The organism is Roseomonas marmotae, from assembly GCF_017654485.1.
Lineage (GTDB): Bacteria > Pseudomonadota > Alphaproteobacteria > Acetobacterales > Acetobacteraceae > Pseudoroseomonas > Pseudoroseomonas marmotae.
This window is the reverse complement of sequence record NZ_CP061091.1, coordinates 2671778-2727624: the sequence shown is the minus strand read 5'-3', so window position 1 is coordinate 2727624 and position 55847 is coordinate 2671778. Positions and strand designations below refer to the sequence as shown.

Annotated in this window: 51 protein-coding genes and 1 tRNA gene (2 of these 52 running past the window's edge); 27 read left to right on the top strand and 25 right to left on the bottom strand. The window is 69.4% G+C overall.

Features of this window, described 5'->3' with window-relative positions; genetic code table 11:
* The 4 genes from IAI58_RS12855 to IAI58_RS12840 all read right to left on the bottom strand — a co-directional run.
* Positions 1 to 3075 carry the 5' portion of an error-prone DNA polymerase gene (locus IAI58_RS12855; RefSeq protein WP_207445407.1) on the bottom strand. Its footprint begins 69 nt before the window's first position, so 3075 of the gene's 3144 nt are visible here — the first part of the coding sequence; its start codon is at positions 3073 to 3075; its stop codon lies off the left edge, out of view.
* Entirely contained in the window at positions 3072 to 4640 is a 1569-nt protein-coding gene (locus IAI58_RS12850; RefSeq protein WP_207445408.1) for a Y-family DNA polymerase, read from the bottom strand. The genes IAI58_RS12855 and IAI58_RS12850 overlap by 4 nt, the downstream gene beginning before the upstream one ends.
* A complete protein-coding gene (locus IAI58_RS12845) occupies positions 4637 to 5344 on the bottom strand; it encodes an ImuA family protein (protein ID WP_207445409.1) in 708 nt (235 codons plus the stop codon). Before IAI58_RS12845 ends, IAI58_RS12850 begins: the two co-directional genes overlap by 4 nt.
* Before the next feature lie 158 nt (positions 5345 to 5502).
* Positions 5503 to 5757: a hypothetical protein gene (locus IAI58_RS12840; protein ID WP_207445410.1), complete on the bottom strand. Its 255-nt coding sequence runs from the start codon at positions 5755 to 5757 to the stop codon at positions 5503 to 5505.
* Positions 5758 to 6074: 317 nt separating this feature from the next.
* Between IAI58_RS12840 and IAI58_RS12835 the strand changes: the two genes are divergently transcribed.
* Genes IAI58_RS12835 through IAI58_RS12825 form a run of 3 tightly spaced genes read left to right on the top strand, consistent with a single transcriptional unit; the run spans position 6075 to position 9308 of the window.
* Positions 6075 to 7058, top strand: coding sequence for a Bug family tripartite tricarboxylate transporter substrate binding protein (locus IAI58_RS12835; protein WP_207445411.1), 984 nt, complete (start codon positions 6075 to 6077; stop codon positions 7056 to 7058).
* A gap of 12 nt (positions 7059 to 7070) precedes the next feature.
* Positions 7071 to 8228, top strand: coding sequence for an acyl-CoA dehydrogenase family protein (locus IAI58_RS12830; RefSeq protein WP_207445412.1), 1158 nt, complete (start codon positions 7071 to 7073; stop codon positions 8226 to 8228).
* A 3-nt stretch (positions 8229 to 8231) separates the two neighbouring features.
* Positions 8232 to 9308 (top strand): acyl-CoA dehydrogenase family protein, encoded by a 1077-nt coding sequence (locus tag IAI58_RS12825; RefSeq protein ID WP_207445413.1) that lies wholly within the window; start codon positions 8232 to 8234, stop codon positions 9306 to 9308.
* A 4-nt stretch (positions 9309 to 9312) separates the two neighbouring features.
* Here IAI58_RS12825 and IAI58_RS12820 read toward each other — a convergent pair whose 3' ends face one another.
* On the bottom strand, positions 9313 to 10218 hold the full coding sequence (locus tag IAI58_RS12820) for a LysR family transcriptional regulator (RefSeq protein ID WP_207445414.1): 906 nt from the start codon (positions 10216 to 10218) through the stop codon (positions 9313 to 9315).
* A gap of 123 nt (positions 10219 to 10341) precedes the next feature.
* Between IAI58_RS12820 and IAI58_RS12815 the strand changes: the two genes are divergently transcribed.
* Positions 10342 to 11505 (top strand): mandelate racemase/muconate lactonizing enzyme family protein, encoded by a 1164-nt coding sequence (locus IAI58_RS12815; RefSeq protein WP_207445415.1) that lies wholly within the window; start codon positions 10342 to 10344, stop codon positions 11503 to 11505.
* A 44-nt stretch (positions 11506 to 11549) separates the two neighbouring features.
* Here IAI58_RS12815 and IAI58_RS12810 read toward each other — a convergent pair whose 3' ends face one another.
* Positions 11550 to 12314 carry a class II aldolase/adducin family protein gene (locus IAI58_RS12810; RefSeq protein ID WP_207445416.1) on the bottom strand — a complete coding sequence of 255 codons (765 nt, stop codon included), beginning with the start codon at positions 12312 to 12314 and terminating at the stop codon, positions 11550 to 11552.
* 60 nt (positions 12315 to 12374) lie between these two features.
* Positions 12375 to 13373, bottom strand: a complete 999-nt coding sequence (locus IAI58_RS12805) for a succinylglutamate desuccinylase/aspartoacylase family protein (protein ID WP_207445417.1) — start codon at positions 13371 to 13373, stop codon at positions 12375 to 12377.
* Between the two features lie 57 nt (positions 13374 to 13430).
* On the opposite strand from IAI58_RS12805, the gene IAI58_RS12800 reads away from it, so the two are divergent.
* Genes IAI58_RS12800 through IAI58_RS12780 form a run of 5 tightly spaced genes read left to right on the top strand, consistent with a single transcriptional unit; the run spans position 13431 to position 18760 of the window.
* Positions 13431 to 15002 carry an ABC transporter substrate-binding protein gene (locus IAI58_RS12800; RefSeq protein ID WP_237182201.1) on the top strand — a complete coding sequence of 524 codons (1572 nt, stop codon included), beginning with the start codon at positions 13431 to 13433 and terminating at the stop codon, positions 15000 to 15002.
* Between the two features lie 6 nt (positions 15003 to 15008).
* Positions 15009 to 15959 carry an ABC transporter permease gene (locus tag IAI58_RS12795; protein WP_207445418.1) on the top strand — a complete coding sequence of 317 codons (951 nt, stop codon included), beginning with the start codon at positions 15009 to 15011 and terminating at the stop codon, positions 15957 to 15959.
* The gene (locus tag IAI58_RS12790) at positions 15946 to 16800 is read left to right on the top strand and encodes an ABC transporter permease (RefSeq protein ID WP_207445419.1); all 855 of its coding nucleotides are present in this window, start codon (positions 15946 to 15948) and stop codon (positions 16798 to 16800) included. The genes IAI58_RS12795 and IAI58_RS12790 overlap by 14 nt, the downstream gene beginning before the upstream one ends.
* Positions 16797 to 17762: an ABC transporter ATP-binding protein gene (locus tag IAI58_RS12785; protein WP_207445420.1), complete on the top strand. Its 966-nt coding sequence runs from the start codon at positions 16797 to 16799 to the stop codon at positions 17760 to 17762. Before IAI58_RS12790 ends, IAI58_RS12785 begins: the two co-directional genes overlap by 4 nt.
* Positions 17759 to 18760: an ABC transporter ATP-binding protein gene (locus IAI58_RS12780; protein ID WP_237182851.1), complete on the top strand. Its 1002-nt coding sequence runs from the start codon at positions 17759 to 17761 to the stop codon at positions 18758 to 18760. The genes IAI58_RS12785 and IAI58_RS12780 overlap by 4 nt, the downstream gene beginning before the upstream one ends.
* A 97-nt stretch (positions 18761 to 18857) precedes the next feature.
* On the opposite strand, the gene IAI58_RS12775 is transcribed toward IAI58_RS12780, so the two are convergent.
* Positions 18858 to 18948: transfer RNA gene (locus IAI58_RS12775), tRNA-Ser, on the bottom strand.
* A 369-nt stretch (positions 18949 to 19317) separates the two neighbouring features.
* Between IAI58_RS12775 and speD the strand changes: the two genes are divergently transcribed.
* Both speD and speE read left to right on the top strand, forming a co-directional pair.
* Positions 19318 to 19767 carry an adenosylmethionine decarboxylase gene (gene speD / locus IAI58_RS12770; RefSeq protein ID WP_207445422.1) on the top strand — a complete coding sequence of 150 codons (450 nt, stop codon included), beginning with the start codon at positions 19318 to 19320 and terminating at the stop codon, positions 19765 to 19767.
* 82 nt (positions 19768 to 19849) lie between these two features.
* On the top strand, positions 19850 to 20722 hold the full coding sequence (speE, locus tag IAI58_RS12765) for a polyamine aminopropyltransferase (protein ID WP_207445423.1): 873 nt from the start codon (positions 19850 to 19852) through the stop codon (positions 20720 to 20722).
* Between the two features lie 33 nt (positions 20723 to 20755).
* On the opposite strand, the gene IAI58_RS12760 is transcribed toward speE, so the two are convergent.
* On the bottom strand, positions 20756 to 20998 hold the full coding sequence (locus IAI58_RS12760; RefSeq protein WP_207445424.1) for a hypothetical protein: 243 nt from the start codon (positions 20996 to 20998) through the stop codon (positions 20756 to 20758).
* Positions 20999 to 21126: 128 nt separating this feature from the next.
* Between IAI58_RS12760 and IAI58_RS12755 the strand changes: the two genes are divergently transcribed.
* From IAI58_RS12755 to recA, 3 genes are all read left to right on the top strand, one after another.
* The gene (locus tag IAI58_RS12755) at positions 21127 to 21345 is read left to right on the top strand and encodes a hypothetical protein (RefSeq protein WP_207445425.1); all 219 of its coding nucleotides are present in this window, start codon (positions 21127 to 21129) and stop codon (positions 21343 to 21345) included.
* 92 nt (positions 21346 to 21437) lie between these two features.
* Positions 21438 to 22913: an ATP-binding protein gene (locus IAI58_RS12750; RefSeq protein ID WP_237182850.1), complete on the top strand. Its 1476-nt coding sequence runs from the start codon at positions 21438 to 21440 to the stop codon at positions 22911 to 22913.
* Between the two features lie 203 nt (positions 22914 to 23116).
* Complete coding sequence (gene recA / locus IAI58_RS12745; protein WP_207445427.1) at positions 23117 to 24163, top strand: recombinase RecA; 1047 nt, start codon at positions 23117 to 23119, stop codon at positions 24161 to 24163.
* 59 nt (positions 24164 to 24222) lie between these two features.
* Here the strand turns inward: recA and IAI58_RS12740 are convergent, their stop codons facing one another.
* Together IAI58_RS12740 and IAI58_RS12735 are read right to left on the bottom strand one after the other, a co-directional pair.
* The gene (locus tag IAI58_RS12740; protein ID WP_207445428.1) at positions 24223 to 26793 is read right to left on the bottom strand and encodes an AsmA family protein; all 2571 of its coding nucleotides are present in this window, start codon (positions 26791 to 26793) and stop codon (positions 24223 to 24225) included.
* 4 nt (positions 26794 to 26797) lie between these two features.
* The gene (locus IAI58_RS12735; RefSeq protein ID WP_207445429.1) at positions 26798 to 27778 is read right to left on the bottom strand and encodes an RluA family pseudouridine synthase; all 981 of its coding nucleotides are present in this window, start codon (positions 27776 to 27778) and stop codon (positions 26798 to 26800) included.
* A 147-nt stretch (positions 27779 to 27925) separates the two neighbouring features.
* Here IAI58_RS12735 and IAI58_RS12730 point away from each other — a divergent pair, with 147 nt between their 5' ends.
* From IAI58_RS12730 to IAI58_RS12720, 3 genes are all read left to right on the top strand, one after another.
* Positions 27926 to 28078 carry a hypothetical protein gene (locus IAI58_RS12730; RefSeq protein WP_207445430.1) on the top strand — a complete coding sequence of 51 codons (153 nt, stop codon included), beginning with the start codon at positions 27926 to 27928 and terminating at the stop codon, positions 28076 to 28078.
* Between the two features lie 188 nt (positions 28079 to 28266).
* Entirely contained in the window at positions 28267 to 28881 is a 615-nt protein-coding gene (locus IAI58_RS12725) for a hypothetical protein (RefSeq protein ID WP_207445431.1), read from the top strand.
* Positions 28882 to 28940: 59 nt separating this feature from the next.
* Positions 28941 to 29564: an FMN-binding negative transcriptional regulator gene (locus tag IAI58_RS12720; protein ID WP_207445432.1), complete on the top strand. Its 624-nt coding sequence runs from the start codon at positions 28941 to 28943 to the stop codon at positions 29562 to 29564.
* Between the two features lie 4 nt (positions 29565 to 29568).
* Here the strand turns inward: IAI58_RS12720 and IAI58_RS12715 are convergent, their stop codons facing one another.
* Positions 29569 to 29958: a fluoride efflux transporter FluC gene (locus tag IAI58_RS12715; protein ID WP_207445433.1), complete on the bottom strand. Its 390-nt coding sequence runs from the start codon at positions 29956 to 29958 to the stop codon at positions 29569 to 29571.
* Between the two features lie 158 nt (positions 29959 to 30116).
* On the opposite strand from IAI58_RS12715, the gene IAI58_RS12710 reads away from it, so the two are divergent.
* Positions 30117 to 31646, top strand: coding sequence for an FAD-dependent monooxygenase (locus IAI58_RS12710; RefSeq protein ID WP_207445434.1), 1530 nt, complete (start codon positions 30117 to 30119; stop codon positions 31644 to 31646).
* A gap of 27 nt (positions 31647 to 31673) precedes the next feature.
* On the opposite strand, the gene IAI58_RS12705 is transcribed toward IAI58_RS12710, so the two are convergent.
* Positions 31674 to 32987 (bottom strand): replication-associated recombination protein A, encoded by a 1314-nt coding sequence (locus tag IAI58_RS12705; protein ID WP_207445435.1) that lies wholly within the window; start codon positions 32985 to 32987, stop codon positions 31674 to 31676.
* A 114-nt stretch (positions 32988 to 33101) separates the two neighbouring features.
* On the opposite strand from IAI58_RS12705, the gene alaS reads away from it, so the two are divergent.
* The 4 genes from alaS to IAI58_RS12685 all read left to right on the top strand — a co-directional run bounded on the left by alaS (position 33102) and on the right by IAI58_RS12685 (position 39379).
* Positions 33102 to 35750 carry an alanine--tRNA ligase gene (gene alaS, locus IAI58_RS12700; RefSeq protein ID WP_207445436.1) on the top strand — a complete coding sequence of 883 codons (2649 nt, stop codon included), beginning with the start codon at positions 33102 to 33104 and terminating at the stop codon, positions 35748 to 35750.
* A complete protein-coding gene (locus IAI58_RS12695) occupies positions 35747 to 36823 on the top strand; it encodes a DmpA family aminopeptidase (RefSeq protein WP_207445437.1) in 1077 nt (358 codons plus the stop codon). Before alaS ends, IAI58_RS12695 begins: the two co-directional genes overlap by 4 nt.
* An 82-nt stretch (positions 36824 to 36905) precedes the next feature.
* Positions 36906 to 38798: a P-loop NTPase family protein gene (locus tag IAI58_RS12690; protein ID WP_207445438.1), complete on the top strand. Its 1893-nt coding sequence runs from the start codon at positions 36906 to 36908 to the stop codon at positions 38796 to 38798.
* Positions 38795 to 39379, top strand: coding sequence for a hypothetical protein (locus IAI58_RS12685; protein ID WP_207445439.1), 585 nt, complete (start codon positions 38795 to 38797; stop codon positions 39377 to 39379). Before IAI58_RS12690 ends, IAI58_RS12685 begins: the two co-directional genes overlap by 4 nt.
* 12 nt (positions 39380 to 39391) lie before the next feature.
* Here IAI58_RS12685 and IAI58_RS12680 read toward each other — a convergent pair whose 3' ends face one another.
* The gene (locus IAI58_RS12680) at positions 39392 to 40216 is read right to left on the bottom strand and encodes an SDR family NAD(P)-dependent oxidoreductase (protein ID WP_208775953.1); all 825 of its coding nucleotides are present in this window, start codon (positions 40214 to 40216) and stop codon (positions 39392 to 39394) included.
* Positions 40217 to 40296: 80 nt separating this feature from the next.
* On the opposite strand from IAI58_RS12680, the gene IAI58_RS12675 reads away from it, so the two are divergent.
* Together IAI58_RS12675 and IAI58_RS12670 are read left to right on the top strand one after the other, a co-directional pair.
* Positions 40297 to 40983, top strand: coding sequence for a GntR family transcriptional regulator (locus IAI58_RS12675; RefSeq protein WP_207445441.1), 687 nt, complete (start codon positions 40297 to 40299; stop codon positions 40981 to 40983).
* 230 nt (positions 40984 to 41213) lie between these two features.
* Positions 41214 to 42449 carry an FAD-dependent oxidoreductase gene (locus IAI58_RS12670; protein WP_237182849.1) on the top strand — a complete coding sequence of 412 codons (1236 nt, stop codon included), beginning with the start codon at positions 41214 to 41216 and terminating at the stop codon, positions 42447 to 42449.
* A 90-nt stretch (positions 42450 to 42539) separates the two neighbouring features.
* On the opposite strand, the gene IAI58_RS12665 is transcribed toward IAI58_RS12670, so the two are convergent.
* On the bottom strand, positions 42540 to 43556 hold the full coding sequence (locus IAI58_RS12665) for a Bug family tripartite tricarboxylate transporter substrate binding protein (protein WP_207445442.1): 1017 nt from the start codon (positions 43554 to 43556) through the stop codon (positions 42540 to 42542).
* Between the two features lie 90 nt (positions 43557 to 43646).
* On the opposite strand from IAI58_RS12665, the gene IAI58_RS12660 reads away from it, so the two are divergent.
* A complete protein-coding gene (locus IAI58_RS12660; protein ID WP_207445443.1) occupies positions 43647 to 44393 on the top strand; it encodes a maleate cis-trans isomerase family protein in 747 nt (248 codons plus the stop codon).
* 40 nt (positions 44394 to 44433) lie between these two features.
* Entirely contained in the window at positions 44434 to 45045 is a 612-nt protein-coding gene (locus IAI58_RS12655; RefSeq protein ID WP_207445444.1) for an isochorismatase family protein, read from the top strand.
* Between the two features lie 65 nt (positions 45046 to 45110).
* Here IAI58_RS12655 and IAI58_RS12650 read toward each other — a convergent pair whose 3' ends face one another.
* From IAI58_RS12650 to hemN, 6 genes are all read right to left on the bottom strand, one after another.
* The gene (locus tag IAI58_RS12650) at positions 45111 to 45980 is read right to left on the bottom strand and encodes a glycine betaine ABC transporter substrate-binding protein (RefSeq protein ID WP_207445445.1); all 870 of its coding nucleotides are present in this window, start codon (positions 45978 to 45980) and stop codon (positions 45111 to 45113) included.
* A 190-nt stretch (positions 45981 to 46170) separates the two neighbouring features.
* Positions 46171 to 47046, bottom strand: a complete 876-nt coding sequence (locus IAI58_RS12645; RefSeq protein ID WP_207445446.1) for a glycine betaine ABC transporter substrate-binding protein — start codon at positions 47044 to 47046, stop codon at positions 46171 to 46173.
* Between the two features lie 44 nt (positions 47047 to 47090).
* Positions 47091 to 47978, bottom strand: a complete 888-nt coding sequence (locus IAI58_RS12640) for an ABC transporter permease (protein WP_207445447.1) — start codon at positions 47976 to 47978, stop codon at positions 47091 to 47093.
* 14 nt (positions 47979 to 47992) lie between these two features.
* Positions 47993 to 49279 (bottom strand): glycine betaine/L-proline ABC transporter ATP-binding protein ProV, encoded by a 1287-nt coding sequence (gene proV / locus IAI58_RS12635; RefSeq protein WP_207445448.1) that lies wholly within the window; start codon positions 49277 to 49279, stop codon positions 47993 to 47995.
* Between the two features lie 470 nt (positions 49280 to 49749).
* Positions 49750 to 50409, bottom strand: a complete 660-nt coding sequence (locus IAI58_RS12630) for an OmpW/AlkL family protein (protein WP_207445449.1) — start codon at positions 50407 to 50409, stop codon at positions 49750 to 49752.
* Between the two features lie 83 nt (positions 50410 to 50492).
* Positions 50493 to 51923: an oxygen-independent coproporphyrinogen III oxidase gene (hemN, locus tag IAI58_RS12625; protein ID WP_237182202.1), complete on the bottom strand. Its 1431-nt coding sequence runs from the start codon at positions 51921 to 51923 to the stop codon at positions 50493 to 50495.
* Between the two features lie 67 nt (positions 51924 to 51990).
* Between hemN and IAI58_RS12620 the strand changes: the two genes are divergently transcribed.
* Entirely contained in the window at positions 51991 to 52542 is a 552-nt protein-coding gene (locus tag IAI58_RS12620; RefSeq protein WP_207445450.1) for a hemerythrin domain-containing protein, read from the top strand.
* A gap of 18 nt (positions 52543 to 52560) precedes the next feature.
* Here IAI58_RS12620 and IAI58_RS12615 read toward each other — a convergent pair whose 3' ends face one another.
* The 4 genes from IAI58_RS12615 to IAI58_RS12600 all read right to left on the bottom strand — a co-directional run.
* A complete protein-coding gene (locus IAI58_RS12615) occupies positions 52561 to 53268 on the bottom strand; it encodes a Crp/Fnr family transcriptional regulator (RefSeq protein WP_207445451.1) in 708 nt (235 codons plus the stop codon).
* 121 nt (positions 53269 to 53389) lie between these two features.
* On the bottom strand, positions 53390 to 53512 hold the full coding sequence (gene cydX, locus IAI58_RS12610) for a cytochrome bd-I oxidase subunit CydX (RefSeq protein ID WP_207445452.1): 123 nt from the start codon (positions 53510 to 53512) through the stop codon (positions 53390 to 53392).
* Positions 53513 to 53524: 12 nt separating this feature from the next.
* The gene (gene cydB / locus IAI58_RS12605) at positions 53525 to 54673 is read right to left on the bottom strand and encodes a cytochrome d ubiquinol oxidase subunit II (protein WP_207445453.1); all 1149 of its coding nucleotides are present in this window, start codon (positions 54671 to 54673) and stop codon (positions 53525 to 53527) included.
* 13 nt (positions 54674 to 54686) lie between these two features.
* Positions 54687 to 55847, bottom strand: partial view of a cytochrome ubiquinol oxidase subunit I gene (locus IAI58_RS12600; protein WP_207445454.1) — the 3' portion only. The gene runs 408 nt beyond the window's last position; only the last 1161 of its 1569 coding nucleotides appear in the window; the start codon falls outside the window, past its right edge; the stop codon is at positions 54687 to 54689.

Genomic DNA, 55847 nt, shown 5'->3' with positions numbered 1-55847 from the left:
GGAGCGGTCGGCCAGCCGGCGCGCGATCAGGTGCAGAATGGGCACTTCCGCGTCATCCTGCCGCTCCAGCCGCCCTTCCACCAGCATCAGCCGGGCGCCCAGCACGGCAGCGCGGCAGGTCTCGGTCACGGCGGGGTAGAGCACCAGGTTCACCGTGCCGAATTCATCCTCCAGCGTGAAGAAGACCACGCCCTTGGCGCTGCCGGGCCTTTGCCGCACCAGCACCAGCCCGGCCAGCCGCACCCGCTGCCCCTGGCCCATGGCGGACAGGGCGCGGCTGTCGGCGCAGCCCAGCGCCGCCAGCCGTGGGCGCAGCAGGGCCAGCGGGTGGTCGCGCAGGGTCAGGCCGGTGGCGCCGAAATCCAGGATCGTTTCCTCCCCGGCCGTGGCGGCGGGCAGGCTGGGCCGCGCCTCGGCGGCGGCGAAGAGGGGCAGGGGCAGGGGCGGTGGCGGCGCGCGGTCCAGCCCGGCGGCGGCCCAGAGCGCCTGGCGCCGGTTCAGGCCCATGCCGCGAAAGGCATCGGCAGCGGCCAGGGCCTCGACCGCGCGGCGGTCCAGCCGCGCCCGGCGGATCAGGCCCGCGAAGTCCGGGCAGGGGCGGGCTTCCAGCAGCGCCCTGGCGGCCCCGGCATCCAGGCCGGAGACCAGCCGCAGGCCGAGGCGCAGCGCCAGCCGCCCTTTATCCTGCTCCAGCGTGCAGTCCCATTCGCTGGCCAGCACGTCGATGGGGTGGATGGGCACGCCATTCTCCGCAGCGTCCCGCACGATTTGCGCCGGGGCATAGAAGCCCATGGGCTGGCTGTTCAGCAGCGCGCAGGCGAAGACCGCCGGATGGTGCCGCTTGATCCAGGCAGAGGTATAGACGAGCTGCGCGAAGGAGGCCGCATGGCTTTCCGGAAAGCCGTAGCTGCCGAAGCCCTCGATCTGCCTGAAGCAGCGTTCGGCGAAGTCGCGTGAATAGCCGTTGCGCTCCATGCCCCGCAGAAAGGGTTCCTTGAAGGCCGGCACGTCGCCAGTGTGGCGGAAGGTGGCCATGGCGCGGCGCAGCGCATCGGCCTGGGAATTGCTGAAGCCGGCGCCGACGATGGCGATCTGCATCGCCTGTTCCTGGAACAGCGGCACGCCCAGGGTGCGCTTCAGCACGCTCTCCAGTTCTGGGCTTTCATAGGTGACGAGCGACGGGTCGTCCCGCCGCCGCAGATAGGGATGCACCATGTCGCCCTGGATCGGCCCCGGCCGCACGATGGCGACTTCGATGACCAGATCGTAGAACCGGCGCGGGCGCAGGCGCGGCAGCATGTTCATCTGCGCGCGGCTTTCCACCTGGAAGACGCCCAGGCTCTCCCCGCGCGAGAGCATGAGGTAGGTGGCCTCGTCATCCTGCGGAATGTCGCGCAGCCCATGGCGCGGCCCGCCATGCCGCGCGATCAGCGCCAGCCCGCGCCGCAGGCAGCTCAGCATGCCCAGGCCCAGCACATCGACCTTCAGCATCCGCAGCGCCTCGATATCGTCCTTGTCCCATTCCAGCGTGTGGCGGTCCTGCATCGCCGCCTTCGTCACTACCGCCAGCTCCGTCAGCGGGCCGCGCGTGATGACGAAGCCGCCAACATGCGTGGCCAGATGCCGTGGGAAACCTTGCAATTCCTCCGCCAGGTCCATCGCCATGCCCAGCCGCGCATCGCCCTCGGGGTCCAGCCCCTGTTCCCGCGCCAGGTCCCGCAGGCTGCCGTCACGGTTCCAGGTGCCCTGGGCCAGCCGCGCGGTGATATCCTCCGACAGCCCCATCGCCTTGCCCACCTCGCGGATGGCGCTGCGGCCGCGATAGCGGATCAGCGTGGCGCAGATGGCGGCGCGGTCGCGGCCATAGCGGTCGTAGATGTGCTGGATCACCTCCTCCCGCCGCTCATGCTCGAAATCGACATCGATATCCGGCGGCTCGTCGCGCGCCTCGCTGATGAAGCGCTCGAACAGCAGGTCATGCTTGTCCGGCGGCACGGCGGTGATGCCGAGCACATAGCAGATGGCCGAATTGGCCGCCGAGCCGCGCCCCTGGCAAAGGATCTCGCGGGACTGGGCGAAGCGCACGATCTCATGCACCGTCAGGAAATAGGGCGCGTAGCCCAGCTTCCCCACCAGCCGCAGCTCATGCGCGATCTGCCGTGCCACCTTCTCCGGCACGCCATCAGGCCAGTGCCGCGCGGCGGCGGCCTGCACGCGGTATTCCAAAGCCTCCTGCGCCGAAAGGCCAGGTTCCAGAATCTCTTCCGGATATTCGTAGCGCAGTTCCCGCAGGCTGAAGCGGCAGGCGGCGAGGATGTCGGTGCTGGCTTCCACCGCATCCTCCAGCCCGGCGAAGAGGCGGCGCATCTCGGCCTCGGGCTTCAGATGCGCCTCGGCATTCTGCGTGGCCTCCAGGCCCAGCGCGTCGATCGTGGTGCCCAGGCGGATGGCCGCCAGCACATCCGCCAGCCGCCGTCGCTCCGGCTGGTGGAAGCGCACCCCGCCCGCCGCCAGCAGGCGCGACCGCGCCGCCCCGGCCATCTCCGCCAGCCGCCGCAGCCGCAGCCGGTCATCGCCGCCGAAGCGATGTGCGGCGGCGCAGAACAGCGGCATGGCGAGGCCGCGTCGCATCGCCGCGGCATCCTGCCGCAGCCGCGAGGCGAAAGCCTCGTCCGGCACCTCCGGGGCGAGCAGCGCCATCACCTGCCCCTCGGCGGCGGCCAGCAGGGCCTCGCGGGCGATGCGTTCCTCGCCCTTTTCCGCCACCATCCGCGCTTCGGAGAGCAGGCGCGTCAGCCGGCCATAGGCGGCGCGGCCGGTGGGCCAGACGAGGTATTCCCGCCCATCCTCCAGCGCCACGCGGCAGCCGACCACGAAGGGCAGGCGGATATCCTTGTGTTCCGCCGCCACCATGGCGCGCACCACGCCCGCCAGGGAATTGCGGTCGGCGATGCCGATGGCCGCATGCCCCAGCAGCTTCGCCGTCAGCACCAGCTCATGCGGATGCGAGGCGCCTTCGAGGAAGGTGAAGTTGGACATCGCGCCCAGTTCGGCGAACCCATGGCCGCGCCTCATGCAAAGATGCCGTGCAGGAACCAGCGCGGCGAGGCTTCCGGCAGTCCCGCGCGGCAGACCCAGAGCCGCGTGCCGTCCATGCATTCCACGCGGTAATAGTCGCGCACCGGCCGGTCCGGACGGTCGCGCCACCATTCCGGCTCGAACCGCTCCGGTCCCTCGGCGGCGCGGATATCGATCCAGCCTCCGCGCCAGTGGATGCAGCGTGGCGGTGCATCCGGCAGCACGGCGATCACCTGGATCTGCTCCGGCTTCCGCAGCAGGCGCAGGGGACGGGGGCGGGCAGCCCAGCCTTCCGGTGTGGTGAAAGTGGCGAAGGGGTCCACTTTCATGACTGCGCGCTCCGGCCAGTGGCTGGCGCGTGGGGCCAGGCGCCAGACCGGCAGGCGCTGGCCCAGCCGGTCGATCAGCTGCGCCAGCGCGGCGGCATCGGCGGCGGGCACGGCGCCGGCTGACATCCCCGCCTGCAACGCCGCCAGCGGTTCCGTCGCCTCGGCCAGCAGTTCCAGCCGCTCGAAGCCTAAGCGGGGTTCCAGCGCGTCCAGCCTGCCTTCCAGCAGCTTCGCCAGATGCCCCGGGTCGCGGCTGGGCTGACCCAGGCCCAGCACGATCTCCTGCATCGTGGCGTCGCCACGATGGGCGCGCAGCACCAGCCGGCGCAGCCCGCGCCCGGCCTCCCGCAACCGGCGGCAGAGGCGCGGCAGCAGGCGCGACAGCACGGCGTCGATACCGGCGCGGGTGACCAAAGGTTCCAGCATCTCCCGCGAGAGATGGAAATCCGGCGGCGGGCGCAGGCTGGGGAAGGGGGCGGCGACCTGGCCTAGCATGCGGTCGAGCGCCAGGATCAGCGCCGGGCCGACGCGGCGGGCCAGTGGCGCGCGGGGCTGCGCCAGCAGGTCGCCCAGACATTCCAGCCCCAGCCGGCGCAGTGCCGCCAGCAGCGGTGCTTCCAGCCGCAGGGCGGCCAGGGGCAGCGGTGCCAGGGCCGCTTCCTCCTGCCCGGTGGCGGCGATGCTGCCGGGGGCGGCGCGTGCCAGGGCGGCAGCCAGCGGCGCGGTTCCGGCGATGCCCGCCTGCGCGGCATGGCCCAACTGCGCCAGCCCCGCCAGGGCACGGTCGCGCAGCGCCGCCTCGGAGCCGAAGACCCGCTCCATGCCCGTGATGTCCAGCAGCAGGCCCTGCGGCGGGTCCAACGCCACCAGCGGCGTGAAGCGCAGCGTCCAGAGGCCCAGTGTCTCCAGCCGCCGCGCCTCGGCGGCGGGGTCCTCCGGCCGAGGCTGCACGGCGGGGGCAATGGCGCGGGCATCGGCCAGATTCTGCCGGGGCGCGATGCCCAGCGCCGCGGCCCGCGCATCCACCGCCACCACCTGCCGGCGCGGCCCCTCGGCGCGCCAAACCAGCACGGGTCCATCGGCCGGCCCCGTGGCCTCGACCGGCAGCAGGGGCAGGTGCAGCGCCAGGAAGCGGCGTCCTTCCACTGGCCCCATGGCCACCTGGGGTAGCGGTGCCGGTGCCTCAGGTTCCGGCGGTGTCAGGCGCGGCGGGTGGCAAAAGCGGCGCCTCATCCGGCCCGCCGGCGGCCTGGCAGCGTGGCGGGGGGAGCCGCTTCCTCCAGCAGCCGGGCCTCTTCGCGCCAGCGCAGCGCCCAGTCGCCACCGGCGCCACCCCGGCTCCGCAGCAACTCCACCCGCCAATGCGGCTCGTCCTGCACCAGGGCGGGAAGCGGGGCGATCCGCCAGCGCGTCAGCGCCACGGTGGGGCCCGGGGCGGCGCTGTCCGACCGCAGCAGGATGCCCATCGCCCCACCGGCCTCCGCCGCCAGCATCAGCCGCCGCCCGGCGGTCAGGCCGATCCGGGGCGCGATCAGCAGCGCGGCCGAGACGGCGCGGCAGCGCAGCGCCTCCTCCATGGCCCAGAGGGCCTCGGCCTGCCGTGCCGCGCGCACCAGCAGCAGGCGGCACGGGTCCAGCCCGAAGCGCAACAGCCCCGGCGGCCAGGCCTCGGGCTCCGGCGCGATCCAGAGCACGGTGCCGCCGCTGCGCGCCAGGGCTAGCGCCGCGAAGCCCAGCGCGGCACCGCCCACCCCATCCGCCGCCAGCACCTCATGCAGCGCGGCGCGCGCCAGCCCGCCCGCCGGCAGCGCCCCGTCCAGCGCGGCGCAGAGCGGCACCGCACCCGCCTGTCGGCCGACTTGTTCCAGTCCGCCGAGCTTGCGGCGCAGCTCAGCCAGCAGGGCCGAGCGGTCAGGGGAGGGGGGCGGGATATCCATAGTTCACTATTTGTTCTCACACTTGCCCGGCCTAGCACAAGCCTGATCCATCACTTGGCCATGCCGTACGCCGGAATGATCGTGGAAAAGGGCTGTGCCGGTCCTCCCCATGGGGAAAAGGGCCGGCACGGCACGCCTTTTTGCCGGGGTGCGGCGCCTCAGCGGCGGCGGGCAACCGCCATGAGGGCGCCGCCCAGCGCCGCGAATGCCAGGGACATGAAGGGGCGCTCCCGAATCGCTCCCGCCACGGCGCTGCCGGCGCGGCTGATGTTATCGAGGCCCTGATGCACATAGCCCTCGGCGCGTTCCGCGCCCGCATCGATACGGCCGGCGGCATCCTCAGCCAGGCGGTGGGCGGTTTCCTCAAAGCGGCTGTAACCGTCCTGCATGCTGCTCTGGGTCTCGGTCTCCATGTCAGATGACCTGATACCGGATGCGGGGGTGTCGGAGGCAGCGGCCCCGGATGCGGTGGTGCCGGATGAGGATGTTCCGGATGGGCCCGTCTCGGAATGACTCATGAACGAACTCCCTGGAAGCTGATACGTGGGAATGAACCTACGGAAAGAGGCGGAGTTGCGGTGGCATACGGATGCATGACGGCGGCAGCACAGCAGTTGTGCCATGGGTGGCATTGTCTGCCCCCCTGCCGATACGATAGCGGGCGAGAAGAGAACGCCGGTCTCGCAACCGGCGCCATTTCTGCGCCGCTCAGGCGTGGTGAGGGAGAGACATGGTGATGAATCGCCGGCAGGTTCTAACGGGTTTGGGCGTCGCGGCACTGGGCATGGCGGCGGCGGGCAAGGCGCGGGCGCAGGCATGGCCCAGCCGCCCCATCAAGCTGGTGATCCCCTTCGCCCCTGGCGGCGGCGCCGATACCACCGGCCGCATCGTGGCCGAGGCGCTGGGCAAGGAACTGGGCCAGACCATCGTGGTCGAGAACCGCGGCGGCGCCGGCGGCAATGTGGGCGCGGCCGCCGTGGCCAATGCGCCGGCCGATGGCTACACGCTGCTCTACGGCACGCCAGGGCCGCTCATCACCAATCCGATCCTGATGTCGGACATGCCCTATGACGCGCAGAAGGATTTCGCGCCGGTCAGCCTGCTAACGCGCGGCACCTATCTGCTGGCCGCCAATGCCAGCCTGCCGGTGAAAAACCTCGCCGACCTCATCAGGCTGGGCAAGGAAAAGCCGGGCAGCCTGACCTTCTCCTCCTCCGGCATCGGTGCCGGCAGCCATCTGGCGGGGGAGCTGCTGGCGGTGCAGGCCGGGCTGCAGTTGGTGCATGTGCCCTATCGCGGCAGCGGGCCTTCCATCCAGGACGTGGCGGCGGGCCGCGTCTCCTTCACCATCGACACGCCCGCGATCATGGTGCCGCTGATCGATGCCGGAAAGCTGCGTCCCATCGCCGTCAGCGCCGCGGCGCGGACGAAGGAGATGCCGGACATCCCGACGATCGGCGAGACGGTGCCGGGCTTCGATGTGACGGTCGTCAACTACGTCGTCGCCCGGGCAGGCACGCCGCAGCCGATCATCGACCGGCTGAATGCCGCCATCAATACGGTGCTGCGCAACCCGGAGGTGATGCGCCGCGTCGCCCAGGCCGGCGCCGGCGATGCGTCCGGCAGCACTCCGGAGGAACTGGGCCAGATCCTGAAGTCTGAATCCGACAAGTGGCGCGCGGTGATCCAGCGCGCGAATATCCGTATCGATTGAGGTGGCGCTGCCATGGATGACGAAGCCTTCCGCGCGGAAGTCCGCGAATTCTGCCTGACGCGCTGCCCGCCGGAGATCCGCGCGCTGATGGCGCGCGGCGGCAAGCTCGGCCGCAAGGAATGGAGCACCTGGCAGCGTATCCTCTTCGAGCGCGGCTGGGGCGCGCCGAACTGGCCGGTGGAATATGGCGGCACCGGCTGGACCATGCGCCAGCGCCATATCTTCGATGAGGTGCTGGCCGAGTGCGACTGCCCGCCGCAGTATCACCACGGGCTGCGCCACCTGGCCCCCGTGCTGATCGCCTACGGGTCGGAGGAGCAGAAGGCGAAATATCTGCCGGGCATCCTGGATGGCAGCGTCTGGTGGTGCCAGGGCTATTCGGAGCCCGATGCCGGCTCCGACCTCGCCTCCCTCAAGACCCGCGCGGTCCGGGACGGCGACGACTACATCGTGGATGGCACCAAGATCTGGACCAGCCACGCGCAGGAAGCGGACATGATGTATACGCTCGTCCGCACCTCGCAGGAGCCGAAGAAGCAGCAGGGCATCTCGCTGCTGCTCATCCCGCTGGACAGCCCGGGCATCAGCATCACGCCCATCCGCACCATCGACAACTGGCACCATGTCAACCAGGTCTTCCTGGACGGCGTGCGCGTGCCTGTCTCCGCCCGCGTGGGCGAGGAAGGGCAGGGCTGGGGCTACGGCAAGTTCCTGCTGCAGCATGAGCGCCTGGGCGTCGCCAATACCGAGCCGGTGGTGCGCCTGCTGGCCCGCACCCGCAAGCTGGTGGAGGAGATGCCGGCCACCGACCCGCGCCGGGCGGAGCTGCGTCAGCGCCTGCTGCGCGCCGAGGCCGAGGTGATGGCCATGCGCGACCTGGGCCGCCGCGCGCTGGAGGACATCATGCATGGCCGCCCGCTGGGCAATGTCTCCTCCGTCATGAAGCTCATCGGCTCCAACCTCATGCAGGCGCTGGAGGAAATCGCGCTGGACGCCACCGGGCGCCGGCTGGCCTTCGGCTTCCGCGATCTCGAGGCCGAGGGCGGCAAGAGCGCCCGGCCCGGCATCGAGTGGCTGCAGAATTTCCTCTACGGCCGTGCGCGCACCATCTATGGCGGCAGCAACGAGGTTCAGAAGAACCTGCTGGCCCGCACCCTGTTCGGGAACTGATCCATGCCCTTCACGGCCACCCCGCTGCTGCCGGGCGACCTGCTCGACTCCGCCCGCAAATTCGCCATCGCCGCCGATGCCCGCACCGCCGAACTGGCCGGGGTGCGGGAGCGTGACGCGCATGTCGCCCAGCTCTGGCAGCAGGCCACAGAGCTGGGCTGGCCCGCCATCGCCGTGCCCGAGGACCAGGGCGGCGTCGGCGGCGGCCTCGCCGATCTCGCCGCGCTGGTCGAAGGCGCGGCGGGCGCGGCGCTGCCCCTGCCGCTGATTCCAGCCTGCGCCGTCGCGCCGGCCCTGCTGGAAGCGGCGGGCGAGGCGGGCCATGAAAGCCTGACCGGCATCGCCGAGGGCAGTCTGCGCGTGGTGCCCGTGCTGTCGGAGGATGCCCCCGGCCTGCGCGCGGTGCGGGAGGGCGATTCCTGGCGCCTTTCCGGCCAGATCTCCGGTGCGCCGCGCCTGCCGGGCCTGACGCATCTGCTGGTGGCCTGCGCGGCCGAGAACGGCACCGCCCTGCTGCTGCTGCCCGCCGATGCGCCCGGCCTGATGCTGCGCCAGCATGAACGGCTGGATGGCCAGCCCAGCCTGGATGCCACCTGCGAGGGCGCGCCCGCCACGCTGCTGGCACAAGGCGAGGCCGTGGATGCCGCGCTGGCCCGCGCGCGCGATGCCGCCGCCTTCCTGATCTCCGTCGAGGCCGTGGCCGCCATGGGCGCGGCGCTGGAGCAGACCATCGGCTACCTGAACACGCGCGTGCAGTTCGCCCAGCCGCTCTCCGCCTTCCAGGCGCTGCGCCACCGCACCGTCGACCTCTACGTGCAGATGGAGACGGCGCGTGCCCTGGTGCGCCACCTGCTGGAGCAGGTCGAGGCCGGCACGCCCTGGTCGGGGCGGGAAGTCTCGCTGAGCAAGTTGCAGATCGGCCTCATCGCCCGCGCTTTCGCCAAGGAGGCCATCCATCTGCATGGCGGCATGGGCATGACGGAGGAGCTGGGCGCCGTGCGCCTGGCCAAGCGGCTGCTGCTCGTGGAGTTCGAATACGGCGACAGCGCCGCCCGCGCCGAGGCCCTGCTGGCCGCCTGAGCCGTCAGGCCGCCGGCCCTGGCGCCTGCGCCAGGGCGGCGGCCCAAAAGGCCTCGACACCAGCGGATTGCCGGTGTCGAGGCCGGAATAGCCGGATCTCGACCGGGATGGCCTGCCCGGCGCCGGCCTCCACCAGCCGGCCTTCCGCCAGATCCTCCGCCACCAGGCTGCGCGGCAGCCAGGCCAGCCCATGCCCCTGGCTGGCCATGGTCCGCAGCGCCGCCGCCAGCGGCGCGGTGAAGACCGGGTCGGCCGACCGTACCGCCGGCCAGGCAGCCGCCAGGATGCGCCCCAGCCCCGATGCCTCGCTATAGGCCAGCAGCCGCGTGGCGGTGGCGGCCCCGCCCGGCAGGGTCCAGCGTGCATTCCCCACCTCGTCCGGCGCGGAGACCGGCACCAGATCATCCCGCCCTACCGCAAGGCTGCGGAAAGCGCCGGAGGCCAGGGGCGTCTCCAGGGCCGGATGCATGTGGCAGAGCAGCAGGTCCACCTCGCCACCCAGCAGCAGCTTCTCGCAGGCCGCCATGCTGTCGGAGACGAGGTTGAGCGCGCCCATCGCCTCCAGCGGCGCCACGGCGCGCACCCAGCCGGGAAAGAAGGTGAAGGACAGCGCATGGGTGGCGGCGATGGACAGCGCCGCCTGCGCCCGCCCCGCCGCGCGCAGGGCGCCGCGCCGCGCCAGATGGATGTCGCGCACCAGCGCCTCGGCATGCGCCAGCAGGTATTCGCCTGCCGCGTTCAGCGCCACGCCCTGCGGCGCCCGCACCACCAGCGGCGTGCCGATCCAAGCCTCCAGCGCACGGATGCGCCGGCTAAAGGCGGGCTGCGTCACGTTCCGCGCCTCCGCCGCCCGCGAGAAGTTGCGGAACGCGGCTAGGGCCAGGAAGTCTTCCAGCCAGGTCAGCTCCATGGGCGATGCCGGATCGGCATGATGCGGGATGTTCTTGGCATTGGAGGAGACATCGCGCGCAGCCTATCAGCACATCATGCCGCGCGACAGCGGCCCGGAACCGCCCCTGTAAGGGAATGCCGAATGCGCATCACCGATGTCCGCGAGATCACCCAGCCGATCTCGTCGCCCATCCGCAACGCCTATATCGACTTCACCAAGATGACCGTCAGCCTGGTGGCGGTGGTGACGGATGTGGTGCGGGATGGCCGGCCGGTGGTGGGCTATGGCTTCAACTCCAATGGCCGCTACGGCCAGGGCGGGCTGATCCGCGAGCGCTTCCGCGACCGCATCCTGGAAGCCGACCCGCAGAGCCTGCTGGATCCGGCGCGGGACAATATCGACCCAGCCCGCGTCTGGGCGGCTATGATGAGGAACGAGAAGCCCGGCGGGCATGGGGAGCGCTCGGTCGCCGTGGGGACCATCGACATGGCGGTCTGGGATGCCGTGGCCAAGATCGAGCGGAAGCCGCTCTTCCGCCTGCTGGCCGAGCGGCACGGGCTGGAGGCCAATCCGCGAGTCTTCGTCTATGCCGCCGGCGGTTACTACTACCCGGGCAAGGACAACTCCGCGCTACGGGCGGAAATGCGAAGCTACCTCGACCGTGGCTACAACGTGGTGAAGATGAAGATCGGCGGTGCCGACATCGCCGAGGACCGGGCGCGGATCGAGGCGGTGCTGGCCGAGATCGGCGGCGATGCCCAGCTGGCCGTCGATGCGAATGGCCGCTTCGACCTGGAGACCGCCATCGCCTATGCCAAGATGCTGCGGGACTATCCGCTCTTCTGGTACGAGGAGGCCGGCGACCCGCTGGACTACGCCTTGCAGGCCTCGCTGGCGGAGTTCTACCCGGCTCCGATGGCGACCGGCGAGAACCTCTTCTCCCACCAGGATGCGCGTAACCTCCTGCGCTATGGCGGGATGCGGCCGGATAGGGATTGGCTGCAATTCGACTGCGCGCTCTCCTATGGGCTCGTCGAGTATCTCCGCACGCTGGACGTGCTGCGGCAGGCGGGCTGGTCGCCCTCACGCTGCATCCCGCATGGCGGGCACCAGATGTCGCTGAACATCGCCGCGGGTCTCGGCCTCGGCGGCAATGAGAGCTATCCCGACCTCTTCCAGCCCTATGGCGGCTTCCCCGACGGGGTGAGGGTGGAGCAGGGGCATATCACCATGCCCGAGCTGCCGGGCATCGGCTTCGAGGGCAAGTCCGACCTGATCCGCGTCATGCGAGATCTGGCTGCCTGAGCGACCGGCGGGGGGATGGGCCAGGGCCTGTCCCCCACCGGCTGTCATGTTGCGTAATCGGGTTCCTCGCGGTCCAGGACCCGGCGCCAGGCATTCAGGTGCAGCCGGGCATCGATCTTGTCGCCCCAGGCACCATGCCAATTACGACGCAGGCGGTCAGGCAGGGTATGCATCGGCAGGCCGGTGGACATGGCGGTCATCTGATACATCGCCGTACGCTCGGCGATGAAGCATTCGTCGAAGGCGTCGTGCACCGTCGGGCCCACCACGGTCACGCCATGCCCACGCATGACCATCACGGATTTGTTACACATCAGCCGCGCGATCCGGTCTCCTTCCTCGTTCTGATGCACCGGCTCGTCGCCTTCGTGGTCGTAGACCACGCGGTCGTTCAGCAGCAGGTTGTTGTGGTGGGAAAGATGCAGCTCCGCATCCCGCAACAGCGAAAGCGCCGTCAGCCAGCGTGGGTGGACATGCACCACGCATTTCGCTTCCGGGTTCTGCACATGGATACGGGCGTGGATATGGAAGGCGACCTTGCGTAACTCGCCACTTCCTTGCAGGACCTTGCCATCCAGATCGCAAACGATCAGGTCGCTGGCTTTCAGTTCCTGGAACAGATAGCCGCGCGGGTTGATCAGGAAGCGCGGCGGTCCGTCGCCCGGCAGCATCAGCGAATTATGGTTGCCGATCTGCTCGTTCCAGCCTTCCCGTGCGGCGACGCGGAACACCGCGGCCATATCACGGCGCAATTCCCATTCCTGCGCCTCGGCCTCGCTGTTGCTGAGGGCTTCGATCACGGCGGCCATCGCTACCTCCCGGGGTTGCCGGGCGCAGCATCGCATGGCCGCCTGCCTGACTTCCACAAGTCATGCGTCATGCGCGATGATCGCCACGGGGTCTCCCGCACGCACCCGGCCGGCGAAGCGCACGCACCACAGGAGGCCCGAGCTGCCGTAGGGGAGCGGGATGGCATCCCGTCCCGGCTCCTCCGTCAGGTGCAGCCGGCCGGCGAGGGCGCCCGCTTCCACAGTGGTGCCGAGAGGATCGGCGGCTTCCCAGATGCCGTCACGCGGTGCGAAGACATAATCCGAGAAATCCGGCACCGTCATGCGGCGGGAAGGGCCGTATGGCCCCGCCTCGGGCTGGCCGGGCAGCACGCCGGCATGGCGCAGCACGTTCAGTGCGCCGCGCCGGGTGATGGCGAGATTGTCAGGGTTCAGCCGCCCGCCGCCGCCAAGCTCGGAGGACAGCGCGACGATGCCGCGCCGTTCCGCGGCGGCCAGCAGGGTCGGGCCGGCATTCACCTCGCGCAGCACCATGGTGATGGGGGCGCCGAAGGCGTCGGCCATGTCCAGTGTTCGCCGCATCATCTCCGGGTCATCCAGCACATGTCCCACCGCGCAGGGCAGGATGTCCATGCCCGTCCCGCCGGAATGCAGGTCCATCTGGAAGTCGCAGAGCGGCAGCAGCACGCTGTCGACGAAATGCGCGAGAACCTGGGCGAAAGTGCCGAAAGGGTCGCCGGGAAAGCAGCGGTTGAAGTCGCGGCCGTCGATGGGCGACAGGCGCTTGCCGACGGCGCAGGCGGGATAATGCATTGCGGGCAGCAGGATGACGCGCCCTTGCACCTCCTCCACCCGCAGGCCGCGCGCAAGGTCCAGCAGCGCCACCTGGCCCTCATATTCGTCGCCGTGATTGCCGGCGGTCAGCAGCACGGTCGGGCCGCTGCCATTGGCGATGGACACGATCGGCACAAGCTCGGTGCCCCAGCCGCTGTCGTCGCGGGAGCGGGGAACCCGAAGGTGCCCGACCTGCCGGCCATTTCCGCCAAGATCCAACTCCGCCACGACCGGACTTGCCGCCATCGAGCCTCTCCCGAAAAGGATTGATTGATGCAAACTACAAACGAAGGCTAGCATCCCATGCAGAAGATGGGAGAGGGCTCGACCATGCTGACGCGACGGGATTTTGGCCTCGCTGCGGGTGGATTGGCGGTTCTTCCGGGCCTGGCGCGGCCCGCGCTGGCGCAACGCGCCGGCGGAGACATCGTGATGGCCCAGCAGGCCCAGCCGCCAACGCTGGACGCGCAGGTCACGACGGCACAGGCCGCGCGCAACATCTCTCTCCATCTCTATGAAACCCTCTATGCGCGCGACGAGGCTGGAAACCCCGTGCCGGACCTGGCCGAGGGCGTGGACATCTCCCCCGACGGGCTGGCCTATCGCTTCGCCTTGCGGGAAGCGCGCTTCCACAACGGCAAGCCGATGACCTCGGCCGATGTGAAGGCCAGCCTGCTGCGCTACGGCCGCGTCGGCGGCTCGGCCTTCATCATGCAGCCAGTCGATGCCATCGAGACGCCGGACGCCCGCACGGTGGTGGTGCGCATGAAGGCGCCTTCTCCGGGCTTCATTGCCGGCATTTCCTCCCCCCGCGCGCCCTGCGCCATCATGCCGGAGGATGAGGCGGGCAAGGAAGCCAACAAGAACGAGGCGATTGGCACCGGCCCCTACCGCTTCGTGGAATACCGGCCCGACAGCCATGTGCGGCTGGCGCGTTTCGGCGACTATGTGCAGAACCGTGCCTATCAGGGCATGGACGGCTTTGCCGGCCGCAAGGTCCCAAATGTCGAGAACATCACCATCCGCTTCGTCGCCGAGGGCGGCGCGCGCACCGCCGGGTTGCAGGCGGGCGAGATGCATATCCTGGAAGCCATCGCGGTGCCGGCGGCGGAGCGGCTGCGCTCCGATTCCTCGCTGAAGATGCATGAGATGATGCCCTGGTCCTTCCAGACCCTCATGTTCAACATGGCGCAGCCGCCGATGGACAATCCGGCCTTCCGCCGCGCCCTGCAGGCGGCTCTGGACCTGGAGGAGATCATGGCGATCTCCACCGACGGCCTCTACCGCATGACGCATGGATGGCAGCATCCCGGCACCACCCACTTCGCTGGGGATGTCGGCAAGGAGCTGTACAACATCAACAACAAGGACCGCGCGAAGGCCCTGCTGCGGGAAGTGAACTACAAGGGCGAGGAGATCATCCTCCTCGGTGACAGCAGCTTCAAGAACCACAACGATACCATTGTCACGGCGGCCGAGCAGTTGCGCGGCATCGGCATCAATGCGCGCGTGAACATCACGGACTGGCCGACCGCCTTCAGCCAGCGCACGCAGCGCAGCGGCTGGCATGTCTGGGCACTGATGCTGGGCATCGAGCCCTATGAGGGGCCCTACGGCGTCGTCGGCTTCTTCTCCGGCCATGCGCCGGTGCAGCATGTGCGGGACGAGGTGATCGAGGATTGCCAGCGCCGGCTGGCGACGGGGCTGAAGGAGGAAGAGCGCAAGCAGGCCGTGGCCGATTTCCAGAAGCGCATGTACGACGAGGCCATCGCCATCAAATGCGGCGATGTCGGCATCGTGCAGGCCACGCGGGCGCAGGTGCGCGACTACAAGCCCTATCGCATTCCCCGCATGTGGGGGGTGTCGCTCGGCTAGTCCGGCATGTGGAGGTATGCGGCAGGGCGGTTGCTGGCGGCCCTGCCGGTGCTGCTGATCGTCTCGCTGATGTCCTTCGCCATCGTCTGGATCGTGCCGGGCGACGTGGCCTCGGAAATGGCCGGCCCGACCGCGACCGCCGAGGAACTGGCGCAGCTGCGGGACCGGCTGGGCCTGAACAAGCCATGGCCGGAGCAGCTTCTTGGCTGGTACGGCGCGCTGGCGGTGGGGGATCTCGGCCAGAGCATCCTGCTGCGCCAGGGCGTCGGTGCCGCCATCCTGGAACGGCTGCCGGTGACGCTCTCCCTGACCTTCCTGGCCCTGGCCATCGCCCTGGTCCTCGGCACGGCGCTGGGGGTGCTGGCTGCCGTGCGGGCGGGGCAGGGGGCGGACAGGCTGGCCATGGGCGCGTCGCTGATCGGCTTCTCGCTGCCCGATTTCTGGCTGGGGCTGGTGCTGATGTATGTGCTGGCGGTGCAACTGGCCTGGCTGCCCACCGGCGGTTTCGTGCCCTTCAGCCAGGACCCGCTGGGCTGGCTGCGCTTCATGGTGCTGCCGGCTGGCACCCTGGCCCTGTCCCAGATGGGCCTCTTCGCCCGCATGACCCGCGCCGCCATGCTGGAAGTGCTGCGCCAGGACTATGTGCGGACGGCGCGCGCCAAGGGCATGCCGGGCTGGGTGGTCATCGGCAAGCACGCCTTTCGCAATGCACTGATCCCCGTGGTCACGGTGGCCGGCATCGCCTCCGGCGTGCTGCTGGGCGGCGCGGTGGTGATCGAGCAGGTCTTCAGCCTGCCTGGGGTGGGGCGGCTGATCATCGGCGCCATCCAGCGGCGGGACTATCCGGTGATCCAGGGCGGGCTGCTGCTGACCGCGACCATCTTCGTCCTCGTCAACCTGGCGGTGGACCTGCTCTACGCCTGGCTCGACCCAAGGATCCGCCATGGCCGTGGCTAGGCGGGTGCCGGGCACATGGTCCCGGCTGCTGGCGCATCCCTCCTTCCGCTGGGGCCTGCTGCTCTTCGGGCTGGTCGTGCTCTGCGGGCTGATGGCCTCCTGGGTCTCGCCCTATGACCCGCTGCGGAACAATTTCCGCGCCCGTCTGGTGGCGCCGGGGGAGGCGCATTGGCTGGGCACCGACCGCTTCGGGCGCGATATCCTCAGCCGCACGCTCCATGGCGCGCAGGTCTCGCTGCGCATCGGGCTGGCGGTGGCCGGCGTCACAGCCCTGGTCGGTGGCGCGGTAGGCGCGCTGGCGGGCTTCGCGCGGCGGCTGGACGGGCCGCTGATGCGCCTGATGGATGCGCTGATGGCCTTCCCGGCGGTGCTGCTGGCCATCGCCCTGGCGGCGGCGCTGGGGCCTTCCGAGATCAACGCCATCCTGGCGCTGAGCATCGCCTATGTGCCGCGCACCGCCCGCGTCATGCGCGCGGGCGTGATGGTGGTGCGGGAATTTCCCTTCGTGGAAGGCGCGCAGGCCATCGGCGCTTCCTCCACCCGCGTGCTGCTGCGGCATGTGCTGCCGAATGCGCTGGCGCCGCTGGTGGTGCAGCAGACCTATGTCTTCGCCCTCGCGGTGCTGGCGGAAGCGGTGCTCTCCTTCCTCGGTGTCGGCCCGCCGCCGCCGACGCCGACGCTGGGCGGCATCATCTCGGAAGGGCGCGACTATATCCAGGAAGCGCCCTGGATCTCGATCGTGCCGGGCATCGGCATCGCGCTGACGGTGCTGGGGCTGAACCTGATGGGGGATGGCCTGCGCGACGCCCTGGACCCCCGGCTGCGGGACGCCGTGCGATGACCACGCCGCTGCTCTCCGTGCGGGATCTCTCCGTCAGCTTCGGCCCGCTGCGGGTGCTGGAGGGCCTGTCCTTCGACCTGGCGCAGGGCGAGGTGATGGGCGTCGTCGGGGAAAGCGGCAGCGGTAAATCCATGACGGCGCTGGCCATCATGGGCCTGCTGCCGCGCGGCGGGCGCGTCGCCGCCGGGCGCGCGGTGCTGGAAGGGCAGGAGGTCACCGCGTTGCCGGAGCGCGACCTGCAGCGCCTGCGCGGCGCCCGCATGGCGATGATCTTCCAGGAGCCCATGACCAGCCTGAACCCGGTGCTGACGGTGGGGGAACAGGTGGCGGAGGTGCTGCGCCAGCATCGCGGCATGAACCGCCGCGCCGCCCATGCCGAGGCGATAAACCTGCTGCGGCTGGTCGAGATCCCGGCTGCCGAGCGGCGGGTGGATGACTATCCGCACCAGCTTTCCGGCGGCCAGCGTCAGCGCGCCATGATCGCGATCGCGCTGGCCTGCCGCCCCAGGCTGCTGATCGCGGATGAGCCGACCACGGCGCTGGATGCCACGGTTCAGGCGGGGATCCTCGATCTGCTGCGCGGATTGCAGCGGGAATTTGGGATGGCCGTGCTGCTGATCACCCATGACCTCGGCGTCGTCGCCGATTTCGCCGACCGGGTGGTGGTGATGTATGCCGGGCGGATCGCGGAAGCGGGGCCTTCAGCCGCCCTTTTCGCATCGCCACGGCATCCCTATACCCAGGCGCTTCTGGCTGCCATCCCGCGCCTCAGCGGGCCGATCGCCGACCTGCCTTCCATTCCCGGCGTGGTGCCCGGCCCCATGGACTTCCCGGCCGGATGCCGCTTCGCCCCACGCTGCCCCTATGCCCACCGGGAATGCACCCTGGCGCCGCCGCCCCTGGTGCCCCTGCCGGGTGGCGTCAAGGCCGCCTGCATCCTGCACCTGGAGGGTGCCCTGTGACGGAAGCGCCGCTGATCGAGGCGCGTGGCCTCCACAAGACCTTTCCCGGCGGCGTGCATGCCGTGGACGGCGTGGACCTTCAGCTTCGCGCCGGGGAGACGCTAGGGCTGGTGGGCGAATCCGGCTGCGGCAAATCGACCATGGCCCGCCTGCTGCTGCGGTTGATCGAGCCGGACGAAGGCGAGCTGCGCTTCCGGGGCGAGGATCTGCGCGCCGCCGGCGTGGCGCGCCTGCGCCAGTTGCGACGCGATATGGGGATCATTTTCCAGGACCCCTTTGGCAGCCTCAACCCGCGTATGACGGTATCCCAGCTGCTGGCGGAACCGCTGGTGGTGCATGGCATTGGCAACCGCGCCGCGCGGGCGGCACGCGTGGCGGAGCTGCTGACACTGGTCGGGCTGCTACCGGAGCACGCGGCACGCTACCCGCATGAGTTCAGCGGCGGGCAGAGGCAGCGGATCGCCATCGCGCGTGCCCTGGCCAGCGGGCCGGCGCTGCTGGTCTGCGACGAGCCGACCAGCGCGCTCGATGTTTCCATCCAGGCGCAGGTGCTGAACCTGCTCGGCGCCTTGCAACGCCAGCTGGGCCTGGGCGTGCTGTTCGTCAGCCACAACCTGGCGGCGGTGCGGCATCTCGCTCCTCGGGTGGCGGTGATGTACCTGGGCCGGGTGGTGGAGCAGGCGCCGCGGGAGGCGATCTTCTCCCATCCTCAGCATCCCTATACGCAGGCGCTGCTCTCGGCCGTGGTGGATCCCGGCATGCCGGCTCGGCGGAGGATCGTCCTGCGGGGGGATGTGCCCAGCCCCGCTGACCCGCCCAGCGGCTGCGGCTTCCGCACCCGCTGCCTGCGTGCGCAGCCGCGCTGCGCCGAGGAAAAGCCACCCCTGGCGGAACAGGGGCCATGGCACCATGCCGCCTGTCATTTCCCCGGCCCGATCACGGCCGTCGAACTGGAACGGGCAGGGGCTATGCAGCCAGGGCCCGGCGCGGGGGCGTGACCCTGCAAGCCCGGAGGCGACGGCAAAAGCCCACGCTCAGACGCCCGCGGAAACCGCCGCGCTGCCGTCTGATATCGCGCTGATCGTATTGGGGAAATGGCGGATGGGGTGGGATTCGAACCCACGATACCCTTTTGAGGTATACACACTTTCCAGGCGTGCGCCTTCGACCGCTCGGCCACCCATCCGGGGTAGGGCCGGGGGTATAGCAGGCCATTTCACCAGGGCAAGCGGCCCTGCGCCGGAAAATGTGCCCGAAACCCGGTTTGGCCCGCTTTTTTTCACCCTGCCCGATGCCGCAGCCACTTCCGCGGCCGCTCACGCCCCCAGGACCGGGGTTTTTTTCCGAATCGGACGGCCTTTGCGGGAGTCATTGCGGAGCCCCAGCAGGGTGGCGCGTCGAGATGCGCGCAAAACGCAGGGGGGACACGCGATTCTTTCGGCCTGAAAGTCCCGATTTTTCTTGAGGTATGGGGGGTATTGCCCCATATCCGGCCCCGTTGACCCGATCGATGTCCGATCAACCCGGTCATCTGCTGGTGGAAGGAGCCCGCAACATGGACTCTCTCGTCTCTCCGCTGGGGATGGTCTCGGAGCACCCGAGCGAAGCCCAGACTTTCGATGCCGCTGAGGCGAAGGACTACTTCGTCGAACGCGACGGTGTCCGCTTCGCGGGTACGCACCTGATCGTGGACCTGTGGGGTGCCACCAACCTGGATGACCCCGCGCATATCGATTCCGTGCTGCGTGAAGCCGCGATCGAGACCGGCGCCACCATCCTGCATGGCCACTTCCACCACTTCTCCCCGAATGGTGGCGTGAGCGGCGTGCTGGTGCTGGCCGAGAGCCATGTCTCGATCCACACTTGGCCCGAGCGTTCCTATGCCGCGCTGGACATCTTCGTCTGCGGCATCTGCAACCCGTATCTCGCGGTGCCCGTGCTGAAGAAGGGCTTCCTGCCCGAGCGCGTGCAGCTCGCCGAGCACAAGCGCGGCCTGATCGGCTAACAACAGAGTTTTACGTGACGTGATGGGGGGGCGGGGTCCATGACCCCGCCCTCTTTTCGTGCATCTGCAAAGGATCCACATCATGCCGACCGATTCCTGGGTGAATGAGACCCTCTACCCCGAATGGGGCCAGCGCTTCATGGTCAAGCGCGAGCTCGCCCGCGTGCAGAGCGACTTCCAGGACATCATGATCTTCGAGAGCTACACGCATGGCCGCGTGCTGATGCTCGACGGCGTCGTGCAGATCACCGAGGGCGACGAGTTCGTCTACCAGGAGATGCTGACGCATGTGCCGCTGCTGGCGCATGGCGATGCCAAGCGCGTGCTGATCATCGGCGCGGGTGACGGTGGCGTGCTGAAGCGCGTGCTGCAGCATAAGAATGTCGAGAAGGCCGTGATGGTCGAGATCGACGGCGAGGTGATCCGCCTGGCCAAGGAGTTCATGCCCTCCATCGCCGGCGACGCCTGGAACGACCCGCGCGCCGAGGTTCTGGTGGCCGACGGCATCGACTACGTCCGCAAGGCTGCTGACGGCAGCTTCGATGTTGTCATCGTCGACAGCACCGATCCGATCGGCGTGGGCGAGGTGCTCTTCACCGACGAGTTCTACGCCAATGTCGCGCGCCTGCTCTCGGAGAAGGGCGTGCTCGTGAACCAGGGCGGCGTGCCGGCCATGCAGGCCGACGAGTTGCAGGACACCTCCCTGCGCCGCGCCAAGTCCTTCAGCGACAATTTCGCCTATGTCGTGGCGGTGCCGACCTATGTTGGCGGCTTCATGACGCTGGGCTGGTCGGCCAAGGATGTATCCCTGCGTCAGGTGGATACCGCCACCATCCGCGCCCGTGCCGAGGCCGCGGGCATCCTGGGCCAGACCCAATACTGGACGCCGGAGATCCACACCGGCTCCTTCAACCTGCCGCCCTATATCGCCAAGCACCTGCCGGCGAAGGGCTGAAGCCTGCGGGAGGGCGGTGCCACGGCGCCGCCCTCATCGCCGCAGCGCGGCGGAGAGCCGTTCCAGCCGCGCCAGCAGCCCGGCCATGGCCGGGCGCAGCGCCTGCCCTTCGGCGGTTGGCAGCATCAGGGCGGCGCCGCAGAGGCGCGTCATCTCCTCCTCCAGTCCGCCCAGGTCCAGGGTGCGGCCGGAATCGGCCAGGGCGATGGCCACAGCCAGGGTGGAATCCATCCGGTCGATGCTGGCGAGGACGGCCTGTCGCGGCGCTGCTGTCATGGCTCCGCAGATTAGCCACCCGCCACTTACCGAAATCCTACCGCGCCAGTGCCGCTTGACCCTTCCTTCACCTCCACCGGCCAGAATGCCTGGGACGGCGAAGCGCGGCAGGGAGGCTGGCGATGAGGATGGAACAGGCGCTGCGGCTGGCGGCGAGCCGAGCGCCGCAGCCCGAGGATATGTTGTCCCTGGCTGGACGGTTGGCCGGTTGCGGCGGCACGTGGTCACCGCCGCCCGGCCCAGCCGCGCCGCGCGCATCCGGCGGGGACGGCCCGGCTGCGGAAAACAGGCGCATCCTCCGCGCCTGCCACGGCCTGCTTGCCAGAACGATCGCGATGCTGGAATGAATCGGCTGGTTATCACGAAATCGTGAGTTATGCTGCTGTCCATGAAGCGGTGGCATGTCCTCTGGTGGCGATTCCGGCGCGCCGGAAATTCCGTGGCCCTGGCGATGCTGGATGGGCTGCCGGAGGCAGCGGCACTGCTGGATGTCTCTGGCCATGTGGTAGCCGCGAATCCAGTCCTGCGGGCGGCACTGGGCCCCGCCCAGCCGATACGCCGGGGATGGCCGGGGGAGCGGCTTTTCGCGGCCTCCGCCCGCGCGGATTTCGCCGGCTGGCTGGCACGGGGGGGCGGCCAGTTGCGGGAACTGCGCCTCGCCGCGCCACAGGGCATGCCGGAACCGCTTGTGGCCGCGCGCCGCATTCCGTTGCCATCAGGCGATTCGCTGCTGCTGCTGCACGACCTCGTGCCCCGACAGGCCGCGGCCGAGGCCGACCGCCTGCAGACCCTGGGTGCCCTGGCCGGCGGCATCGCGCATGACTTCAACAACCTGCTGACGGTGGTGCTGGGCGCCAGCGAGGATGCGCTGCGCCTCACCGGTCCGGCGCCGGACCCGTCCCTGGCCGCCGAGCTGGCGCAGATCCGCCAGGCCGCCGGGCGAGGGGCACTGCTGGTGAAGCAATTGCTGGCCTATGCCCAGCAGCAGGTGCTGGCACCCCGGCTGGTGCCGCTGAACGAGGTGGTGGAGGGAATCGCCGCCCTGCTGCGAACCACCGGCCAGCGCCAGGGCATCACGCTGGAACTGGTATTGGATGAGCCGGGACGGCTGGTGCGGATCGACCCCTCGCAGCTGGACCGGGTCGTGATGAACCTCGCCATGAATGCCCGGCAGGCCATGCCGGATGGCGGGCGGCTGCGGCTTTCCACCGGGCGGGCGGTGTTGCTTTCGCCACAGGCAGGGGTGCCGGACACGGTGCCGCCGGGGCGGTGGACGGTGCTGGAAGTGGCGGATACGGGCCAGGGCATCGCGCCGGAGGCTCTGCCGCGCATTTTCGAGCCCTTCTTCACCACCCGCATGGACCAGGGTGGCACCGGGCTGGGGCTGGCCACCGTGCATGGCATCGTGCGGCAGTCCGGTGGCTTCCTGGTGGTGGAGAGCCAACCCGGCCAGGGTAGCTGCTTCCGTATCCTCCTGCCGCGCGTGGAGGAGGCCGAACCATCCGCGCCGCCTGCTGAGCTGGAAGCGCCGCCCCCGCCGACGTCACGCCCTGCCGGGCCGGTGCTGCTGGTAGAGGATGAGGCGCCGCTGCGCCGCCTGGCCGAACGCGCCCTGAGCCGTGCCGGGCACGAGGTCGTGGTGGCCGAGGATGCCGAGCAGGCGCTGGCCCTGGCGGAGGAAGGCCTGGCGCCGAGCTTGCTGGTTTCGGATGTAGCCATGCCCGGCATGGATGGGGTGGCGCTGGCACGTGCGTTGCGGCGGCGATGGCCGGGGCTGCCCGTGCTGCTGGTCAGTGGCTATGCCAATACGGTTGTTGAGGCCGAGCTGGAGCAGGAAGGTTTCTGCTTCCTCTCCAAGCCCTATGGTCCGGCCGAGCTGGTGGCCGCCGTGGGGCTGCAATTCGTACCAGCCTGAGAGCAGGAAACGCTTGCGAAAGGCGTCAAAAGTGAACATATAGCGAACACGCGCGAGGGGTGCGGTGGGCGCTTGTAGAGAGCGAAAACCACGTCATCATTGATCGCGATTTCGTGAACACGCAGGTGGTGCTTGTTGCCGCTGCCTGGGCGGGTTCATACCACGGTTCACCATCACGGCCTCTGCCAGAAGGGCTTGCTACCATGGACAAGAACAAGGCGCTGGACGCCGCGCTCAGCCAGATCGAACGGGCCTTCGGCAAGGGCTCCATCATGCGGATGGGTGCCAAGCATGGCACCGACGAAGTGGAGGTGATCCCGACCGGCTCGCTGGGCCTGGATCTGGCGCTGGGCATCGGTGGCCTGCCGAAGGGCCGCATCGTCGAGATCTACGGGCCGGAATCCTCGGGCAAGACGACGCTGGCGCTGCATGCCATCGCCGAGGCGCAGAAGCGCGGCGGCACCTGCGCCTTCATCGACGCCGAGCATGCGCTGGACCCCGGCTATGCCCGCAAGCTGGGCGTGGACGTGGACAACCTGCTGATCAGCCAGCCTGATGCTGGCGAGCAGGCGCTGGAGATCGCGGATACGCTGGTGCGCTCCGGCGCCGTGGACGTGCTGGTGGTCGATTCCGTCGCCGCCCTGGTGCCGCGCGCCGAGCTGGAAGGCGAGATGGGCGACAGCCATGTCGGCCTGCATGCGCGCCTGATGTCGCAGGCGCTGCGCAAGCTGACGGGCACTGTCTCCCGCTCCAACTGCCTTCTGATCTTCCTGAACCAGATCCGCCTGAAGATCGGCGTGATGTTCGGCAATCCGGAGACGACGACGGGCGGCAATGCGCTGAAGTTCTACGCCTCCGTGCGCCTGGAGATCCGCCGCATCGGCCAGATCAAGGACCGTGAGAACGTGGTGGGCAACCAGACCCGCGTGAAGGTGGTGAAGAACAAGATGGCGCCGCCGTTCCGGCAGGTAGAGTTCGACATCATGTATGGCGAGGGCGTCTCCAAGGTCGGTGAGTTGATCGACCTGGGCGTGAAGGCCGGCGTGGTGGAGAAGTCCGGCGCCTGGTTCAGCTGCGACAACCAGCGCATCGGCCAGGGGCGGGAGAACGCCAAGCAGTTCCTGCGCGACAACCCCACCATGGCGGACAGCATCGAGCAGCGCATCCGTGCCCAGGCCGGCCTGGTGGCCGAGGCCATGATGACCAGCCCGGATGCCGAGGATACCGCGGACGCCGCCGCGGCCGAGTAACGGCGCTGGCGCCGATATGGAAAGGGGGGCAGCGATGCCCCCCTTTTTTCATGCGCGGATCAGCGCCCCAGCAATTGCCGCAGCAGGTCGCCGGCATTGGGGCGGCGCTGCTCCGGGCCTGGCCGCGCCTCGGCCGCTGGCATGGGGCCGCTACGGCCGCCGCGCGCGACGGAGAGTTGTTGCGCGCAGTCGGGCAGGCCGCCGCTGCCACGCCCGATCAGGGATTCAGCCAGCTGACCCAGCGCCGCGATATCCGATTCCTTCTGCCGCGCCGCCAGATCCGCCAGGATGCCAGCCGCCGCCTGCGCCGCGCCGCCCTGGTCCAGGCGATAGCCGGGCTTGGCAAAGCTTCCCGTCACCCGCACCGGGGCGCTGAGGCCCACCCCGCCCAGCCGCACCTGTGGCAGCAGCCGCAGGTTCAGCCGCTCCTCGCCCAGGTCGATCTCGCCGCTGCCGGCGACATTGCCCAGCCCGCTTTCCAGCAGCATGGCCTGCGGCCGTGCCACGCCTTCCCGCAATGCCAGGCGTAGCGCCAGGCAGCGCAGCGCCGTGCTGCCTTCACCGGATTCGCCCTGCACCAGCAGGCGGCGCAGGTCGCCCAGAAGGCGGTCCAGCAGGGCATTGCTGACCTGGCCATTGACGACCGCCAGGCCGATGGAACCATCCAGCGATCCGGCCACCGCCTGTAGGTCATGACCCGCGCCGGTCAGGTTGGCCTCCAGTTCGAGCTGCCCGCTGCTTTGGGAGGGAAGGCGATAGCTCTGCAGCAGCGGCCGTAATTCGATTCCCTCGCCCTCCTGCCGCGCCGTCAGGTGGAATCGCGGGGGCAAGGCGGTGGAATCGGCGCGCAGGATCAATGAGAGCCGCCCGCCCGGAATGCCGAGCGATACCGGGTCCAGCGTCAATTGCCCGTCGGCCAGCCTCAAGGTCACGCGCTGGTCGCGATAGAGAACGCCGCCTGCCGTGAGGTCGCCCACCCGTAGCTGCAGATCCGCGTCGGCCGCGCCCATCCAGCCCACCGGTAGCGGCAGCGGCGGGATCAACCGGCGCGTTTCGGGCCCGGCGGCGGCCGGTGCCTGTGGGGCGGCGGGCACCGGGGGCGTGGCGGGCATGGGCGGCGGCACGTCGGGCGAGGTGGTAGGGGCCGGCGGCAGCGGGCGCACCTTCAGCAGCGCATCCAGATCCAGGCGCGGCGCCGACAGCCGGGCGGTCAGCCGCTGGCGCGGGGCGCTGTAATCCAGGGCCGCTTCGCCATCCACGACCAGGTCGCGCGATTGCAGCCGCATGTCGCTGACACCCAGCCGTGTCTCGTCATGCCGGAGGCGTGTCTCCAGCCGCAGGTCATGCAGCAGCGGCGTCGTCAGCGAGAAGGCGCGCAGCAGCGGCGCCGTATCGGCCGCCTGCAACGCCAGTTCAGCCTCCAGCTGGCGATGACCACGGCCGGAGAGAACGCCCTCGGCGCTGGCCGATATGCCTTCGCCCCGCACGGCCAAGCCGACCGGCCAGGGTTCGGCGGAAAGCAGCACCGGCAGCGGGGGCAGGGTGGCCGCCACCTGCCAGGGCACGTCGTTCATCACGACCGTCGCCTTCGCCTGAGCTGGTTCGTCAGGGGCGGCAACGAAGAGCGTGGCAGGGCCGAATTCCAGGCCCGGCACCTCGGAGGAAAGGTCGCCCTCCGCCAGGTGCGCGTGCAGGCTCAGCAGCTGCGGCCGCCCCCCTGGCCCGGAATCCGCTGCTTCGGCCTGGATCTCCAGCCCGCTCATCGGCGGCAGCGGGCGGCGCAGGAAGGCGTTCAGCCGGTCGGAGCGGTCGATATCGGCATCCAGCGAGACGCGCCAGCCAGCCGCGGCCTCGGGCCGGGTTATGGCGCCTTGCAGGGAGACGCGCATCCCTGCCGCCGTCAGTGAGGCGCGCAGCGGCCATTCCGCCGGCGTGGCGGCCGTGCCCAGCAGGCGTGGCAGCGGCCCGGCCTCGCCCTCCGCCTGCAGCGGCACGCCGCGCAGCAAGAGCCGCCCGGTGAACGCGATCGGCGCCGAAGGTTCCTTTGCCCGCAGGGAGAGGTCCTGGACCTCCAGCATCTCGGCCCGCGCGGCGCCGGGGCCGCGCCAGGAGAGGCGGCCGTCACGGATGTCGATGGCGGCGATGGAAAGCTGCAACGGCTCCTCCATGCCCCCCGGAGCCTGCGCCCCTGCGGGGCGCGCCGGCGCGTCCCGCAGGGGTGGAGCGAAGATCCAGTTGCCCTGCCCCTCGGCATCGCGCTCCAGCAGCAGGTCGGGCCCGATCAGCGTCACCTGCTGGAAGTCCAGCCGCCGGGAGAACAGCGGCAGCAGGGCCAGTTTCGCCTCCACCCGCCGCGCCGTCAGCATGTCCGGGCGGCTGCCGCCGGGCGCGTTGGAGAGGGCCACGCCTTCCAGCGTCACCGTCGGCACCAGGGAGAGCTTCAGCCCGATCGGGCCCGAAAGGGTGAGCTTCCGCCCTGTCTCTTCCTGCACGGCGGCGATCAGCCGGGGCCGTAGTGCCTCATCCCGCAGCAGGAAGCGCAGCGCGCCATAGCCGGTGGCTGGCACCGCCAGCACCACGGCCAGGACGATCAGGGCGCGGCGGCCGCGCCGGGGACGGGGCGGGGCCATGGGGTCAGCTCGTGCGCTTCGGCGCCGTGTTGCGTGGCTTGCTGAAGCCGAGGGTGGCGAAGCTCTCCAGCATATGCGGCGGCAGCGGCGCCGTGACCTCCAGCCGCCCGCCATCGGGATGCGGGATGGACAGGCGCCGGGCATGCAGGTGCAGGTTGTTCGACATGCCCTCCAGATGCGCGGCCTGGCCACCGTATTTGCCGTCGCCCAGGATCGGGCAGCCCAGGGCGCTGGCGCAATGGACGCGCAGCTGATGGGTGCGGCCGGTCAGCGGCCGCAGTTCCAGCCAGGTGGCATGGCGGCGGGCGACATCCATGGTGGAGAATTCGGTCACCGCGAAGGCGCCTTCCTTCCCCTGGGCCGGCACCACGCGTTCTCCCTGCGGGCCACCGCCCTGCTTGGCCAGCGGCATGTCGATGCGGCCGCCCTCGTATTGCGGCTGGCCGACGACGATGGCCCAGTAGGTCTTCTCTACATCGCGGCCCCGGAATGCGGCGGCCAGGAAACGGGCGGCGCGCTGGTCCCGCGCCAGCAGGATGACGCCGGAGGTGTCGCGGTCCAGCCGGTGCACCAGGCGCGGCCGTTCCTCATGCCCGAAGCGCAGCGCGTCCAGCATCCCGTCCAGGTGCTTCTTGATGTTGGGGCCGCCCTGCACGGCCAAGCCGTGCGGCTTGTCCAGCGCGATGATGGATTCGTCCGTGTACAGGATCATCCGCTCCAGCGCCTTGGCATCCTCGGGCGAGACCTCGCGCGACTTCGGCGCGGCATCGGGCGCTGGGCCTTCGGGAAGCGGCGGGATGCGGATTTCCTGGCCGCGTTCGAGGCGGGTATTGGCTTCGGCGCGATGGCCGTCGACGCGGATCTGTCCGGTGCGTAGCAGCTTCTGCAGCGCACCCTGGGTGAGCTGCGGAAAATAGCGGCGAAACCAGCGGTCCAGCCGGGAATCGGCGTCCGCCGCATGCACAGTGCGGTGCTGGATGGTCATGGGCGCGGAGTAGCCGGACTAAGGCGGCGCGTCGAGGCACATTCGCTTGACAAATATGAATTAATTCCTTGCCGCCTTACTTCCTTACCGGCGTTCGGGAGCGGGATGGTGCGGACGGCGAAGATAGCCAGCAAGAACCAACTGACCTTGCCGAAAGCCCTCGTCGGGGCCCTGAGCTACCCGACGCATTTCCGCGTGCAGGTGTATGACGATGTCCTGTTGCTCTGGCCGGAGAGGCTGGTCTGCGCCACGCAGTTCGAGGGTGCCGGCATGGCGAAGCCTGCTGCCAAGCCTATCTGAAAGCAAAGGAAAATATTCCGAAAGCGTTCCTAAGCCGGAGCGCGGCGCCAAATATGGTGACGATCGGGGCACCGGCCTGTCGAGAAAAGCTTCAGCGGTACGTTACGTTAGCTTTACAATGCTGCGACCAGATCAGGCCCCGCGGCGGTGCCTGAGCCTTGACGGGATGCGCGGGGATGCGGGCTCTGTTGCCGGGACTTGCTGCGCTGATCCTGCTGGCCAGCGCGCCGGCATGGGCCGAGACCGCCGATATCGCGCGCTTCGGCGCCTGGAAGGCCTATGGCGGCACCTCGGAGAGTGGCACACCCCTGTGCGGCGCAGCGGTGCAGGGGCGGGGCCGCTCCCTGCACCTGAAATACTTCCTGAACCAGCCAGGGCTGGTGGTGCATGTCTTCAAGCGCAGCTGGCGGATTCCGCAGGGGGTGGACGTGCCGGTGCGGCTCTGGATCGACGGCCATGAAGGCTGGGTGGCCAGCGCCACACCGCTGCCCGGCGGCACAGGCATCCAGTTCCGCTTCGGCACCGATCTGCTGGAGGAGTTCGAGGCACTGTTCCGCGCGGGGCGGATGATGCGCCTGCACTTCCTGGACGGGGATGAGGAGCCCTGGGAGGCCGACCTGCAGGGCAGCGACCGCGTCGCCTCGGCCTTCGTCCGCTGCATGGATGTCATCGCCGGACAGGCCCCGACCCAGCCTTACGCGCGGGGCAGCCCGGTGCCGGACAGCGCCCCCGCCAGGCCCTTTCTGCCCCGCCTGCCGGAAAACCCGCCACCCCGCCGCGCCAACGGGCCGCTGCGGCTCTGATCGGCTATTCCGGCGCGCGGCCCCGCGTGGTTTGCTGCGCCGGAGCCAGGAGTGCCGCCATGTATCTGCCCCCAGCCTTCCGCGAGGACGACACCGCCGCGATCCATAACGTCATCCGCGCCGCGCGTCTGGCCCAGCTGGTGACGGCCACGGCCGAGGGTCTGATGGCGACGCCGCTGCCGCTGTTGCTGGAGGCCGGGGAGGGTGAGCAGGGCGTCCTCTATGGCCATCTGGCCCGCCCCAATCCGCAATGGAAGGCGCCGGTGCTGGGGGAGGCCATGGCGATCTTCATGGGGCCGGAGGCCTATGTCTCGCCCGGCTGGTACGCAGCCAAGCAGGAGCACGGGAAGGTCGTGCCGACCTGGAACTATGTCGCCGTGCATGCCTATGGGCCGGTGGAATTCTTCGAGGAGCCGGAGCGGCTCCTGCGGATCGTGACGCGGCTGACCGAGAAGCACGAGGCCGGGCGCGCCGAGCCATGGGCCGTGGGCGACGCGCCGGAATCCTTCATCCGCGCGCATCTGCGCGGCATCGTCGGGCTGCGGATGCCGGTCACGCGCCTGGAGGGCAAGCGCAAGATGAGCCAGAACCGCAGCGAGGCCGACCGCGCCGGCGTGGCCGCCGGGCTGGCGGCCAGCCAGGACCCGGCGGACCGGGCGGTGGCGCCGCTGATCCCGCGCTGAGCCCTCAGGCCAGGCTGCGGCCCAGCGCGAAGGCCAGCGCGAAGGCCGCCAGCCCGCCCACCAGCGTCAGCCCGAGATAGCCCGCTGCCAGGGCGGGATGGCGCAGAAAGAGCGTGCCGATATCGAGCGAAAAGGCGGAGAAGGTGGTGAAGCCGCCGAGGAAGCCGGTCATCGCCAGCAGCCGCGCCTCCTGCGACAGCGGCATGCCGCCCAGCATCAGCCCGCCCAACAGGCCGATGGCGGCGCTGCCGGCGACATTCACCGCCAGCGTTCCCCAGGGCAGGGCGGCGCCGAACCAGGCGCCGCACCAGACGCCGACGGCATAGCGCAGCAGCGAGCCGGCGGCGCCACCCGCCGCGACCAGCGCCAGGAGCTTCGGGGCGAAGGGATTCATGCGCGGCAGAGTGGCGCGCGGGCGGGAGGAGCGAAAGGGGGCCGCCCCCCCGAACGACTTCCTTCCCGGGCCGTCGCGCGCGCATGCTGCCCGGGGCTGGCCTCAGGCGGCGCCCAGGAGGCCGGCGGCGCGGAGCACGGGCAGAGGAACATACGCCGATGCACAGCGACATCCTGATCGTCGGCGCGGGGCCGACGGGGCTGGTTCTGGCGCTCTGGCTCATGAAGCAGGGGGTCAGGCCCCGCATCGTGGACAGCAGCAGCGGCCCTGGCACCACCTCCCGCGCCATGGGCGTCCAGGCCCGCACGCTGGAGCTTTACCGGCAGCTGGACCTGGCGGAGGCTGTGGTCGCGGCGGGGCACCGCAATCCCGGCATCAACCTCTGGGTCCGGGGGCGGCGGAGGGCGCATCTCTCCTTCGGCTCGGCCGGGGCGGCGGTGACGCCATACCCGTTCCTGCTGGTCTATCCGCAGGACCGGCATGAACAGCTGCTGGTGGCGTGGCTGGCGGCGATGGGCGTCACGGTCGAGCGGCGGACGGAGCTGCTGGGCTTCGAGGAGCGGGGAGACCATGTCCTCGCCCGCCTGCGCGGCCCCGGCGGCGAGGAACAGTTCTGCGAGGCGCGGTATCTAGCGGGCTGCGATGGCGCGCGCTCACCGGTGCGCCACCAGCTGGGCGCCGGATTCGAGGGCGGCACCTATCGGCAGCTTTTCTATGTGGCGGATGTCGAGACCAGCGGCCTGACGCCCCCGGACGAAATCCATGTCTGCCTCGACAGCGCGGATTTCGTGGTGCTTCTCGCCTATGGCGGCACCGGCCAGGCGCGGCTGATCGGCACCGTGCGCGACGAGCGGGCCGGGCGGGCGGAGACGCTGGGCTTCGGGGATGTCAGCGACCAGGCCATCCGTGGCCTGGGGCTGCGGATCGGCAGGGTGAACTGGTTCTCCACCTATCGCGTGCATCACCGCGTGACGGACCGCTTCCGGCGGGGCCGCGTCTTCCTGCTGGGGGATGCGGCCCATGTGCACAGCCCGGCCGGCGGGCAGGGCATGAACACCGGGATCGGCGACGCCATCAACCTGGCCTGGAAGCTGGTGGCGGTGCTGAAGGGCGAGGCCGCCGAGGGCCTGCTCGACAGCTATGAGACGGAGCGGCTGGGGTTTGCCCATCGGCTGGTCAGGACCACGGACCGCGTCTTCAGCACCATCACCGCTGAGGGGCGCCTCGCCAATCTGCTGCGGAGCCGGGTCGCGCCGCTAATCGCCTCGGCGGCCTACCGGGTCGGGCCGGCGCGGGAATTCCTGTTCCGCGTGATCTCCCAAACCAAGCTGCATTATCGGGAAAGCCCGCTGAGCGACGGGTTGGCCGGCCGGGTAAGGGGTGGCGACCGGCTGCCCTGGGTTTCTCTGGACGGTGCCGAGAATTACGCCCCGCTGTCCGATATCGGCTGGCAGGTCCATGTCTATGGCCATGCCGGCGCGGCGCTGCGGGACTGGTGCGGGGCGCGGGGCATGCCGCTGCATGTCCAGGACTGGCATCCACGCCATGGCGAGGCAGGACTGGCCCGCGATGCGGCCTATCTGCTGCGGCCCGATACCTATGTCGCCCTGGCCGACCCGGCGGCCGACCCGGCCAGGCTCGCCCGATATTTCAGCGAGCATGCGTTCATTCCTGGCCGGGGCGGCTAGCGGCGGGGAGGCTGCCGGCCCGGGCCTTCAGCCCGAATCGCGGTCCCGTCGCTTCGCCTTCAGGCCCGCCCAGTAGTCCAGCCGCCGCCGCACGTCGCGCTCGAAGCCGCGCTCGTTGGGAGCATAGAACGCATTGCCGGCGAGTTCGTCCGGCAGGAACTGCTGACCGGCATAGGCGTCCGGATAATCGTGGTCGTATTGGTAGCCCTCGTGGCGACCCATCTGCTTCATCAGCTTGGTCGGCGCATTCAGGATCCGCATGGGCGGGGCGACATGGTCGCTGCGCTGGGCGGCGGCCATGGCGGCGTTCCAGCCCATGTAGCTGGCATTCGACTTGGGGGCGGTGGCGACGTAGTTGATGGCCTGCGCCAGGAAGAGCCGCCCTTCCGGCCAGCCGATGCGGTCGAAGGCCTGCCATGCCGTCATCACCTGCACCATGGCCTGCGGGTCCGCCATGCCGACATCCTCCGAGGCGGCGCAGGCGAGGCGGCGGAAGACGGCTTCCGGGCTTTCCCCCGCATGGATCATGCGGGCGGCGTAGTAGAGCGCGGCATGGGGGTCGGAACCCCGCAGCGACTTATGGAAGGCGCTGAGCAGGTCGTAATGCCCGTCGCCGGCCTTGTCGTGGCTGGGCATGCGGCGCTGGAGCAGTTGGCCCATATCCGCGACGGTCAGGTTCTCGCCCTCGGCGAGGGCGAAAATCTGCTCGGCCATGTTGAGCATGTAGCGGCCATCGCCGCCGGCCATGTCCACCAGTGCCTCCCGCGCCTCCGGGGCCAGGGGGAGGGGGCGGCCCACCAGCGCCTCGGCCCGGTTCAGCAGGACGCGCAGGGCATCCGAATTCAGGGCGTTGAGGATGAAAACGCGGACGCGGGAGAGGATGGCGCCGTTCAGCTCGAAGGAGGGGTTCTCCGTCGTGGCGCCGACCAGGACGATGGTGCCGTCCTCGATATAAGGCAGGAAGGCATCCTGCTGGGCACGGTTGAAGCGGTGGATCTCGTCCACGAAGAGCAGGGTGCCGCGGCCGGAGATGCGGCGGCCCTTTGCGGCCTCGAAGACCTTGCGGAGATCGGCCACGCCGCCCTGGATGGCGGAGACGGCCTCGAAATGCAGGTCGGTGGCGCCGGCCAGCAGGCGGGCGATGGTGGTCTTGCCGGTGCCGGGCGGCCCCCAGAGCACCATGGAGGATATGGTCCGCGCCGCCACCATCCGCGCCAGCGCGCCCTGGGGACCCAGCAGGTGGTCCTGGCCCGTGACCTCGTCGAGCGAGGTCGGGCGCAGGCGGTCGGCGAGGGGGCGAGGGGCCTGATCGTCGAAGAGGCCGGGAGAGGGCTGTGGCATGGTGCTCCATATATAGGCGCATAGGGCCGGGCCTTCCCACCACCGGCCCGGCGCGCTAGGTGGAGCGGCGAATTTCCCTTGTGGATTTCCCTCTGGGCGGGCGAACGGCGGACGATGACCAGCAGCAACGATATCCGGGCTACCTTCCTCGATTATTTCGCCCGTAATGGCCATACGGTGGTGGAATCCTCGCCGCTGGTGCCGCGCAACGACCCGACGCTGATGTTCACCAACAGCGGCATGGTGCAGTTCAAGAACGTCTTCACGGGGCAGGAGAAGCGGCCTTACACCCGCGCCACCAGCGCCCAGAAGAGCGTGCGCGCCGGCGGCAAGCACAACGACCTGGACAATGTCGGCTATACCGCCCGGCACCACACCTTCTTTGAAATGCTGGGGAATTTCTCCTTCGGCGACTACTTCAAGGAAGAGGCGATCACCCATGCCTGGACCCTGCTGACCAAGGATTTCGCTCTCCCCAAGGAGAAGCTGCTGGTCACGGTCTATTCCGAGGACGAGGACGCCGCTGCGCTGTGGCGCAAGATCGCGGGCCTGCCGGACGACAAGATCATCCGCATTCCGACCTCCGACAATTTCTGGCGCATGGGCGATACCGGCCCCTGCGGCCCCTGCTCCGAGATCTTCTACGACCACGGCCCCTCCATCCCCGGCGGCCCCCCAGGCAGCCCCGACGAGGATGGCGACCGGTTCATCGAGATCTGGAACCTGGTCTTCATGCAGTATCTGGAGGAGCCGGCGGGGACCCGTAACCCGCTGCCGCATCCCTCGATCGATACCGGCATGGGGCTGGAGCGCTTCGCCGCCATCCTGCAGGGCAAGCACGACAACTACGACATCGACATCTTCCGCGCGCTGATCCTGGCCAGCGCGGAGGCCACCGGGCAGGCCCCGGACGGGCCCTTCAAGGTGTCGCACCGCGTGGTGGCGGACCACCTGCGCTCCGGCGCCTTCCTGATCGCCGATGGCGTGATGCCCTCCAATGAAGGCCGCGGCTACGTGCTGCGCCGCATCCTGCGCCGCGCGATGCGCCACGCGCATATGATGGGCGCCAAGGAGCCGCTGCTCTATCGCCTGCTGCCCACCCTGGTGCGCCAAATGGGCGCCGCCTATCCGGAGCTCGTGCGCGCGGAGAGCCTGATCAGCGAGACGCTGAAGCTGGAGGAGAACCGCTTCCGCAGCCTGCTGGAGCGCGGCCTCGGCATGCTGGCTGAGGAGACGGCGAAGCTGGGCGAGAAGGGCACACTGCCGGGTGACGTGGCCTTCAAGCTCTATGACACCTATGGCTTCCCGCTGGACCTGACGCAGGACGCGCTTCGCGCCGAGGGCCGCAGCGTGGACGTGGAGGGCTTCGAGGCCGCCATGGCGGAGCAGCGCAAGCGCGCCCGCGCCGCCTGGGCCGGCTCGGGCGAGGCAGCGACCGAGACGGTGTGGTTCGACCTCAAGGAGAAGCTCGGCCAGGCCAGCGAATTCCTGGGCTATTCCACAGAAAGCGCCGAGGGCGAGATCCTTGCCATCGTCGCCGGCGGCCAGCCGGTGGAGAAGGCGGCGGCCGGCACGGAAGTCGGCGTGGTGCTGAACCAGACGCCCTTCTATGCCGAGAGCGGCGGTCAGGTGGGCGATTCCGGCACCATCACCGGCCCCAACGGGCTGCGGATCGCGGTGAAGGATACGCAGAAGAAGCTGGGCCTCTTCGTGCATCTGGGCACGGTGGAAGCGGGCGAGGCGGCCGTCGGCCAGCCGGTGCAGGCGGAGGTGGCGCATGAGCGCCGTGGCGCCATCCGCGCCCACCATTCCGCGACGCACCTGCTGCATGAGGCGCTGCGCCGCCGCCTGGGCAACCACGTGGCGCAGAAGGGTTCGCTGAATGCGCCGGACCGGCTGCGCTTCGACGTGTCCCAGCCGACGCCGATGACGGGTGAGGACCTCGCCTGGGTCGAGGCCGAGGTGAACAACCGGATCCGCGAGAATGCCGAGGTGACGACCCGCCTGATGACGCCGGAAGCGGCCGTCGAGGCCGGCGCCACCGCGTTGTTCGGCGAGAAGTACGGCGACGAGGTGCGCGTGGTCGGCATGGGCTTCGATGCCGATGCCACGGCGAAGCACGGCGTCTATTCGCTGGAACTGTGCGGCGGCACGCATGTGAAGCGCACGGGCGATATCGGGCTCTTCAAGATCGTCTCTGAGGGCGCGGTCTCGGCCGGCGTGCGGCGTGTGGAGGCCGTGACCGGCGCCGCGGCGCTGGAGCTGGTGGAGAACGAGCAGAAGGTGCTGCGCGAGGCCGCCGGGCTGCTGAAGGCCCGCCCGGCCGAACTGCCGGCGCGCATCGCGACCCTGCTGGAAGAGCGCCGCAAGCTGGAGCGCGAGATGTCCGAGCTGCGCCGCCAGATGGCGATGGGCGGCAGCGCGGCGGCGGCGGAAGAGGTGGGCGGCGTCCGCCTGGCCGCGCGCAACCTGGGCGAGATCCCGCCCAAGGACCTGCGCGGCGTGGCGGAGGCCCTGCTGAAGCAGGATGCCGCCGATGTGGTGGCGCTGGTCTCCACCGCCGATGGCAAGGCCTCCATCGTGGTCGGCGTCGGTGCCGGCGCGGCGGGCAAGGCGGATGCCGTGGCGCTGGTGCGCGCGGCGGCGGCGGCGGTGGGCGGCCAGGGCGGCGGCGGCAAGCCGCATATGGCCCAGGCCGGCGGCCCCGACGCGACCAGGGCAGACGACGCGCTGGCGGCCATTCGCGCCGCGCTGGCGGCGTGAGGCCCCGCGCGCGGGAGCTCGGCCTGCGCCCCGGGCAATTCGCCCCGGGGCCGCTGAACGCCATCACCGATGTGGCGGGCGTGCTGGTCGGGCAGGTGACGCGGATCGAGGGCGAGGGCATCCGTACCGGTGTCACCGCCATCCTCCCGCATGGCGGCAACCCCTATGTCGAGCGCGTGCCGGCGGGGCTGGCGGTCATCAACGGCTTCGGCAAGCTGGCCGGCGCCACCCAGTTGCAGGAGCTGGGGGAGCTGGAGACGCCCATCGTGCTGACCAATACCCTCGCCGTCGGGCGGGCGGTGGAGGCGGTGGTCGACTGGACCTTGGCCCGCAATCCCGAGGCACGTTCGGTCAACGCCGTTGTGGGCGAGACCAATGACGGCCGGCTGAACGACATCCGCGCGCGGGGCGTGACGGGGGAGGATGTGCTGGCGGCGCTGGACTCCGCCACCTCCGGCCCGGTCGATGAGGGCAGCGTCGGCGCCGGCACGGGCACCATGGCTTTCGGCTGGAAGGGCGGGATCGGCACATCCTCCCGCGTCCTGCCGCCGGCACTGGGGGGCTTCACCCTGGGCGCGCTGGTGCAGAGCAACTATGGCGGCGTGCTGCTGATGGATGGGCTGCCGGTGGGGCAGGCGCTGGGGCGCTTCTACCTGCGGGAACACGCGGACGGGGGCGATGCCGATGGCTCGGTGATGGTGGTGATCGCCACCGACGCCCCATTGTCCGACCGCAACCTGCAACGCCTGGCCATGCGCGCCACGGCCGGGCTGGCACGGACCGGCGCGGCCTTCTCGGACGGCTCGGGCGATTACGCCATCGCGTTTTCCACACACGAGGGCGTGTGCCGAGGCGCCGGATACCGCGCCGGCCAGGGGGCGCTGCCGGACTGGCCGAATGACCGAATGTCGCCACTCTTCGTCGCGGTGGCCGAGGCGGTGGAGGAGGCGGTGCTGAATTCTCTGCTGCGCGCGACGACGATCGAAAGCCGCGACCCGGCCAATGGCCGCAGGCGCCGGGGCGAGGCGATCGATATCGAGGCCGTGCAGGCCCTGCTGGCGCAGCGGGGCTGAAGATGGCGGGCCAGGGCTTACCGGTTTTTGATCGGAGCCCTGGCTATTGTGGCGGCCAGGGCCTTCCTCCACATAAGGTGGGATGGTGGTAGAGCCGAATTCAGTTCCACAACCCACGGGCGGTCCGCCCGCGGTCGCGCACGCCGCCTGGGTGGCGGCGCGGCACGATATCCTTGAGGCCTTCAAGGCTGGCGAGCACCTCGTCGCGCTCCTTGGACCTCCGGGCATCGGCAAGAGCCGGTTGCTGCTGGAGGTAGAGGAGGCCCTCCGTTCCCCCGAGCGCCGCGTGCTGCGGCTGGAGAACGGAGACTGGGTGGAGGCGGCGTCCGCGCCCCAGTTGCTTCTGGTGGACGAGGCGGACCGGATGGACGAGGGCCGGCTGCGCCAGTTGGCGCAGCGGGGCGTGGGCTTCACGCTCCTGGCGGGCCTGCCAGCCCTGGATGAGCGGCTGGAGGGGCTGCCCTGCCGGCGCGTCCAGCTTGGCCCCATGCCGATACGGGACATCCCGGCCTATGTCGCCGCCCGGATGGCCGAGGTGGAGCTGCAGCCGGGCCGGCTGGCGCCCGGCACCGTCGAGGCGCTGGCGGAAGCCGCCGGCGGCGTGCCGCGCCTGTTGAACCTGCTGATCGGCACCAGCTTCTTCGTCGCGGATATGGCGGCCGCCGAGACCGTGCGGCCGGAGCATGTGCGCGAGGCTGCCGCCCTGCGGAGCGAGATGTTCGAGGATGAGGACGGGGTCGGGCCGGCCGCTGTCCTGCCAGGCATCGACGAAGCGTCCATGGAGGCCGGGCCGCCCGCGCCGCCGCTCGCTTCGCCGCCGTTCGCGCCGCCGCCAGTCGCGCCGCCGCCAGTCGCGCCGCCTCCGGCCGAGGCACCGCACGCCGAGCCGCCCCCCGCCGCGCCGCCTGTGGCGGAGCATCCCGTTCCGCCGGCCCCGCCGGCGGCGCCACCTCCCTCCCTGGCGCGGCTGCAGGCGCCGCCCGCGCCGCCGCCGGCCGGGCTTCTCCCATCCGCGCCACCGGCCAGGGCCGCGCGGCGGGCCCGCCGGATGGCGCTGCTGGGGCTGATCGTGCTGCTGGCCGGTGGCGCGCTGGCCTGGGCGGCCTTCCGGGACCACGGAGCCCCGCCGCCGGAGGAGGCACCTATGGCCATGATCCCGGCGGTTGACCCCGCCGCCAGCCCCGCCGCGCCGGAGCTCGCGCCGCCGGACGAGGCCACCGCTGTCGCCACGGCCGAAGCTCCTGTGCCACCCGGGAGCAGCGAGGCACCGGCAGACCCCGCGGCCCCCAGGGCGAACCTGCCGACCGGAGCGATGGTGCGCGTCATCATCACCTATCCCCGTGGCGCCGCCGGGGCGTCCAACCGGGCCACGGCCCTGGCCGGGGAACTGGAACGCGCGGGACTGGCCGCCAGCGCGCCATTCCCGGTCTCCCAGCCTCCGGCCGCGCCGCAGCTGAATTATTTCTTCCGCGAGGACCGTGAGGCCGCCCTGAAGGTGCAGCAGGTCGGCGCGGCGCAGCTCGGGCAGGCGCAGCCGCGCCTGGGCTCCGTGACCAGCGCGCTGCCGCGCCCCGGCGCCATCGAGCTTGGCCTTCCCGCCGCGGCTGCCGCAGGCGGTGCCCCGGCCGCCGCCACGGCCCCGACCGAGGATGCCGGACAGGCCATTGCGCCGGCCCCCGCCACCCTCACTGGTCCCGCCGATGACGCCGTGGTGCTGGCCGAAGTGGCGCGGCGTGGTTTCGTCCTTTCCTGGCGGCCGGCGCTCGAGGTGCGCTCCTTTGTCGAGGTGGTGGGCCTGGAGCCGGATGGGAGCGCGCGGGAGGTCTTCGCCGGCTATTCCGAGGCGGCGGACCAGCAGGCGGTGCGCCTGAGCCAGCCCGGCCGCTACGCCTGGCGGGTGCTGAGCGTTTCACGCGAGGCGCAGCGTTACAGCGCCAGTCCCTGGCACTTCCTCCAGATCGAGGCTTCGCCGTGACCCGGATTCCGCTGCTCCTGCTCTCCGTCAGCCTTGGCCTGGCCGCCTGTCAGGCGGCGCCCCTGCCGGCCCCGGTGCGGTATGCGCCGCGCCCCCCGGCCAAGCCGGCGCCGGAACCGAGCGAGGTGGAGGGTTCCTGGTTCTTCCGGGTGCTAGGCGACCGCTGCACGGCGCGCGTGGCGCACCGGGACATGGTGCTGGACCTGACGGCCGGACCCGCGAAGCGCGTGGGCTTCACCGTCAGCGCGCCGGGCCGTGGCTTGCCGGCCAGCCGTTCCGTGCGGCTGCATTTCCGGAGCGACGGCGGCCGCTGGCAGCTCCCCGGCCGCACCGATGGCAGCCGCGTCGCCTCTGCCTCCATGCCGCTCAACACGACCGGCGAGGGGCGGATCCGCGACCTGCTGGGCGGCGGCACGCTGCGTGTCCAGGGTTCCGGCGTCTCGGTCCCAGTGCTGGCGCTGCCGGATGCCGGCGTCTCCGGGCGTGACTGGTACGGCTGCCTCGCGCGGCTGCAGGAGGAGGGGGCGCCCGCTGCCGGGAAGGCCGCCGAGCCGGAGACGGCCTCCGCCCCGGCGGAGTAGAGCGCCCGGCCCCTACATGATGCTGGGTTTGGCCACCGGGGCGCTACGGGCGCCGGTGGATGCCTCAGCCAAGGGCAGGTCGCTGTCCCAGAGCCGGGCGATGAAGCGCCGCCCATTGACCGCCGCCGATTCGGCCGAGGTCAGCCAGACCGCTGGCGGACCCATGATGGCGGGATCGAGCAGGTTTCCGTCGGCGCCGCGCCGGCTGGGGCCCGCGGGCAACAGCTCGGTATTGGCCGCGCCGCCGGGCAGCAGCACGTTCACCGTGACGCCCGTCCCCTCCACATCCTGCGCCCAGCAGCGGGAGGCCGCCTCCAGCCCCGCCTTGCTGGGGCCGTAGGGAGCGTAGCCGCGCCGGACCATGGTCTGGTCGCTGGTGGAGATATTGACGATTCGGCCGTCCCGCTGCGCCAGCAGATGCGGCATGGCCGCCGCCGCCATGTTGAAGGCGCCGTTGAGGTTGATGTCCATGATGAGTGCCCAGGTCTCCGGCGGCACCGTCCAGAAGGGAACGGGGTCGGTGGTGAAGCGCTCGCTGACCAGCCGCATGCCGCGCCCGGCATTGTTGATGACGGCATGCAGCGCGCCGAACCGCTCCAGCGCCGCCGCCACCACCCGCGCGCAATCCGCGGGGCGCGTGACATCGGCTGTCAGCGCCAGGAGCCGGTCCGGGCCATGGGTGGCATCGGCCCATGCCGCCATGGCCTCCAGCTCCGCGCCGGAGCGCGCGCCCGTGACGACGACGCGGCCGCCCGCCGCCAGTAGTGCCTCCGCCATGGCGCGGCCCAACCCGCGCCCGCCGCCCGTCACGATGGCCACCCGGTCCTGCAACATCATCGATCCCCCTTGCATTCAGCGGGAGGGTCCAGCAAGGCCTGAGAGGGCGCAAGCCCGGGGCCGGAGAAATTGGACCGACAATGTCGAACGCGGCGGAACGCGCCTACCACATCATCCGCCAACGCATCATGGATGGCAGCTTCCCGCCCGGGTCGCCATTGCGGGAGACCCTGCTGGCCAGCGAGATCGGCGTCAGCCGCACGCCCATTCGTGACGCGCTGCGGCGGCTGCTGGCCGACGGGCTGGTGGACAGCACGCGGAACTACGGCACCTTCGTCGCCGAGATCAGCCAGGAGGACGTGCAGGAGGTCTGGCAGCTGCGGGCGATGCTGGAGGGCTTCGCCGCGCGCCGTGCCGCGCTCCGCATCACGGAGGAGGAACTGGCGGAGCTGCGCCGGCTGGCCGACGCCATGGAGGCGCTGGACGGGCCCGACGAGCGGCGCATCGCCCGTTTCGCCACGCTGAACACGGAGTTCCACGCCGTCATGATCCGCGCCGCGCGGTCCCGCCGGCTGGAGGGGATGCTGGGGCGGGCCATCCAGGTGCCGCTGGTGCTGCTGAAGCAGTACCGGATGCATGAATGGGTGAATATCGACCGTTCCAACCGCTACCACCGGGAGATCATCGACGCCCTGGCCGCCCGCAACGCCGAATGGGCGGGGCTGGTGGTCAGCGCGCATCTGAACAGCACGCGCCCCGCCAGCCTCGTGGCGGAGATCGAGCGGTCCGAAAATATTGTACACAATGAAGGCAAGGCCAGGGGCTGAACGACGCTGATTTCAGCAGGCCGGCGACAACCTTCGGGCAAAAATGCACGGTGCAAGCCATTTGGTACGTGCAATGGGCTGCGGAGTTGTACACAATGGTCGGGGATTTCGCCGCCGTGGGGGCTTTGACGGCAGCCCTGTGGTTCCGTGCCGGCACAGTGGTGCCCTGGCTTCGGGCGCGCGGGCTGGCGGGGTCCGGATGATACCGTCGGTCGAGAAGGTGCAGCACCGTGGCGAATGATCTGGCTTCTCCCTCCCTGAAGGCCGCTGGCCGGGTGGCCCCGGTTTTGGTGGCCGGCGCTGGCCCGGTCGGCCTGGTGGCCGCCGCCGCGCTGGCGGAGGAGGGCATCCCGGTCACCATCGTCGAGGCTGAGCGCGACCTGCCGGACGGGCTGCGGGCCTCCACCTTCCATCCGCCCACGCTGGACATGCTGGACCGCTTCGGCATCTCCTCCATCCTGGTGGAGCAGGGGCTGATCTGCCCCCAGTGGCAGTTCCGGGACCGGCGCGACGGCCCGGTGGCGACCTTCGACCTGACGCTGCTGAAGGGCGAGACCAACCACCCCTACCGCCTGCAATGCGAGCAGTGGCGCCTGACGCGCCTGCTGCGCGACCGCCTGGCGACCAACCCGGCCGTGAACTTTATCTATGACGCCCGCGCCGTGGATGCGACGCAGGACGCGGATGGCGTGACGCTGGTGGTGGAGCGCGCGGACGGCACGCAGGAATCGCTGAAGGGTTCCTGGCTGATCGGCGCCGACGGCGCGCGCAGCGCCGTCCGCAAGGCCATGAACATCGGCTTCGACGGGCAGACGATTCCAGAACTCTACCTGACCTGCTCGACGACCTTCCAATATCAGGAGGCGATGGAGGGCCTCACCAACATCGCCTATATCTCCGACCCCGACGAATGGTTCGTGCTGCTGCGGACCCGCAGCGTCTGGCGCCTGCTGCTGCCGACGGATGCGAATGAGCCGGAAGAGGTGATGCTGTCCGACAAGCGCATCCAGCAGCGCATGCAGGAAGTGCTGCCGAAGAGCGGGGATTACGAAATCAAGCACCGCACCGCCTACCGCGTGCATGAGCGCGTGGCGGAGCGTTATGTCACGGGGCGCGTGCTGCTGGCGGGCGACGCCGCGCATGTGAACAACCCGCTTGGTGGAATGGGCATGAACGGCGGCATCCACGATGCTTTCAACCTGGCCGAGAAGCTGACGCGCGTCTGGAAGGGCGAGAACGCCGCGCTGCTAGGCCGCTATGAGCGGCAGCGGCGCAAGGTGGCCCTGGACGTGGTGCAGCAGCAGGCCCTGCGGAATCGCGCGACGCTGAACCAGCGCGACCCCGAAGTGCGTCGTGCCGCGCTCGATGATCTGCGTTCCGTGGCGAATGATCCTGTCCGTCACAAGGACTACCTGATGAAGACTTCCATGATTGCTTCGCTGCGTGCACTGGACGAAGTGGCCTGAAAAAATTCGGGGCGGAGCCTTCCGGCTTCGCCCCGATCCGCGAGGGTAACCGGGCCGCCACGGTATTTCCGTGGCGGCCTTTCCCGTGCCTCAGTTGGCGCTAGCGCCGGATGCCTTGATGACATCCCGATACTTCATGGTTTCAGCCTGCATGAAAGCGGCGAAGTTCTCACGGGTCGGGCTGCTGCGGGGCACGGAGCCCAGCATGCTCAGTTTCTGGCGAACCTGATCATCCGCGATTGCCGCGACAACGGCCTGGTGCAGCTTGTCGAGAATCGGGTCCGGCACGCCCGCGGGGGTGACCACGCCGAACCAGCCGGTGGAGGTGATGTCGACGCCGGCTTCAACAAGAGTCGGAAGCTCGGGGAAAGCGTCGAGGCGCTGCGTGCCGGTCACGGCCAGAGCCTTCATGCGGCCGGACTTTACCATTTCCGCCACGGCGGAGATGGACTGGAACACCACCTGCGTGCGGCCTTCCATAAGATCCGTGTTGAGTTGGCCCGAATTCGTATAAGGCACATGCTGCATGTCGATGCCGGTGGCCAGGGCGAACTGCGCGCCGGCCAGATGCTGGGAGGAGCCAGCGCCGACCGAGCCGAAATCGATCGAGCCGCGCTTCTTCCCGTATGCGATGAACTCGGCGACGGTGTCGGCAGGGGTGGAGACCGGCACCACCATGATGTTCGGCACCAGCACCATCAACGACACGGCCGCGAAGTCGCGGTCCGGGTTGAAGGGCATGTCCTTATAGATCCACTTGTTGACCGCGTTGCTGGCGATCGAGCTGAGGCCGAGCGTATAGCCATCCGGCGCCGACTGGGCGACCGCAGTCATGCCGATATTGGTGCCGGCGCCTGGGCGGTCGTCGATGACGATGGTCTGGCCAAGGATGGCGCTGACCCGTTCCATGACGATGCGCGCCGTAACGGAGCCGGCGCCGCCGGCGGGGCCGGGATTAATGAAGCGGATGGTCCGGGACGGCCAGGCAGGCTGGGCCCGCAAAACCGCAGGCGCTGACAGCAGGGGCAGGGCCGCGAGCAGAGCGCGGCGGCGGAGCGGAAATGCGAGAGGCATTGTCTGGACCTCAATGTTTTTGGTGGTTCGCATGATGCATGAGCCATGCCAGAATGCCTATGACCGAATGACAGCGACCGGCGAGATTCGGATGGGTGTCGTTCCATCAAGGAGTGTTCGAGAATGCCTGACGCACAGGGCTGGCGCGCCAAGTTCGGCGTGCTGGGGCCGTCCACCAACACGATCGTGCAGCCGGATTTCGACGACATGCGGCCGCATGGCGTGACGAACCACTACAGCCGCATTTTCACGCCCAATGCCAATGCCATCAGCAACGAGACCTTCCGGGCCGGTGCTGAGGTCATCGCCGGCAATACGCTGGATGCCGTCCGTAGCGTCATGACCTGCAAGCCGGACCATCTGGTGATGGGCATGTCGGCCGTGACCTTCTTCGACGGTGCCAAGGGTGCCGACCGCTTCGTGAAGGAGGTCGAGGAAGAATCGGGCCTGCGCATCAGCGTTGGCAGCCACGCCTGCACGGCGGCGCTCAACCGCTACGGCAATATCCGCCGCCTCGCCGTGCTGTCCCCGTACTGGCCGTCGATGAACACCGAAGTCACGCGCTACTTTGGCGATATGGGCTTCAGCGTTGTGCGGGACATCGCGCTGCAATGCCCGTCCTGGATCGCGATCGCCGAGGTGTCCAGCGAGCGGCTCCGGGAGACCATCCTCAAGCTGGACGGTGACGATGTCGATGCCATCGTGCAGGTCGGCACCAACCTCTCCATGGTGAAGCTTGCGGCGGCGGCGGAACTCTGGCTGGGCAAGCCGGTGGTCGCCATTAATACCGCGACCTACTGGCACGCGCTGCGCGCCAACAACATCAACGACCAGATGGACGGCTTCGGGCGTCTGCTGTCGGAATTCTGAACATGCCGCGGAGGCTTTCCTCTCCGCCCGGAGGCGTGACATGAGTGAGCTGGATATCTACAGCAAGCAGGGCATGGGCGCCTCGGTCGGCATGGGCCTGAGCCCGGCGCTGGTGATCGTCGATTTCGTCGAGGGATTCACGGACCCGGAGCATTTCGGCGGCGGCAATATCAAGCCGGCCATCGCGCGTACGGTGCCGCTGCTGGCGCATGCGCGGGCCCGTGGCTGGCCGGTGGCGCATACTCGCGTGGTCTATGCCGACGACGGCTCCGATGCCGGTGCCTTCACGCGCAAGTCTCCGGGGCTGCTCAAGCTGACCGAGACGAGCCCGCTGAGCCAGATCGTGCCGGAACTGACCCCGGCGCCGGGGGAACTGGTGATCCGCAAGCGCCAGGCTTCCGCTTTCTTCGGGACGGAACTCGTCGGCTGGCTGCTGTGGAAGCGGGTGGATACGCTGCTGGTGGTAGGCTGCACCACCTCCGGCTGCGTGCGCGCGACGGTGGTGGATGCGGTGGCCCATAACCTCCGCACCATCGTCGTCACGGACTGCGTCGGTGACCGCGCGATCGGCCCGCACGAGGCGAACCTCTTCGATATGGGGCAGAAATACGCTGACCTGATGAATAGCGAGGCAGTGATGGCCGCGGCCTGACAACCGCGCCACGACACGACGGGGCGCGGCAGCCGTGCCACCGCGCCCCGTTGCGAACAGGCGGCTCAGGCCGCCGTGAACCAGCCGTCCACGCGCGCGGCATGTTCGCTGACATACCAGTCGACGACCGCGTCAATGTCCTTCTCCTGCGCCGCCAGCATCGCCTTCTGCAATTCATCCAGCGGCATGTTCATGCGGGAGAGGAAAGCCGCGACCTGTGGCCGGTCCTTACCGAGCCCCAGACGGCCAGCAGCGACGATGTCTTCCTCCTCGCCCATGCCCAGCTTCGGGTCATCGAGGTAGCGGATGTCGAACTTGTTGAACATCCAGTGCGGATTCCAGGCCGAGAAGACAATCCAGTCCTTGGCGCGGATGGAACGCTGCAACATGGTCAGCATCCCGGCCTCGCCGGACTCCTGCACGGAGTAGTCGAGCCCATAGGCCTTCACAGTCTCATGCACGAGCCGCGTCATGCCCGCGCCGGGCTCGATGGTCTGGATGCGGCCGCCCATCTTGCCGCGCACCTCAGCCTTCGCCAGGTCGGCGATGCTGGCGACCTCCTCCTCCGGTACATAGGACGGCACGGCGAGGCCCATCTTGCCGGTGTAGAGCTTGCCGAGCCGCTCAACCTTGCCCTCGGCCCGCGCCCAGTAATCGCGATGCGTCTTGGGCAGCCAGCACATCAGCACGGCATCCAGATCCCCGCGCATGATGCCCTGATAGAGCGGCGCGACATCGGTCTGCACCAGCACGACCTTGGTCTTCAGCCGGTCCTGGATCAGCCGTGCCGCCAGCTTGGTGATGAATTCGGCATCGGTCCAGGGCGCGTAGCCCAGCTTCACTGGCTTGGCGGGTTGCGCCTGGAGGGTGCCGGTGGCCAGGGCCGTGGCCAGGCCGGCGGTCAGACCAAGGAATTCGCGCTTCTTGAGCGTCATGCAGACTCCTGCGTGTTGAGCGGGGGAATAGGACATCAGCCGGGTCGGGTGTGCGGGGACCGCGCAGGCAAGGATGTCCTGCGGAGAGGAAGGGAAGGAACAGGTCCCGCGGATGTCGGCGCCCAGGCGGCCAGTGGGGCGCCGCGACGGCCGGGGAGGAAGACCCCCGGCCATGGCGGGCTGACGTGGATCAGCCCTGGGCGAACCAGCCGTTCACGCGTTCGGCGTGCTGCTCGATATACTGGGCGACGGCGGTGTCGTAATCCTTCTCCTGCGCCACCAGCATCGCGCTTTCCAGCTCGTTCAGCGGCAGGTTCAGGCGGGAGAGGAAGGCGGCGATCTCCGGGCGGTCCTTGCCCAGGCCGGGGCGGCCGAGGCCGACGACTTCTTCTTCCCCGCCCAGTGCCTGCTTGGGGTCGGCCAGGTAGCGCAGCTCATACTTGCCGAACATCCAGTGCGGGCTCCAGGCCGTGGCCACCACCCACTGGTCGCGACGCAGGGCGCGGTCGATCATGCTGAGCATGGCGGCCTCGCTGGATTCCTGCAGCGTGTAGTCGTCAAGACCATAAGCCTTGACGGCTTCGTTGGAGAGGCGCGTCAGGCCCGCGCCGGGCTCGATGCCCTGGATGCGACCGCCGAACTTGCTTCGCACTTCCGGCTTGGCCAGGTCGGCGATGGAGGCGACCTCGCTCTCCGGCACATATGCCGGCACCACCCAGCCCAGCTTGGCACCGCCATAGAGCGTGCCCAGACGCTCGGCCTTGCCATCCACGCGCTTCCAGTAGTCGGCATGGGTCTGCGGCAGCCAGCACATCAGCATGGCATCGACATCGCCGCGCGTGATGCCTTGGTAGAGCGGCGCGACATCGGTCTGCACCAGCACGACCCTGGTCTTCAGCCGGTCCTGGATCAGCCGGGCGGCCAGCTTGGTGACGAATTCGGCATCGGCCCAGGCGGCGAAGCCGAGCTTGATGGGCTTCGCCGCCTGGGCATGCGCCACGCCGGTGGCGAAGGCGGCGGCCAGGCCGGCGGACACGCCGAGGAATTCACGCTTCTTGAGCAGCATGGCGGTCCCTTTCGGAAATGAGGGGAGGGAGGGGGCGGTACGGGTCAAGCCTCGAGCGCCGCTTTGTCGCGGCGCCCGGCGAAGAGCTGGCGCAGGCTGAAACCTGAGCCCTTCTGCCCGAAGCTCTGGGTGATGCGGTCCAGCAGCACGGCCAGCACGACGACGGCGAGGCCGCCTTCGAAGCCCGTGCCCACATCCAGCCGCTGGATGCCGGTCAGCACCGTATTGCCCAGCCCGCCCGCGCCGATCATGGAGGCGATGACGACCATGGAGAGCGAGAGCATGATGGTCTGGTTGATGCCGGCCATGATGGAGGGCAGGGCATTCGGGATCTGCACCTTCATCAGCAGCTGCGTGGGCGTGCAGCCGAAGGCGAGGCCAGCCTCGATGAACTCCGCATGCACCTGGCGGATGCCGAGATTGGTCAGGCGTACCACCGGCGGCATGGCGAAGATGACGGTGGCGATGGTGCCGGGCACCGCGCCCAGGCCAAAGAACATGGCGGCCGGGATCAGGTAGACGAAGGCCGGCATGGTCTGCATCAGGTCCAGCGCCGGGCGCGCCACCATCTGCACCGCCTTGCTGCGCGCCATGGCGATGCCCAGAGGCACGCCGATGACGATGGCGATGACGGTCGCGGCCAGGACGAGGGAGAGCGTTTCCATCATCCGGCCCCAGAGGCCCATGCCGGCGATCAGCAGCAGGGCGGCCAGCGCGAAGACCGCGAACTTCCAGCCGACCCGCCAGAGCGCGAGCAGGACGACGATGGCGATGGCGGCCGGCATCGGCAGCATCTGCAACCCGGCCTGGATGCCGTCGGTCACGAAGCCGATGGTGGCCGCGATGACATCCAGTGCGGGCGTGAAATGATCGAGGATATAGTTGACGACGGCATCGGCGGCGTCGCCGATACCCAGATCGATATCTTGCATGATGATCTCCCCGCTCAGTTGCCGGAGCGATCGAGCGACATGAGCAAAGCGGATTTGCTGATGGAGCCGAGATAGCGGTGGTTCTCATCCACCACCGGCACCGGGAAGGGGCTCTGCGCCACCCGCCCCATGACATCGGACAGGGTGTCCGCCGCCGCGATCGGCTGCACATCCGGCAGGAAGGCGCTGTGATAGGGGTCGGCCACGCCGTTGCGCACGGCGCGGGCGAGCGCCTCGGCGCTGATCATGCCGTGATACTTCTTGTCCCGGCCGACGACGATGGCGATGTCGCGGTCGTGGCGGCGCATCCGGTCCAGCGCGGCATGCACCGTCATGCCCCGGCGCTCGATCAGCGTCACCTGCGTCTCCCGCGCGATATCGCCGGCGCGGAAGACCTGGCTGACATCGACATTGCGGAAGAAGGAACGGACATAGTCGTTGGCCGGGCTGGTGACGATCTCGTCCGGCGTGCCGACCTGCACCACCACGCCATGCTGCATGATGGCGATGCGGTCGCCGATCCGCATGGCCTCGTCGAGATCGTGGCTGACGAAGACGATGGTGCGGCTGTGCTCGGATTGCAGGCGCAGCAACTCGTCCTGCATTTCCGTGCGGATCAGCGGATCGAGCGCCGAGAAGGCCTCGTCCATCAACAGCACGCTGGGCTCGCCCGCCAGGGCGCGGGCGAGCCCGACGCGCTGCTTCATGCCGCCGGAAAGCTGGTCGGGGCGGCTGTCGGCATAGGTGGCCAGGCCAACGCCTTGCAGCGCCGCCAGGGCCTTGGCGTGGCGCTCGGCCTCCGGCACTCCGGCCACTTCCAGGCCGAAGGAGGCATTGTCCAGCACCGTGCGGTTGGGCAGCAGGGCGAAGGACTGGAAGACCATGCTCATGTCGCGCCGGCGCAGCTCGATCAGCTCGCGCTTCGACATCTTCGTGATGTCCTGGCCGTCGAACAGGATCTCGCCCGCGCTGGGCTCGATCAGGCGGTTGATGAGGCGGAGCAGGGTTGATTTGCCGGAGCCGGAGAGGCCCATGATCACGAAGATCTCGCCAGCATGGATGTCGAAGCTGGCATTGTTCACGCCGACGGTGCAGCCGGTCTTGGCGTGGATCTCATCCTTGCCATGGCCCTCATGGACCATGCGTACCGCTGCTTCGGGATGGTCGCCGAAGACCTTGAAGACGTTGCGGAGGGCGATTTTAACGGAAGGCTGGGCGATATCCTCGCCCGATGCGGCGGCCGGAACGACGCTCCCGGGGGAGGTCTTGGCGGCAATGCCGCCGGTCGTCTCAATATCCATGTGCATGCAATGCGGTCTGCCCTCCGCCGGGCGGGGGCACACACCTCCATGATGTTTCTTCTCAGGCGGCGGGCACTGGCGAATGAGCGCGGCCGGAAACGGCTGTGCCCCAAAAAAGCCACAATAATGTGCCGCCACCGGGCGGTTGACGGATCACTACCGCAATATGGATGGGCTGTCTACCCGCGTCTCAATATCATGGAAGCTGCCGCTGAGGCAGGATCAGATGCCGCAGTGTGGTGCTAAACAGAAAAACCGGATGTGTCATCTCAAATCGGCGAAGGGGATGATACTTTCTGCTTCCTGCCGAAGGCTTGCAGGACAGCATTATGGGATGACTAAGGTTTTACTGATGATGATGGCCAGGTGGCGGCGAATCATCTTGTCATGGTCTCCGCCGCTCTCGCAGCCAGGGTTGGCCCGCCGGGGAGAGGCGGGGCCGGCATCCGGCCCCGCCCTTGATCCTGCCGTCAGAAGCGGTAGCGGAGGCCCACGCCGAAGATCCAGGGATCGAGGTCGGCACGCGCGCCGATGGCGCCGCTGTTCACGGCCGCATGGGGCTGCAGGAACAGCTTCTTGGCGTCCAGGTTGACGGACCAGCGCGGGTTGAGCTCGTAGTCCATGCCCACATTCAGGGCCCAGCCCCAGCTGTTCTTGACATCCACCTTCTCCACCGGCGCGGTGCGGCTGCCGCCTTCGCCATAGAAAAGGGTGTAGTTCACGCCGAGGCCGACATAGGGGCTGAACCGGGAGGCCGGCAGCGGGTGGAACTGCAGCGTCAGCGTCGGCGGCAGTGCCCAGACATGGCCCAGATCGACATCCCCGATGGCGGAGCCGCGCACCTTCAGGTCATGCCGCGTGGTGGCGGCGATCAGGTTCAGCGACATATAGGGGCTGGCGAACCAGGTGAGGTCGAGCTGCGGCACATAGCTGTTGCCGGCATCCGGCTTGCCGCCGATGGCGTCGACGCGGCCGCCCTTCTCCGGCAGGACGCCAATGGCGCTGAAGCCCAGGACGAGGTCACCCGCCTGCTTGCCGCGCACCGGCTCCTGCGCCTGGGCGGCGAGGGGCGCGGTCAGCATGGTTGCCGCCAGCGCCAGGGTCGATGCGATCCGGTAGGTCTTGTTCATCGTCTCTCTCATCATGAAGCGGCAAAGCCACCGCTTGCATGGAGACGCATAGGGCGCCTTTTCGCGTCAGTCTTTGATCAGGATCATACCGCTGCGGAATGTCGCTGTGCCGCCGGGGCCAGATAGGCGTCGAAGCAGGCCGCGACCTGACGCACGAAGCGCCGCCCGCGCGGCGTGACCCGCAGCATCGCGCCATCAAGCCGCGCCAGGCCCTGCTGAAGCAGAGGCTCCATGCGATGCAGCGAATCGCGAAGGATCATTTCTGCCGCTGCATCCATTGACACCACGGCGTTGAGGTCGAGCGCGAAGTCGCACATCAGGCGTTCGATCAGCAGGGCGCGCAGCCGGTCCTCCGCGGTCACGGCGGCGCCGCGCACCACCGGCAGATGACCGCCGAGGATCTGCTCGCGGTAACGGCGTTCATCCAGCTCGTTGCCGGCGAAGCCGCCGGGAAGCTGGCCGATGGCGGAGGTGCCGAGGCCCAGCAGGACCGGCGCGCAGTCCGTGGTATAACCCTGGAAGTTGCGGCGCAGGGTGCCCTCGCGCGCTGCGGCGGTCAGCGGGTCCTCCGGCCGCGCGAAATGATCCAGGCCCAGGGCTTCGTAGCCCAGTTCGCACAGGATGGACTCTGCGCGTTCCGCCTGTTCCAGCCGCGCGGTGACGCCGGGCAGCAGGCTGGCATCGATCGCTTTCTGGTGCGGCCGCATCCAGGCCACATGCGCGTAGCCGAAGACGGCGACACGGTCTGCGCCCAGTTCCCCCGCGAAGCGCGTGCTGGCCTCCACATGCGCGGTGGTCTGGCCGGGCAGGCCATACATCAGGTCGATATTGATACCGGCGATCCCGGCCTCGCGCAGCCGCCGTACCGCCAGTGCCACAAGTTCCTTGGGCTGGGGGCGGCCGATGCGCGCCTGCACCTCCGGCGCGATGTCCTGCACGCCGAGGCTGGCGCGGGTGAAGCCCATCTCGCCCAGGGCCGCCGCCATGCCGGCATCCAGCACGCGCGGGTCCAGCTCGATGGCGAGTTCCGCGTCATCGCGGAGATGGAAGCGGCGGCGCAGCACATCCAGCAGCGCGCGCAGCCCCTCCGCGCCGAGCGCGGTGGGCGTGCCGCCGCCGAGATGCAGATGGGAGACGCCGGCATGTGGCGGCAGCGCATCCGCCAGCAACCCGGCTTCTGCTAGCAGGGCTTCCGCGTAGTTGGCGATGCGGGTGGCCGAACGGGTAGGGCGGGTATGGCAGGCGCAGTAGAGGCAGAGATCCCGGCAGAAGGGGATATGCACGTAGAGGGAAAGCGTGTCGCCGGGAGCGATGCCTTCGCGCAGCCAGACGCGGTAATCCGTTTCCAGCACAGGGCCGAATTGCGCCGCGGTGGGGTAGCTGGTGTAGCGGGGCACCCGCGCCTCGGCGAGGGCCAGCAGGCTGCGGTCCTGGACCGCGTCATTCCATTCGTCCATCGCCCGATGCTGCGCCCGCAGCACCGGAGGCGCCTTGATCCAGCGCAACGGCGGCATGTTTGATTGACCGGTGTCAATGCCGCCCATGCCCCGTGCCGCTAACGATGATGCGGCAGGAGGAGCAATGATGGTGGAAACAGCGCAGCAGGAGGGCCGGGTCTTGCGGCTCTGTGACGGCTGGCGGGACGAGTTCGAGCAACGGGTCCGCGTCCTGGCCGAGGAACATGCGGCGCTGCGGAACCTGTGCGACCGGCTGGAGCGGATCGCGGATGACCTGCCGCGCCAGCCGGCCGCGGAGGAGCGGCAGGCGGTGATCCGGGATCTGCAATCGCTGATGGGCCGGCATCAGCAGCGCGAGGATGCCTTCCTGTCGTCGCTGCTGCGCGGCCAGGGAAGCACGCCGCTGGAGCGTGGCCTGCTGGCGCGTATCCGGTGGCATCACGCGCAGGACGAGATGCATGCGCGGGACCTGAGCTGTGCGCTGCAGGCCGCCCGGCCGGAAGGATTCCCGATCGGAGCCGAGGCGATGGGCTATATGCTTCGCTGCTTTTTCGACGGCTGCCGCCGCGCCATGGCCTTCGAGGAGCTGGCTATCCTGGTGCTGGCGCGGCAGCGTCTCTCCGGCCGCGCGGCCGGCATCCTGATCCAGTCCCTGGGCAGCCTGCAGGAGCCCTGAGGCCGCCGCGCCGGCCGCTCAGGCGGCCTCGGCCCGTTCCTCCAGCGCATCGCGGTCGAGGATGGTCACCAGGCGACCGGAGGGCAGGTCGATCAGCCCGGCGCGCTTCAGCCGCGTCATCTGGCGGCTGACGGTCTCGATCGTCAGACCCAGCACATCCGCCATCTGCGCGCGGGTCAGCGGCAGATCGAAGGTGACCGGCGTCCCCGGGCGGCTCTCCGGCTTCCCCAGGTGCAGCGCCATGTCGAGCAGGAAGCTCGCCACCTTCTCCTCGGCCGTCTTGCGGCCCAGCATCAGCATGCGGTTGCGGGCCTCGTCCAGCGCCGCCAGCGTGCGCCGCAGCAGCAGCCGCTCCATCCGGCTGTGCTCCTCCAGCGCTTCCTCGAAGGGTTTGCGGGGGAAGACGCAAAGCTCGGCATCGGTCAGTGCCGTGACGGTGTGCTCGGCCTGCTCGGAGAAGGGACGGCCGACAAAATCGGCGGGGTAGAGCAGGCCGACGATCTGCTCCCGCCCATCCGGCAGGGTGGCGCTGAGCTTCAGCACCCCCTCGAGGAGGTTGGCGCAGAGCGCAGCCTCGTCCCCTGCCCAGAGCAGCGTCTGGCCACGTTCCAGCTTGCGGTTATGGCCGATGCTGTTGAGGCTGCTCAGTTCCTCGTCGCTCAGGCTGCTGCAGAGAGACTGGTCGCGAACCTTACAGTCGTTGCATGGACGCGAAATATCGAACACCCCCCCCGGCTGATCGGCCCGCCATTATAGCGGGGCAAGGGGGGCGTGTCTTGAAGATCGGACCCGCCGGCAGCGCATGGCGGGGTGGCCGCGGCGGCCGGGGCCGCCGCGGCGCGGGAGGTCAGTGGGAGGCGGGATGCGCCTCGTCATCCTCCTGCGGCAGGTGGAACTCGTGCCAGATGCCGTTCAGCACGCCGAAGCTCACCGCCAGGCCGAGGCCCAGTATCCAGGCGAAATACCACATGGTCCTGTCTCCTCAGTAGAAGTGGGGGTTCTCGGCGACGTCGCGGCTGGTCACGCGGCCCCAGAGCACCCGGTAGACCCAGGCGGTATAGGCCAGGATCAGCGGCAGGAAGACCACGGTGACCACCAGCATGATGAACAGCGTGCGGTGGGAGGAGGAGGCGTTCCAGACCGTCAGGCTGGAGGCCGGGTCCACCGAGCTGGGCAGGATGAAGGGGAACATCGACAGCCCGACCGTGCTGATGATGCCGAGGGTCGAGAGGGAGGAACCGGCGAAGGCCGGCACTTCCCAGCCCGCGCGGATGCCCAGCAGCGCCAGGGCGGCGCCGCCGAAGCCCAGCGCCGGGGCGATCATCATCCAGGGATAGGTCTGGTAGTTGGCCAGCCAGGCGCCGGCCGCGGCGACGGTGCCGGAGCGCAGCGGGTTGGAGGGGCCGGCCGGGTCCACCGCGCTGGTCAGCTGGAAGCCCATGTCGCCATAGGCCACGAAGGCCCAGCCCGCGGCGAAGAGCAGCAGCGAGAGCACGGCCGCCACGGTGCCGAAGGCGCGGGCGCGGTCATGCACCGGGCCGCGCTCGACCTTGATGCTCAGGAAGGCCGCGCCGTGCAGCACGATCATGGCCACCGAGAGCAGGCCGCAGAGCAGGGTGAAGGGGGTGAAGAGGCCAAGGAAATGGCCGTCGTAGAAGGCCCGCAGGTCGCTGTTCAGCCAGAAGGGCACGCCCTGCAGCACATTGCCGACCGCCACGCCGAAGACCAGGGCGGGGACGAAGCCGCCGATGAACAGCGCCCAGTCCCAGCGCGCGCGCCAGGCGGCATCGGGCTTCTTGGAGCGGTACTTGAAGCCCACGGGGCGCAGGATCAGTGCCGCCAGGACCACGAACATCGCGAGGTAGAAGCCGGAGAAGCTGACGGCATAGACGAAGGGCCAGGCGGCGAAGATGGCGCCGCCGCCCAGGATGAACCAGACCTGGTTGCCTTCCCAGGTCGGGCCCACGGTGTTGATCACCATCCGCCGCTCCACATCCGTGCGGGCGACGAAGGGCAGCATGGCGGCGACGCCGAGGTCCCAGCCATCAGTGAGGGCGAAACCGATGAGCAGCACGCCCATCAGCCCCCACCAGATCAGCCGCAGGCCGGCGTAGTCGAAGGGGAAATCCATGACCCGTCCTCCTTCAGGCGGTCATCGGCGTCGCGGGCAGCGCGCCGGGTTCGGGCTGCGGATCCTCATGCGCCGCGAAGGGGCCGCGGCGCACGGTGCGCAGGATCAGGCCCACCTCGATCACCGCCAGCGTGCCGTAGATCACGGTGAAGCCGATCAGAGTGATCCAGAGCGAGGTGCGGGAGAGGGAGGAGACGCCCAGGAAGGTGGGCAGCACACCCTCGATGGCCCAGGGCTGGCGGCCCATCTCGGCGATGATCCAGCCCAGCTCGGCCGCGATCCAGGGCAGCGGGATGGCGGCCACGCAGAGCCACAGGAACCAGCGCTGGTCGAAGCGGCGCATCGAGCAGAGCAGGAAGGCCGTGGCGAAGAGCGCGATCATGGCGAAGCCGATCATGGCCATGATGCGGAAGCTCCAGAACATCAGCGGCACGTTCGGCACGGTGTCCCAGGCCGCCAGCTCGATCTGCTCGGGCGTGGCGTCACGCGGGTCTTCCACGTAGTTCTTCAGCAGCAGCCCGTAGCCGAGGTTGCGGCCATGCTGCGCGAAGACGGCGCGGGCTTCCTGGTCCTCGGGGTTCTGCTTCAGCACTTCCACCGCGCCATAGGCCTGCTGGCCGGAGGCGATGCGTTCCTGCGCCAGCAGCACCAGCTCGGACATGCCCGTCACCTCCTTGTCGAGGCTGCGGGTGGCGATGACGCCCAGCACCCAGGGGATGTTCACGGCGTATTCGGTGCGCCGGTCCTGGAGGTTGGGCATGCCGAAGAGCGTCAGCCCGGCGGGCGCAGGCTCGGTGTGCCAGGCAGCCTCGATGGCGGCCAGCTTCATCTTCTGGTTGTCGGTCAGCGCGTAGCCGGACTCATCGCCCAGCACCACGACGGAGAGGGAGGAGGCGAGGCCGAAGGCCGCCGCCACCGCCATGGAGCGCCGCGCGAAGCCGACATGCCGGCCCTTCAGCAGGTAGAAGGCGGAGATGCCCAGCACCATGACGGAGGCGATGACATAGCCGGCGCTGACGGTATGCACGAATTTCGCCTGGGCGATGGGGTTCAGCAGCACCGCCGCGAAATCCACCACTTCCATGCGCATGGTCTCGGGGTTGAATTCGGCGCCCACGGGGTTCTGCATCCAGCCATTGGCGACCAGGATCCAGAGCGCGGAGAGGTTGGTACC

Excerpts from the sequence above, each read along its gene's own strand:
- IAI58_RS12845 (WP_207445409.1), bottom strand. The coding sequence starts at position 5,344 with ATGGATATCCCGCCCCCCTCCCCTGACCGCTCGGCCCTGCTGGCTGAG.
- hemN (WP_237182202.1), bottom strand. The coding sequence starts at position 51,923 with ATGCCGCCGTTGCGCTGGATCAAGGCGCCTCCGGTGCTGCGGGCGCAG.
- IAI58_RS12800 (WP_237182201.1), top strand. The coding sequence starts at position 13,431 with ATGCAGAAGATGGGAGAGGGCTCGACCATGCTGACGCGACGGGATTTT.
- IAI58_RS12795 (WP_207445418.1), top strand. The coding sequence starts at position 15,009 with ATGTGGAGGTATGCGGCAGGGCGGTTGCTGGCGGCCCTGCCGGTGCTG.
- IAI58_RS12720 (WP_207445432.1), top strand. The coding sequence starts at position 28,941 with ATGTATCTGCCCCCAGCCTTCCGCGAGGACGACACCGCCGCGATCCAT.
- cydB (WP_207445453.1), bottom strand. The coding sequence starts at position 54,673 with ATGGATTTCCCCTTCGACTACGCCGGCCTGCGGCTGATCTGGTGGGGG.
- IAI58_RS12815 (WP_207445415.1), top strand. The coding sequence starts at position 10,342 with ATGCGCATCACCGATGTCCGCGAGATCACCCAGCCGATCTCGTCGCCC.
- IAI58_RS12790 (WP_207445419.1), top strand. The coding sequence starts at position 15,946 with ATGGCCGTGGCTAGGCGGGTGCCGGGCACATGGTCCCGGCTGCTGGCG.
- IAI58_RS12680 (WP_208775953.1), bottom strand. The coding sequence starts at position 40,216 with ATGATGTTGCAGGACCGGGTGGCCATCGTGACGGGCGGCGGGCGCGGG.
- IAI58_RS12675 (WP_207445441.1), top strand. The coding sequence starts at position 40,297 with ATGTCGAACGCGGCGGAACGCGCCTACCACATCATCCGCCAACGCATC.
- IAI58_RS12620 (WP_207445450.1), top strand. The coding sequence starts at position 51,991 with ATGATGGTGGAAACAGCGCAGCAGGAGGGCCGGGTCTTGCGGCTCTGT.
- IAI58_RS12650 (WP_207445445.1), bottom strand. The coding sequence starts at position 45,980 with ATGACGCTCAAGAAGCGCGAATTCCTTGGTCTGACCGCCGGCCTGGCC.
- IAI58_RS12645 (WP_207445446.1), bottom strand. The coding sequence starts at position 47,046 with ATGCTGCTCAAGAAGCGTGAATTCCTCGGCGTGTCCGCCGGCCTGGCC.
- IAI58_RS12710 (WP_207445434.1), top strand. The coding sequence starts at position 30,117 with ATGCACAGCGACATCCTGATCGTCGGCGCGGGGCCGACGGGGCTGGTT.
- IAI58_RS12665 (WP_207445442.1), bottom strand. The coding sequence starts at position 43,556 with ATGCGAACCACCAAAAACATTGAGGTCCAGACAATGCCTCTCGCATTT.
- IAI58_RS12640 (WP_207445447.1), bottom strand. The coding sequence starts at position 47,978 with ATGCAAGATATCGATCTGGGTATCGGCGACGCCGCCGATGCCGTCGTC.
- IAI58_RS12805 (WP_207445417.1), bottom strand. The coding sequence starts at position 13,373 with ATGGCGGCAAGTCCGGTCGTGGCGGAGTTGGATCTTGGCGGAAATGGC.
- IAI58_RS12785 (WP_207445420.1), top strand. The coding sequence starts at position 16,797 with ATGACCACGCCGCTGCTCTCCGTGCGGGATCTCTCCGTCAGCTTCGGC.
- IAI58_RS12660 (WP_207445443.1), top strand. The coding sequence starts at position 43,647 with ATGCCTGACGCACAGGGCTGGCGCGCCAAGTTCGGCGTGCTGGGGCCG.
- IAI58_RS12760 (WP_207445424.1), bottom strand. The coding sequence starts at position 20,998 with ATGACAGCAGCGCCGCGACAGGCCGTCCTCGCCAGCATCGACCGGATG.
- IAI58_RS12690 (WP_207445438.1), top strand. The coding sequence starts at position 36,906 with ATGGTGGTAGAGCCGAATTCAGTTCCACAACCCACGGGCGGTCCGCCC.
- IAI58_RS12850 (WP_207445408.1), bottom strand. The coding sequence starts at position 4,640 with ATGAGGCGCCGCTTTTGCCACCCGCCGCGCCTGACACCGCCGGAACCT.
- IAI58_RS12840 (WP_207445410.1), bottom strand. The coding sequence starts at position 5,757 with ATGGAGACCGAGACCCAGAGCAGCATGCAGGACGGTTACAGCCGCTTT.
- speD (WP_207445422.1), top strand. The coding sequence starts at position 19,318 with ATGGACTCTCTCGTCTCTCCGCTGGGGATGGTCTCGGAGCACCCGAGC.
- IAI58_RS12755 (WP_207445425.1), top strand. The coding sequence starts at position 21,127 with ATGGAACAGGCGCTGCGGCTGGCGGCGAGCCGAGCGCCGCAGCCCGAG.
- IAI58_RS12630 (WP_207445449.1), bottom strand. The coding sequence starts at position 50,409 with ATGAACAAGACCTACCGGATCGCATCGACCCTGGCGCTGGCGGCAACC.
- recA (WP_207445427.1), top strand. The coding sequence starts at position 23,117 with ATGGACAAGAACAAGGCGCTGGACGCCGCGCTCAGCCAGATCGAACGG.
- IAI58_RS12835 (WP_207445411.1), top strand. The coding sequence starts at position 6,075 with ATGGTGATGAATCGCCGGCAGGTTCTAACGGGTTTGGGCGTCGCGGCA.
- IAI58_RS12715 (WP_207445433.1), bottom strand. The coding sequence starts at position 29,958 with ATGAATCCCTTCGCCCCGAAGCTCCTGGCGCTGGTCGCGGCGGGTGGC.
- IAI58_RS12810 (WP_207445416.1), bottom strand. The coding sequence starts at position 12,314 with ATGGCCGCCGTGATCGAAGCCCTCAGCAACAGCGAGGCCGAGGCGCAG.
- IAI58_RS12820 (WP_207445414.1), bottom strand. The coding sequence starts at position 10,218 with ATGGAGCTGACCTGGCTGGAAGACTTCCTGGCCCTAGCCGCGTTCCGC.
- speE (WP_207445423.1), top strand. The coding sequence starts at position 19,850 with ATGCCGACCGATTCCTGGGTGAATGAGACCCTCTACCCCGAATGGGGC.
- alaS (WP_207445436.1), top strand. The coding sequence starts at position 33,102 with ATGACCAGCAGCAACGATATCCGGGCTACCTTCCTCGATTATTTCGCC.
- IAI58_RS12825 (WP_207445413.1), top strand. The coding sequence starts at position 8,232 with ATGCCCTTCACGGCCACCCCGCTGCTGCCGGGCGACCTGCTCGACTCC.
- proV (WP_207445448.1), bottom strand. The coding sequence starts at position 49,279 with ATGGATATTGAGACGACCGGCGGCATTGCCGCCAAGACCTCCCCCGGG.
- IAI58_RS12740 (WP_207445428.1), bottom strand. The coding sequence starts at position 26,793 with ATGGCCCCGCCCCGTCCCCGGCGCGGCCGCCGCGCCCTGATCGTCCTG.
- IAI58_RS12655 (WP_207445444.1), top strand. The coding sequence starts at position 44,434 with ATGAGTGAGCTGGATATCTACAGCAAGCAGGGCATGGGCGCCTCGGTC.
- IAI58_RS12705 (WP_207445435.1), bottom strand. The coding sequence starts at position 32,987 with ATGCCACAGCCCTCTCCCGGCCTCTTCGACGATCAGGCCCCTCGCCCC.
- cydX (WP_207445452.1), bottom strand. The coding sequence starts at position 53,512 with ATGTGGTATTTCGCCTGGATACTGGGCCTCGGCCTGGCGGTGAGCTTC.
- IAI58_RS12735 (WP_207445429.1), bottom strand. The coding sequence starts at position 27,778 with ATGACCATCCAGCACCGCACTGTGCATGCGGCGGACGCCGATTCCCGG.
- IAI58_RS12830 (WP_207445412.1), top strand. The coding sequence starts at position 7,071 with ATGGATGACGAAGCCTTCCGCGCGGAAGTCCGCGAATTCTGCCTGACG.